At 62.1% G+C, this 45,581-nt stretch carries 33 protein-coding genes, 1 tRNA gene and 1 pseudogene; 26 read left to right on the top strand and 9 right to left on the bottom strand.

The window, feature by feature from the left end; all coding sequences use genetic code 11:
• Positions 1 to 1,103, top strand: a protein-coding gene (locus PF446_RS06595; protein WP_298070441.1) for an IS3 family transposase whose coding sequence is annotated in 2 segments (ribosomal slippage) — positions 1 to 187 and positions 187 to 1,103 — 1,104 coding nt annotated over the 2 segments. Because the reading frame shifts where the segments join, the coding sequence is not laid out codon by codon here. This gene is flagged as partial in the annotation.
• Positions 1,104 to 1,735: 632 nt separating this feature from the next.
• On the opposite strand, the gene PF446_RS06590 is transcribed toward PF446_RS06595, so the two are convergent.
• From PF446_RS06590 to PF446_RS06560, 7 genes are all read right to left on the bottom strand, one after another.
• Positions 1,736 to 2,245: a hypothetical protein gene (locus PF446_RS06590; protein ID WP_298070440.1), complete on the bottom strand. Its 510-nt coding sequence runs from the start codon at positions 2,243 to 2,245 to the stop codon at positions 1,736 to 1,738.
• Between the two features lie 88 nt (positions 2,246 to 2,333).
• On the bottom strand, positions 2,334 to 3,059 hold the full coding sequence (locus PF446_RS06585) for a GIY-YIG nuclease family protein (RefSeq protein WP_298070439.1): 726 nt from the start codon (positions 3,057 to 3,059) through the stop codon (positions 2,334 to 2,336).
• Positions 3,060 to 3,092: 33 nt separating this feature from the next.
• Entirely contained in the window at positions 3,093 to 3,632 is a 540-nt protein-coding gene (locus tag PF446_RS06580; protein WP_298070438.1) for a hypothetical protein, read from the bottom strand.
• 217 nt (positions 3,633 to 3,849) lie between these two features.
• Positions 3,850 to 4,818 carry a cysteine synthase A gene (gene cysK / locus PF446_RS06575; protein ID WP_298070445.1) on the bottom strand — a complete coding sequence of 323 codons (969 nt, stop codon included), beginning with the start codon at positions 4,816 to 4,818 and terminating at the stop codon, positions 3,850 to 3,852.
• A gap of 160 nt (positions 4,819 to 4,978) precedes the next feature.
• Entirely contained in the window at positions 4,979 to 9,658 is a 4,680-nt protein-coding gene (locus PF446_RS06570) for a PAS domain-containing protein (RefSeq protein ID WP_298070437.1), read from the bottom strand.
• A gap of 647 nt (positions 9,659 to 10,305) precedes the next feature.
• Positions 10,306 to 11,328, bottom strand: a complete 1,023-nt coding sequence (locus PF446_RS06565) for a cysteine synthase A (protein ID WP_298070444.1) — start codon at positions 11,326 to 11,328, stop codon at positions 10,306 to 10,308.
• 116 nt (positions 11,329 to 11,444) lie between these two features.
• Positions 11,445 to 12,080: a peroxiredoxin gene (locus tag PF446_RS06560; protein WP_298070436.1), complete on the bottom strand. Its 636-nt coding sequence runs from the start codon at positions 12,078 to 12,080 to the stop codon at positions 11,445 to 11,447.
• Positions 12,081 to 12,481: 401 nt separating this feature from the next.
• On the opposite strand from PF446_RS06560, the gene PF446_RS06555 reads away from it, so the two are divergent.
• From PF446_RS06555 to PF446_RS06435, 25 genes and pseudogenes are all read left to right on the top strand, one after another.
• Positions 12,482 to 13,483 (top strand): LysR substrate-binding domain-containing protein, encoded by a 1,002-nt coding sequence (locus PF446_RS06555; protein ID WP_298070435.1) that lies wholly within the window; start codon positions 12,482 to 12,484, stop codon positions 13,481 to 13,483.
• 564 nt (positions 13,484 to 14,047) lie between these two features.
• The gene (recC, locus tag PF446_RS06550) at positions 14,048 to 17,347 is read left to right on the top strand and encodes an exodeoxyribonuclease V subunit gamma (protein ID WP_298070434.1); all 3,300 of its coding nucleotides are present in this window, start codon (positions 14,048 to 14,050) and stop codon (positions 17,345 to 17,347) included.
• Positions 17,344 to 20,907 (top strand): UvrD-helicase domain-containing protein, encoded by a 3,564-nt coding sequence (locus PF446_RS06545; RefSeq protein WP_298070433.1) that lies wholly within the window; start codon positions 17,344 to 17,346, stop codon positions 20,905 to 20,907. The genes recC and PF446_RS06545 overlap by 4 nt, the downstream gene beginning before the upstream one ends.
• The gene (gene recD / locus PF446_RS06540) at positions 20,904 to 22,760 is read left to right on the top strand and encodes an exodeoxyribonuclease V subunit alpha (protein WP_298070432.1); all 1,857 of its coding nucleotides are present in this window, start codon (positions 20,904 to 20,906) and stop codon (positions 22,758 to 22,760) included. The genes PF446_RS06545 and recD overlap by 4 nt, the downstream gene beginning before the upstream one ends.
• A gap of 263 nt (positions 22,761 to 23,023) precedes the next feature.
• The gene (locus PF446_RS06535; RefSeq protein WP_298070431.1) at positions 23,024 to 24,268 is read left to right on the top strand and encodes a glycine betaine/L-proline ABC transporter ATP-binding protein; all 1,245 of its coding nucleotides are present in this window, start codon (positions 23,024 to 23,026) and stop codon (positions 24,266 to 24,268) included.
• Positions 24,265 to 25,116, top strand: a complete 852-nt coding sequence (locus tag PF446_RS06530) for a proline/glycine betaine ABC transporter permease (RefSeq protein ID WP_298070430.1) — start codon at positions 24,265 to 24,267, stop codon at positions 25,114 to 25,116. Before PF446_RS06535 ends, PF446_RS06530 begins: the two co-directional genes overlap by 4 nt.
• Before the next feature lie 37 nt (positions 25,117 to 25,153).
• Entirely contained in the window at positions 25,154 to 26,122 is a 969-nt protein-coding gene (locus PF446_RS06525) for a glycine betaine ABC transporter substrate-binding protein (protein ID WP_298070429.1), read from the top strand.
• A 114-nt stretch (positions 26,123 to 26,236) separates the two neighbouring features.
• A complete protein-coding gene (locus tag PF446_RS06520; RefSeq protein WP_298070428.1) occupies positions 26,237 to 27,559 on the top strand; it encodes a carbohydrate porin in 1,323 nt (440 codons plus the stop codon).
• Between the two features lie 362 nt (positions 27,560 to 27,921).
• The gene (gene thrS, locus PF446_RS06515) at positions 27,922 to 29,823 is read left to right on the top strand and encodes a threonine--tRNA ligase (protein ID WP_298070427.1); all 1,902 of its coding nucleotides are present in this window, start codon (positions 27,922 to 27,924) and stop codon (positions 29,821 to 29,823) included.
• 42 nt (positions 29,824 to 29,865) lie between these two features.
• Positions 29,866 to 30,393: a translation initiation factor IF-3 gene (gene infC, locus PF446_RS06510; RefSeq protein ID WP_298070443.1), complete on the top strand. Its 528-nt coding sequence runs from the start codon at positions 29,866 to 29,868 to the stop codon at positions 30,391 to 30,393.
• Between the two features lie 212 nt (positions 30,394 to 30,605).
• Positions 30,606 to 30,803, top strand: coding sequence for a 50S ribosomal protein L35 (gene rpmI / locus PF446_RS06505; RefSeq protein WP_298070426.1), 198 nt, complete (start codon positions 30,606 to 30,608; stop codon positions 30,801 to 30,803).
• Between the two features lie 18 nt (positions 30,804 to 30,821).
• A pseudogene (gene rplT, locus PF446_RS06500) lies at positions 30,822 to 31,172 on the top strand (50S ribosomal protein L20); the annotation flags it as partial.
• A 24-nt stretch (positions 31,173 to 31,196) separates the two neighbouring features.
• Entirely contained in the window at positions 31,197 to 31,532 is a 336-nt protein-coding gene (locus PF446_RS06495) for a helix-hairpin-helix domain-containing protein (protein WP_298070442.1), read from the top strand.
• Between the two features lie 142 nt (positions 31,533 to 31,674).
• The gene (gene pheS, locus PF446_RS06490; protein ID WP_298070425.1) at positions 31,675 to 32,685 is read left to right on the top strand and encodes a phenylalanine--tRNA ligase subunit alpha; all 1,011 of its coding nucleotides are present in this window, start codon (positions 31,675 to 31,677) and stop codon (positions 32,683 to 32,685) included.
• 35 nt (positions 32,686 to 32,720) lie between these two features.
• Positions 32,721 to 35,102, top strand: a complete 2,382-nt coding sequence (pheT, locus tag PF446_RS06485; RefSeq protein WP_298070424.1) for a phenylalanine--tRNA ligase subunit beta — start codon at positions 32,721 to 32,723, stop codon at positions 35,100 to 35,102.
• 1 nt (position 35,103) lies between these two features.
• Positions 35,104 to 35,403 (top strand): integration host factor subunit alpha, encoded by a 300-nt coding sequence (locus PF446_RS06480; RefSeq protein ID WP_298070423.1) that lies wholly within the window; start codon positions 35,104 to 35,106, stop codon positions 35,401 to 35,403.
• On the top strand, positions 35,384 to 35,740 hold the full coding sequence (locus PF446_RS06475) for a MerR family transcriptional regulator (protein ID WP_298070422.1): 357 nt from the start codon (positions 35,384 to 35,386) through the stop codon (positions 35,738 to 35,740). The genes PF446_RS06480 and PF446_RS06475 overlap by 20 nt, the downstream gene beginning before the upstream one ends.
• Before the next feature lie 69 nt (positions 35,741 to 35,809).
• A tRNA-Pro gene (locus PF446_RS06470) sits at positions 35,810 to 35,886 on the top strand.
• 237 nt (positions 35,887 to 36,123) lie between these two features.
• Positions 36,124 to 36,276: a hypothetical protein gene (locus PF446_RS06465; protein ID WP_298070421.1), complete on the top strand. Its 153-nt coding sequence runs from the start codon at positions 36,124 to 36,126 to the stop codon at positions 36,274 to 36,276.
• Positions 36,277 to 36,495: 219 nt separating this feature from the next.
• Positions 36,496 to 36,861 carry a hypothetical protein gene (locus tag PF446_RS06460; RefSeq protein ID WP_298070420.1) on the top strand — a complete coding sequence of 122 codons (366 nt, stop codon included), beginning with the start codon at positions 36,496 to 36,498 and terminating at the stop codon, positions 36,859 to 36,861.
• A 161-nt stretch (positions 36,862 to 37,022) separates the two neighbouring features.
• Positions 37,023 to 40,664, top strand: coding sequence for a hypothetical protein (locus PF446_RS06455; RefSeq protein WP_298070419.1), 3,642 nt, complete (start codon positions 37,023 to 37,025; stop codon positions 40,662 to 40,664).
• Entirely contained in the window at positions 40,577 to 41,743 is a 1,167-nt protein-coding gene (locus tag PF446_RS06450) for a hypothetical protein (RefSeq protein WP_298070418.1), read from the top strand. The genes PF446_RS06455 and PF446_RS06450 overlap by 88 nt, the downstream gene beginning before the upstream one ends.
• Before the next feature lie 203 nt (positions 41,744 to 41,946).
• On the top strand, positions 41,947 to 42,960 hold the full coding sequence (locus PF446_RS06445; RefSeq protein ID WP_298070417.1) for an RHS repeat-associated core domain-containing protein: 1,014 nt from the start codon (positions 41,947 to 41,949) through the stop codon (positions 42,958 to 42,960).
• On the top strand, positions 42,957 to 43,661 hold the full coding sequence (locus PF446_RS06440; RefSeq protein WP_298070416.1) for a hypothetical protein: 705 nt from the start codon (positions 42,957 to 42,959) through the stop codon (positions 43,659 to 43,661). Before PF446_RS06445 ends, PF446_RS06440 begins: the two co-directional genes overlap by 4 nt.
• A gap of 101 nt (positions 43,662 to 43,762) precedes the next feature.
• Complete coding sequence (locus PF446_RS06435) at positions 43,763 to 44,617, top strand: transposase (RefSeq protein ID WP_298070415.1); 855 nt, start codon at positions 43,763 to 43,765, stop codon at positions 44,615 to 44,617.
• Between the two features lie 80 nt (positions 44,618 to 44,697).
• Here PF446_RS06435 and PF446_RS06430 read toward each other — a convergent pair whose 3' ends face one another.
• Positions 44,698 to 45,063, bottom strand: a complete 366-nt coding sequence (locus PF446_RS06430; RefSeq protein WP_298070414.1) for a cupin domain-containing protein — start codon at positions 45,061 to 45,063, stop codon at positions 44,698 to 44,700.
• A 17-nt stretch (positions 45,064 to 45,080) separates the two neighbouring features.
• Positions 45,081 to 45,581 (bottom strand): NAD(P)-dependent oxidoreductase (locus PF446_RS06425; protein WP_298070413.1); only part of this gene is annotated, 501 nt, incomplete at its 5' end.

The raw sequence follows: 45,581 nt of genomic DNA, 5'->3' as shown, positions 1-45,581 counted from the left end.
GCCAACCAGCCGGGGGTCAGTTGTGCCCAGGTGGCTCGTGAGCTGGGGATCCGGGACAGCCTGTTGACTCGCTGGAAGCGCGAGGCCGGAAGCCAGGGCAGCGGCGCCTTTGCCGGCACGGGAACGCCACGGGATGAGGAGCTGGCGCGTTTGAAGCGCGAGCTGGCGCGGGTGAAGAAGGAACGAGATTTTTTGCGAGAAGCGGCGACGTTCTTTGCCAAGGGATCATCCTGAGGTATCAGGTGATCGAACGTTGTCGCCATGAGTTCCCGGTCCGGCTGATGTGTCGTTGCCTGCGGGTATCGGCCAGCGGTTATTACGATTGGAGCCAGCGCCTTCCCAGCGCCCGTCAGCTCGACAACGAACGCTTGCTGGGGCGTATTCGTGGGCTTCACGAAGACAGCCGTGGAGCGTTGGGAGCGGGGCGGATGCAGGAAGACCTTGCCGATGAAGGCGAGACAGCTAGCCTCAACCGCGTCGCTCGGTTGATGGCAGCCGATGGCTTGCAGGGCTGGCCGCGCCCGAAGCGACGAGGTCCGCGGGGGCGGCCGGCGCTTACCCCGCCGGGCGTGCGCAACCGGCTGGAACGGGATTTCACCGCACTGGAACCAGAGACCAAATGGGTCACCGACATCACCGAGATCAAGACCCAGGAAGGCAAGCTGTATTTGTGCATTGTGCTGGACCTGTTTGACCACCGGGTAGTGGGCTGGTCCATGCACCATCGGCAGGATCGACAGATGGTTATCCGGGCCGTGCAGACAGCCGTATGGCAGCGACAGCGCACCGAACCTGTGATCCTGCATTCAGATAGAGGCAGTCAGTTTCGAAGCGGTGACTATCAGAAGTATTTGCTGGCCAACGCCTTGGTGAGCTCGATGAGCGCCGTGGGTCACTGCGGAGACAACGCCGCATGCGAGGGCTTCTTCGGTCTGCTCAAGCGCGAACGGATTTACCGCATGACCTATCCGACACTCGATGCAGCAAGAGCGGATGTGTTTGAATACATCGAGCGGCACCACAACCCGAGGATGCGGCGAAGGACCATCAGGCAGGATTTGAAGTTTTCCACCCTTTCACAACCGTCCGTGATTTCGGGGTAGAACCCAACATCCTGGGTGCTGAACACGAGTTGCCCACCGCGTGAACAAGAGTCGCTGTCAGCAGAAGAACAAACAGAACACGGTGCATCAAGGTGCCTAACGCCCGAAGTAAGCGGCGGCGGAACGCCGTCCGCTTGACTGAGTTGTTAGCGCCCGTGCCCCCGCCGCCGCGCCAGCTTAGCATCGTGCACCAGACCGTACGATGTGCCCGATGCGTGCTGCCGCACAGCCACGATGGCAGCTACGGTAGCGATGACAAGGAACGCAGCCCAGAACACGACACGCCAACGGTCGCTTTGTATGAATGTGATCTGCAACGGCGGGCCAGGAATGCACGCACGAACGAGCATGCATGCCATGACGAGCGCCGGCGAAAATTTACCCGCGTAATAGAGGATGCTGCCCCGTGGTGTGGCCGTAACAGCCGTAGCATCTGGCTGACGAACGTACCAAATTGTGCACACGACTTTCACCAGAACGAAAAAGCCGGCGAGAGCTAACAGAACATTTTGCATGTGAAGCAAGCCCTAGGTGCAAATGACATTTCGTTCTCGCGCGGTGCTACACAACGGGCGCTAACGCTTGAGTTGAGCGGCGGCGGAGCCGTCCGCCTCGAACGAGTGGTTATGCCGCTACTGCGCGAAGAACCACTCAAGAAAGGTTTCTGCTACCTCGGGAGTGAGCTCCAACACAGCCTCGGCAACTTTAGCATTACCTTTCGCTGCGGCGACCGCCGCCAAGGCACATGCGGTGAATTCAGAATCCCAAGGTCGCGCGGCTGCAGCGGCGACGAGCGATGGCAACTTTGCGATTGCGGCGAAGTAGGAAAACTCCAAATCCTGCGGGATGGATACACCACCATTCTTGCGGCAGATCTCAACCCACGCGGGGAAATGGAAATATGTAAACGGAGCCGAGGCCGGGGCGGACGACAGCGCCTCAACAATGTGAGGTACTGCAGCGAAGGAAGTCGAATAGACGTTCCCTTGATGCGCCAACGAGCTCCACAGAGAAAACCATGGCTCACTATCGCCCTCAGCATCCGGCAGGCTTTGAAGTTTACGAAGTAAGTCGGGCGTGTCCGATGCAGACCCATAGGCATGCTGCAATTCTGTCCAGCGCGAGCTACCTAATGCCAGCATGTGGCGAACTCCCCCCTTGCGACATAACGCTGGAGTTAAGCGGCGCGCGGCTTTTCGCGCGTCCGATTGAACGACTGGTTATGCCCCACTACATGAATTTGCGACGCTTGAACGCTTTGACGTCTTGAGCACTCAAAGCGAACCATTCGCCATTCTTGCGTTTGGGCTCGAACCGGCGATGCCAGTATGCCTCGATGCCGACTGCATCGTCGGTGCTTATGACATGAACTGTTTCAGCTCGCTCTGGGAGTTGGATAGCCAGCTCTCTGGAGCGCCGCTCAAATGAGACGCTGCGACCAATTTTGAAGTGTGGGCCTACCCGCAGCAGATAGACATAACCTGCTGCCTCTCGACAAGTATTGTCCTCTGGCAGCGGTGCCAAGGCTTCGCTCTTCGCTGGACTGGAACGCGCTATAGCGAGAACATCCGCGAGCGCGGGCGAAGCCTCGCAATGTGTAATGAGGCGCGCGATCTGCTGAGCCTTAGTGCCGAAACGGCGGAAAGTATTGTGACTTGGGAAGCCAGGATCTTGCTTGGACTTGAGCTTTAGCTCTGCAACCACAGGGATATGGCCAAGCTCGCGCACAAGACTGGCGTAGCTCCCGAGCAGATCGGCTTCATGCAGCGGTACATTCCACGAGTTTGGAGTACATCCCGCTTCCGTCACGGCGTCAGACCAACGCACCCAGAATTTTCCGAGCCAGTCGGATTCTTTGATGCCTGTTTCTTGATAGAACCGCTCACGGCCGAGAGCGACGCCGCCATTCTCGTCGGCAGTCCTAGCGATCTCGGCGAGGATTCTTTCTCGGGTCATCTATAGTGGTGATTCTGGGGCATAACGCTTGAGTTAAGCGGCTGGCGGCGCTTTTCCGCCAGTCCGCTTGAACGAACCGTTAGAACCGCTTATCTGCTTGGTATCACAGTGTGTATGCGATTGCGGATTAGTTGTATCTGCGGCATAGCAAAGTTGTTCGACAATACCATTTTTGGTGTGTTCAATTGCAACTCGACTAAGCTCTGGTTCGCTCGAAACTTGCCAGTTAAAATAAGTATTAGTTAGAAGTATTTTTTTGTCTACCATTAATTTTTCTATCGTAATAACACCCGCTCCCTCGCCCATACCTTGGCCCGGAGGATAAACATCTATGATCAACGATACGCGGCTACTACCGACCTTGCAGTGATAATGTTGCTCTGCTCCAATGGGAAATTTGTGAGCACCCGGAGGGGCGGGTATGTCGCCCCACCCAGATGTCTCCAAGGTTGGCGCGAGCTCAAATGATTGCCCGTTAGCTGCGCACAGTGCGGCGGCTCCAACCTCTCCCCAATCTGCGTACGCGGGCAACGAAACGAAAGTTAGCAACAATAGGGCGAATATCTTTTTCATAGGTTCTAACGCTTATTCGGCCTCATGGTGAGGCGTTGCACCGAGTATTGCGCATCTGGTGTGTGCCTACAATCAGGCAATTCCTACCTTGGAACAAGCGATTGCATTATTCGCTCGCTCTTCGGGTGCTCGTAAGCTGTCGGTGTTATGCGGCACATGGAGGGTGTATGAGTTACACGGGGCAGGATGCTGGTGTAACGACGTCCCCCAGACTACTTCAGGCCGATCCGTCCAGACTGGCCAGCCACTCATCGTCCGAACCTTCGGGCATGCCTTCGAACAGGAATGTGCTGAGGTAGCGCTCCCCTGTATCCGGGAGCATGGCCAGGATGGCGGTTCCTTCGCTTGCGCTGGCTGCGAACTTCATCGCCGCGGCGAGCGTGCCGCCGGCCGAAAGTCCAGCGAAGATCCCTTCCTCGCGGGCCAATCGGCGCGAGGTGTCACGCGACTCCTCGTCGCTGACCGTGATGATCTCGTCGGCCACGCTGCGGTTGAGCACCGCAGGAATGAAGTCCGGGTTCCATCCCTGGATCTTGTGCGGTTGCCACGCCTCACCCTTGAGCAGGGCGGCGCCGACCGGCTCCGTGGCCACCACGCGGACCTGCGGCCGCGCCGCCTTGAGCATTTCGCCGACGCCGGTGAGCGTGCCGCCCGTGCCCCAGCCGGAAACAAATGCGTCCAGCCGGCGATTGGCGAAGTCGCCCAGGATCTCGCTGGCGGTGGTGGCGCGGTGATAGGCGGGGTTGGCCGGATTCTCGAACTGCCGGGACAGGAACCAGCCGTGCTTTTTCGCCAGTTCCCTGGCCTTTTCCACCATGCCGCTGCCGCGCGCAGCCGCCGGCGTCAGGATTACCCGACCGCCATAGGCGCGGATCAGCTTGCGCCGTTCGACCGAGAAGGTTTCGCTCATCACCGCAACGAAGCCATAGCCGCGAGCGGCGCAGAGCATGGCCAGGGCGACGCCGGTATTGCCACTGGTGGCCTCGATCACGGTTTGCCCGGGCTTCAGTGCGCCGCTCCGCTCCGCATCAAGAATGATCGCCAGGGCCAGCCGATCCTTGACCGAGCCGCCGGGATTGAAGGATTCAATCTTCACGAACAGTTCGATGCCCTGGGGGGCCATGCGCTGCAGTCGCACGATGGGAGTGCGGCCGATGGTGTCGACGATGTTTTCGTAAATCATGATCATGGTTCCCTGTTCAGTGGAACGATCCGTTGCAACTTCAGTGGTTGCTGGCGCGACCCCGGATCGTTTGGAGTTGCCGTCTTGGTGCTTGCCTGGTTGCACGATGTTCCGGTTTACAGCCCGCCAGGCCATGCAAGGGTCGAAGCGGCAGCCGGATGACTCAGGTTGCGGGTGACAAGGCGTCCCTGCGCACTTCCCCTTCCAGCCATTCCAGTAGTTTCCTGGCGGCCACCAAGTCGTGCGGATTGGAATGGATGGTCCGATGCAGGGCCAGCGCGTATTCCAGTTCCTGTGCACCCTCCTGGATCAGTCGGGTCAGGGGGCAGGTATCCAGCGCATGGGTGTGCAGTGATTCGTGGCGAACGGAAAGCCACTGGAAGGCCAGGGCACCCAGCATGGTATTGAGTGACTCGTGCAGTCCGGTCATGAGGTAGGTGCGCGACCAGTGGGGCAGTGCATCGGCCGGCATCGGTCGCGCGATCGCGTATCCCTGGCCAAACTGCGCACCGAGCAGCCGGGCGACTTCGATCATGCCGATGTGCTCCAGACCCTCGACAATCACCTCGCTACCGAAGTCGCGGCCAATCTGGATCACGGCGCTGACCAGGCTGACGGTCTGGATCGGATCCATACGGATCCGGGAAAGCAGAGTCTGGTCAACCTTGATGGCGTTGAAGTGCATGCTGGCCAGGCGCCGCAGGCTGCTGTAGCCGGACCCCAGGTCGTCGATGGCGAATTTCACACCCAGCACCATCAGTCGGCGCACGCCGTCATCGCGAGCCATGGGATCCACCCGCTGGTTTTCGAGGATTTCCAGTGTCAGGTTCGTAGCCTTGATTTGATGTCGTTGCAGGGACTCTTTCACCCATGCCTCGCAGGCGGGATTGGCCAGGGTTCTGGGTGCGATATTCATGGAAAGGTCGATATCCAGACCCGCATGCTGCAACTGGACAAGGCTGCCCAGCGCTGTGTCCAGGCCCTTCTGGAAAAGACTGTCCAGTTCGGCATGCCGCAGCAACGGCAGGAACACATCCGGGCTGAGCAGTGTGCCGTCCTCAAGCTGTAATCGAGCCAGGGCTTCAGCCTTGACCAGCTTGCCGCTGCCTAGTTCGACGACCGGTTGCAACAACATGCGCAGGCCGCCCTTGAACAACTGACGACGATATTCGATTCCAAGTTCCTGCGCGATGGGCGGCGAGGGCCGCGTGATGCGGAACCAGATCTCGCTCCAGCGTTGCTGCAGGCTGCGGGTAAAGTACTGCATTTCCTTGCCGTTGAACTGGTTTGGAAAATGCCCCATCACGAGGATGAGAGCCACAGGCTGCTTGTTTTCGTCCAGGACCGGGATGTAGGTGGCCGAACGGATGCCGATCGACAGCATCTCCGAGGCCACGCGCGCCTTGGCATTGTCACCGCTGAAAACGCTGAAGGACGTCAGGTGCTGGATGCTTGCCGTTTGCCAGGCCCTGGAAAGACGGGTGTCCTCGGGCGGCAGGATGGACGCCGGGTTGCTCCCTCCGAAATGGTCTTCGAAGGCCTTGGTGACCCTTTGTGCAGTGGGGCCCGTGGCGCTCTCGATGCTGTATCGGTCCTGCGTGTTCTGGCGCATGACCAGGACGCAGCTGACACCTGGCAGGCTGGATATCCGTTCGGACTCTGCCAGCATGGCCTCGTTCCAGGAGTTTCCCGCCTGCGGCATGGGCTGTTCAAAGGTATGCATGTACTGTAGATGCAGCTGCTCCTGAGCCTGCAGTTGGGCATGCATGTCGTCCTGAAGCCGATGTTCGACCAACTGGACCAGTCGATAGCGTTGGCGGGCACCCATCGGCAATGCGTTGAAATGCTTGCTGACCAGATCCTGGTAGAACGTCATCCAGCGCATCAGCAAGGTACTGTCAACGCCACTCAAGGCATGGATGCGGCCGATATTCATGCTGGCCTTGATCAACACCTCGTGCGTGGTTTTCGGATCCGTCAGGAAGGTCAGGTGACGGACTTGCTGATGCTTCAGGTGAGCGAAATCGTGTTCACCCAGGTTGATCAGGATGAGCTTTGCATAGGCGTCGGCGGCCATTTCCTTGTAGAACGCCTCAACGAAGGGTCCCAGGACCTGGCCCAGCGGAGCGACGGATTTTTCCAGGATGTCCGCAGCGGCTTCGCCATAGGTATCCATGGGTTGTTCCACCGCAGCGTATTCGGCCTCATCCGAGCCGTAAATGGCCCACCAATGCGTGCGCTCGAACTTGTTCTGCTTGGCCTGGAACAAGGCTTCATCGGCCAGGCGAAGCAGGGTGCCGCCCTCGGATGCATGCTCCGGACTGAGTGCGACACCCATGCTCAGGCCAATCTCCACGGCATGGCCGTGCTTGATTTCGTAGGGGGCATCGAAACTTTCTCCCAGATCCAGAACGCGCCTCCTGATCTCGTGTTCGCGTCCGCTATCGGGCAGGTTGGAGAACACGATGACGAACTCGTCTCCGCCCAGGCGGGCAATGAAATCGCCTGGATGCATTCTTGTCTTCAAGCGTCCGGTCACGGATTTCAGCAACTCGTCGCCATATTTGTGACCGAGCGAATCATTGATGGTCTTGAAGTCGTCCAGATCGATGATTGCCAATGCAACGCCCTTGCCCTGCTCGGTCGAGATCTTGAGTACATCGGTCAGGTGACGGTCCAGATCCCTGCGGTTGGGCAACCCGGTCAGCTCGTCGTGGAATGCCTGATAGGCCAGGCGCTGGTTGAGATTGCGCATCTCCGTGATATCGCGCTGCACGCCGACGAAATGGGTGATGTTTCCGGCCTCGTCACGCAAGGGATTGATGGTCAGCAAGTTCCAGAATGCCTTGCCTTGTCGGGTGTAGTTGAGGATTTCGCCCTCAAAGGGCTTGCCGTTCTGTATACATTCGCGGATGAGGGTTTTCGTTTGCGGGTCGGTTTCCCGCCCCTGCAGCACGTTGCAGTTTTGCCCGCGCATGGTTTCGAAGTCATAACCGGTCAGTGCTTCGAAGGCCGGGTTCACATAGATCGTCTTCTGGTCCGCGTTCGTGATGAGGACCCCTTCTCCGACGGCGATCAGGGCATTGGCCAGTAGTGCCTGACTCTCGACGGCCTCGTGCTGCTCCGTGACATCGACCAAGGTCCAGATTTCGTCGAACCCCTCGTGCTCGAACGGCGCCCCGTCCAGGCGCATCCAGATGATGCGCCCATCCAGACGCCGCACCGGAGTCTCCAGGATCGCGCGGTTGTTTTGGCGAAAGGCTTCGCGGATGCGCTCGGCGACCGAGTTACTGATCTCCCTTGACGGGTAAAGGGTGGTGACATCTTTCCCCACCAGATCGTGCGTGCTCGTGGCACCCAGAATTTCCGCAGCGCGCTGGTTGGCGCGAAGGATGATGCGGTTTCGAATCAGGGTGACGCCCAGCGTTGCGCTGTCGAGCATGGACTGGTTCAACGCCTGGACGTCATGCTCGCGCTGAGTGAGGTCGATCCGGTCCAGACCGCGCGAGATGTTCGCGGCCAGGGTTTCCAGCACGTTTCGCAGGGCGTCGTCGAACGAGTCCAGTTGCTCGTGGTAGACCATCAGCACGGCCCACATCTGTCCGCCACGCTGGATCGGCAGAGTCGCACTGCCTGCAAACTTGAATTTCCGCGCAATATGGGCCCACGGTGCGAGACTGGGGGCGTGTTCGAACGAGCGGTTGTAGTAACTTGCTCCATCGCGCCAGGTCCGACCCCCCGGTCCCTGGCCTTCTGCCCGCAAGGGGTCGGCCGAAATGTGGACTTCGTCCAGATAAGGCATGCCTATACCTGCTTTGGCAACGGCATGGAACCATCCCGTTTTCGGGTCGGGGATGCCGATCCATGCCAGGCGCAGCCCGGCATGCTGCACCGCCAGATCGCAGATGGTCTGCAGGACCGCGGTCGGATCGTTCTCATGGGCGATGGCCTCGCTGACTTTTGCCAGGAGGACATTGAACTCGGACAGGCGCTTGTGCCCGGTCACGTCCACGAACATCGCCACCACACCCTTGTAGTCGCCGTTTTCGCCCTGGTGCGGCGTACAGGTGACTTGGCTGATGAGGGTATGGCCATTCTTGTCGGTCAGGACCAGGGTGTCCGAGAAACGCTCGCCATGGAGAATGGCGGCCTGCAGCGTCCGAAGCCGATCCATATCCGTTCTGGGGCCAGACAGGAACTCGCCGACCGGTGTTCCGATGATGCTCCTCCCGGTTCGACCGAAAAGCGCTTGCATGCCGGCGTTCATCCATTCGATATGGCCGCTCGAATCAATAAACAGCACGCCGTTGGCCGTGGCGTCGGCCACCAGGGCCATGCGGCGCAGGGTTTCGTCACGCCTGGCGCTCTCCAGCGCTTCGCGGTCCTGGTCAAAGAGCAGGCCGACCACGCTCGCGCCCAGATCCAGGAGCAGGCGTTGGAATGCATCGGGAAGCCGGGATTCAAACGAGGTCAGGGAGAAGGTGCCGATGACTTCCTGTTCGCGGTCACGCACCGGGTACGACCAGCACGAATGAATACGGTGCATCCTGGCGATGCTCTGCAAGGACGACCATCGCTTGTCGCTTCCGGCATCGCTCACGTAGGTGGGTTCACCGGACCACGCAGCATGTGCGCAGGAACCCGATTCAGGTCCAGGCTTCACCTGGTCCAGACGCTTGAGGATTGCCTGCGGTGCATTCGGGGCGCTGACAAAATGCAACCGGCCGGAGTCATCGAGGCGCATGACCATGGCCACCATGCCGGACACTGTCTGCTCGAAAAGAGAGCAGATGGCATCCAGCCGTCCGCGCAGCGGCTGCTGCTTTGCGACGATATCAAGCATGTCCCGCTGCAGCTTGAGCAGTCTGCGCAACTCAAGCGGTTCGATCTGTTCAACTTCGTACTGCCTAGCGAACATTGAGATGCCCAGGCTTCGATGCGAAACATTATCATTATTCCATGTGTCGCTGGGGCGCAAGGTATTGCGCAGCATGCTAAAACACAGCCTGAAGTTTCCTTGCAAGCGTCGTCATGGGCCTGGAATCCGTGCTCTTGGTCCCTGGGACAGGAGAAGACGGGGCCGTCAGGCCGCAAACAAGGTTGGTAGTGTTTGTCATGCCTTCACTAGAAGCCTTGCGTGGGCCTCAGCGCCGCTCCATGCGAACGGCTGCGGCATCACGACCATGCGCGACCAGGTGACGGGCCACAGATTGCTGCGTCTGCCGGTGCGGTGAGTGTGGCGATGGGTGCGCGGGTTGCCACGTTCGCAGTAGACCATGCATGCAACGGTCTGCTGCGATCACATGGATCCCAGGCCAGAACGACACTTCTGGTCAACAGGAACGGGACGCTGCATGCGCTCTGCAGGACGCTGTTCCTGTTTCGTCGTGTTCATGGCGCGCGAGGGAGCGCAGCAACCGGACACACGCGCATATCCGTTCTGGCATGAACGCAACCGGGCATTCGCCATCATCCGTTTTGGCGCAAGGTTCAGGCGGCTTCGGTAAACGCCTGCTCCAGCCATGCCGGCACCGGAATGTTCTTCTCGTGAAGCAATTGCGGATTGAAAAGCTTGCGTGGGTAGCGCGTGCCCGAATCGCAAAGGATCGTGACAATCACGTGGCCGGGACCAAGCTCGCGCGCCAGTCTGATGGCACCCGCCACATTGACGCCGCTGGAGCCTCCCAGGCACAGGCCCTCTTCGATCAGCAGCTCATGCACCAGCGGGACCGACTCGGTGTCGGGGATGCTCCAGGCCCGGTCGATGGGGGCGTCCTCGAAATTGGCGGTGATGCGGCTGGAGCCGATGCCTTCGCTGATGGAACCGCCTTCGGATTTCAGCTCGCCGTGGTTGATGAAATGCGCCAGGGCCGAGCCCATGGGGTCGGACAAGCCGATCTGCACGCCGGCCTTGCGCGCTTTCAGTGCGCGCCCGACGCCGGCCAGGGTGCCTCCGGTACCGCTGGCGCAGACAAATCCGTCCACGCGGCCGCGGGTCTGCTCCCAGATCTCCACGCCGGTCGTGTTCTCGTGCAGGTCGCGATTGGCCGTGTTGTCGAACTGGTTGGCGAACCAGGCGCTGCCGGGGTCCTGGTCATTCATGGATTCGGCAAGGGCCCGTGCCCGGTGCGCGAAATGTCCGGGGTCCTTGTAGGGCACGGCGGGGACCAGGCGCACCTCGGCGCCGGTCATGCGCACGGCGGCAATTTTTTCCGCGCTCTGCGTCTCGGGCATGATGATGATGGTGCGATAGCCGCGGCTGTTGCCGACCAGCGCCAGCCCGATACCGGTATTGCCCGCCGTGCCCTCGATCAGGGTGCCGCCCGGCCGGACCAGGCCGCGTCGTTCGGCATCATCGAGCAGGCCCAACGCGGTTCGGTCCTTGATCGAACCGCCCGGATTCATGAATTCGGCCTTGCCCAGGATTTCGCAGCCGGTGGACTCACTGGCCCGGCGCAGGCGAATCAGCGGGGTGTTGCCGATCGCGGCGGCGAAATCGGGGCGCAGGATCATCTCCGGCGACGGATGCTTGGCGGCTATATGCATGTTCATGATCGGGGCTGTAAAGGGTCAACAGGAATGGGGCCGGCAGGTACGCCTGCCGGCCATGCGGTTGCAGGGCGCGTCCGTCAGTCTTTCGGGCTGGGCACGAAGCGCAGGTACGGCTTGAGCGTGCGCCATCCCCCGGGGAAACGTACCTTGGCCTGCTCGTCGCTGACCGAGGGCGCGATGATCACGTCCTCACCGGGCTTCCAGTCCACCGGGGTGGTCAACTGCTTGCCCTCCGTCAGCTGCAGCGAGTCGAGCACCCGCAGCACCTCGTCCACGTTGCGACCCGCGCTCGGTGGATAGGTCATGGTCAGACGCACCTTCTTGGCCGGGTCGATGATGAATACCGAACGCACGGTGACCTTCGGGTCGGCCTTGGGGTGGAACATGCCGTAAAGTTTGGCGACCTTGAGTTCGGGGTCGGCGAGCAGGGGGTAGTTCAGGGCTGATCCACCGACATCGGCAACATCCTTCGACCATTTTTCATGGTCATCGACGCTGTCGACCGACAGCCCGATCAAGCGCGTATTGCGGGCTTTGAATTCGTCCTTGCGCTTTGCGAAAGCACCGAGTTCGGTGGTGCATACCGGGGTGAAATCCTTGGGATGCGAGAAGAAGATGACCCACTGGTCGCCGCTCCATTCATGAAAGTGGATGGGGCCTTCGGTGGAGTCGAGAGTGAAGTCCGGGGCTGTTTCGCCAAGTTGCAGGGTCATGTTGAATCCTCATGCGAACGGTGGGCAGGATATCCACGATCACCACTGTCCGGTGTGGTGTCCGGGGTGGCGTGGCTGTTGCGGTGTTCATCGGCATGGACACGGCAGAGCAGTGACTCTCAAGCCTAGTCCGTGTGCATGGACAGGTGAAATGAAACCTCGATGTCACCATATGCCATATATGCATAAAAAGACTTTGGGTGTATGTTCGATGCGATAGACGTCCATACGTTCGGTCCAGCACCTGTGGTTGCGCTAGTGGTGCTGGGCCAGATCGTCATCCGGGCGAAATCAGCATGAGGGAACATCTGATTGTCAAAACCATCCGTATGCATATGTGCTCAGGGCATAAAACGTCCTGGATACCTCTACACGCCGGTGGCCCCCACGGAACGCATCCAATGACACTGACCCAGCTCCGCTATATTGTCTCGATCGCCGATTCAGGTCTCAATATCACCTTGGCGGCCGAACGCATCCATGCCACGCAGCCCGGCGTGAGCAAGCAACTCAAGCAGCTGGAGAGCGAACTTGGCTTCCAGCTTTTCTCGCGCAAGGGCAAAAGCCTGAAGACCGTGACCCCTGCCGGACAGCAGGTCATTTCCCGCGCGCGCATGATCCTGGAAGAGGCCGGCAGCATCCGCGCTCTTGCCGCAAACCTGCGCGATGACCAGCACGGCGAGCTGACCATCCTGACCACGCATACCCAGGCACGTTTTGTACTGCCGCATGTTGCCGGTGCCTTCAAGCATCGCCACCCGATGGTCGGCTTCCACCTGCGTCCGCATGGGGACGCGCAGATCATGAACCTGTTTGCTGGCGGTCAAGCTGATCTCGCCATCATCAGCAGCAGTGGCGCTGCCCCGGTGGGCGGACTGGCTGTGCCCTTGTACAAATGGCGCCGGGCCGTGGTCGTTCCGCGCAATCACGCCCTTGCCTCCCTGGGGCGTTCCTTGCGCCTGGGCGATCTGGCCGGGCAGCCGCTGGTCAGTTACGACTCCTCCCTGCGTCCCGAATCGTCCTTGCGTCAGGCTTTCATGGAGGCCGGGTTGCAGCCTCGTTTTGCCTGCACCTCGGGCGATGCCGACTTGATCAAGACCTATGTGCGCGCCGGTTTGGGCTTGGGCATCCTGGCTGAAATGGCGGTGCAGCCGGAGGACTCGCGAGATCTCAAGGTCCTGGATGTCGGAAACTTGCTGCCGTCTTGCACCACCTGGCTGATATTGCGTCGTGACCGCGTCCTGCGGGATTACACCCTCGGCTTTGCCGAATTGCTGGCGCCACATCTGGACCGCCGTGACCTGCAGGCCGCATTGGCCGGGGACCTTGCCCCGGAGTGGCCCGAGCCGCCCCAGTGGAGCGCGCTCATGGAACACACCTCGGATGCGTCGATAGCTGTGTGAGGCTCGTGTTGCCGCCTTTTGGGTCCAGCGGGATCCAGCACTCGGGTGATCGCCCAGGATTTCGCATCGGCCCGACCAGAAGCGATATCGGGCAGCAGAACTGCCCGTACGACTGGGGCCAAGGCCTTCGCAAAGATACGGCTTGCATCGGTGAAGCCCGCAAGCACGCCCTGCTGCGCGCACGATGGGCGGTCATCTTGTGCGCCATCTGGTTGCAGAGATCCATTCGTTCGTCCGGGCGCTGCTTGGGCGTCGCTGCGGGGTGAAATCCGACATGCGGCTCCGGATGCGGTACGCGGGCATGCGTCCTGCCATGACTGTTCCGCAGCGCCACCATGGCGATTCACGCGCGGACCACCACAAGCGCCATCCCGCAACATAAAGGACCGGGGTGATGGCATGGGGCTTCCATGGAAAAGGCCTCGTCGCGATGCATGAGACTGCGTCGTGTCAAAACGATCCCGATGTTCCGTCGTCTCCGTGTGCAAGGCGCGTCAATCCATGCGCGACCTACTCGCGGGAGCGGACACCCCCTAGACTGGGGCGACTGAAATCGGGGGTGGCATGTTTCACCTGCACTACGACACCAATCTTGACCGTCTGGCCGATACTCTGGCTGAGCTTCTGGTCCGGCACGATCCTCAGCGCATCCTGGAGCCGCTGACCGTATTGGTGCCGCAAGCGGGTCTGCAGCGCTGGCTGGTGCAGCGGCTGGCCGAACGTCACGGCATTGCCGCCAATCTGGAATTCATCGCCCCGGCACAACTGGTATGGCGGGTCTTGCGTGCGGAACACCCTGAATTGCCCGAGCTTGCGGGGTTCGACCGCGAGGTGCTGCGCTGGAGGATCCTGGATCTGCTGCACGGCGAGGATATTCCGACCGCGCTGGCCGAGCTGTCCGGGAGTGAGCCCCGTGACCTGCGGCGCTTCGAACTCGCCGGGCACCTGGCGCAGTTGTTCGAACGCTACCAGGGCTATCGTCGGGACCTGCTCAAGAAATGGGAAAAAGGCGAGGAGCCGGATGCCCCGCAAGCCGAACTCTGGCGCCGGCTGACCCGCACCGACACTGCCTCGCGCAGTCATCTGCTGGGGCAGTTTCTGGATCGCCAGGGTGATGCGTCGGCAGTGCCTCCCAAGGGCCTGCCGACGCGTCTGTATGCGTTCGGCATCATCAACGTCTCGCCCGACGTGCTGCGCGTACTGGGTGTTCTGGGACGCTACTGCGAGTTGCATTTTTTCCTGCCCACGCCATGCCGTGAATACTGGGGCGACCTTCCGAACCGTCGCCAAGGCAGCGCCGCCTTCATGGACGCGCTCACCGGCCTGTTCGACGAGAAGCCCAATCGCCTGCTGGTGTCGCTGGGCGGAGTCGGTCGTGACTTCGTCGCCCAGCTGTTTTCCTATGAGCAGGTGCAGCCGGATGTCGAGGACATGCCCGACGACCACGATCCGCCGCGCGGGACCTTGCTGCAGCGGGTACAGGCGGACGTGATCACGCTGGTCGCGCCCGAAGTCGAGAAACGGCTTGATATGCCGGATCCCGCCGATCGTTCGCTGCGCGTGCATGTTTGTCACTCGCCGCTGCGCGAGGTGCAGGTCCTGCATGATCAGTTGCTGGACCGACTGCAGCTCGATCCGGACCTGCAGCCACGCGACATCGCAGTGATGGTGCCGGACATGGCACGCTACGCGCCCTGTGTGGAAGCGGTGTTCGGCGCACTGGCCACGGACGATCCGCGCCGCATCCCGTGGACCCTGGCCGACCGGCCGTTGGCCGAATCCCATACCCTGGTATCCCTGTTCCTGGGTCTGCTTGACCTGCCGGCCAGCCGCCTGACCGCGACCGAGGTGCTTGAAGTGATGGCCACGCCTGCGGTGCTGCGCGGCTTCGGCCTGGACGAGGACGTGCTCGAGCAGCTCGGCAGCTGGATTCACGAGGCCGGCGTGCGCTGGGGAGAGGATGCCGAGGACCGCGTGGGTCAAGGCCTGCCGGCGTTCGAGGAATACAGCTGGCGCTTCGGTCGGAGGCGTCTGCTGCTGGGGTACATGAGCGGTGACGCGGCCGCCGGAGAACTGCTTCACGGCATCGCGCCGCTGACGGATCTGGAGGCTGGGGATACCGCCGCGCTGGGCGCACTTTTTGGCTTGCAGCGGACCCTGCGGGAGTTGCGTCGAGCGCAGCGCAAGGAGCGCGTGCCGGCGGACTGGCAGGCCCTGCTCAATCGTGCACTGGATCAACTGGTGCCGGGGCCCGAGGGGCGCGACGAGGAGCGTGCCATGGACGTTGTGCGCGGGGCGCTGCGGTCGCTGGCCGAGTACAGTGCCGCGGGCGGTTTCGAGCGCCCCCTCGACTGGCAAAGCGTGCGTGCCTTCATGCGCGAGCAGTTGCGCGACACTTCGCCATCACAGCGATTCCTGGCGGGCGGCGTCAGCGTCTGCGGCCTGGTGCCGCTGCGCAACGTGCCGTTCAAGGTGATCTGCGTGCTGGGCCTGGACGCAGATTCGTTCCCGCGTCGTGATCCGGCCGATACGCTCAACCGCATGCTGGCCGGCAAACGGCTTGTGGGCGATCGCTCGGTGCGCGAGGACGATCGCTACCTGTTCTTGCAGACCCTGATGGCGGCCAGGGAGCAGCTGTACCTGAGTTACACGGGTATCGATCTGCGCAAGGGCAGCGCGATCGAGCCCTCGGTGGTGCTCAGCGAACTGCTCGAGCACGTCTGCCAAGGCTATTTCGACCAGCCGGAGGCCGCGCGCTCAGCGCTGGTCACGCAGTATCCGATGCAGCCGTTTGCGTCACGCTTGTTCATGGCCGATGCCCAGGCCGGACACGCCGACAACGTGTTCACTTATCGCGGCGAGTGGCTGGAAGCGTTGCGTCCCGCGCCCCGCGTGTCGATGCAGCCGGCTTTCGTCGATCAGCCCTGGCCGGCACCGGAAGCGGTCGACGAGGTGTTCGAGTTGACCGCGTTGCGGCAATTCATGCGCAATCCGGCCGCTGCCTTTCTGCGGGGAAGGGCGGGCTTGTCCCTGGCCAACGCGGCGGTGCTTGCGGACCAGCGTGAGCCTTTGGTGCTGGGCCCGCTGCAACAGCATCAGCTGGATAGCGCACTGGCCCTGCGGGTGCAACGAGGTGAGTCGACTTCGGAGCAGGCCCTGGAGATGCTGCGAGCACAATCGCTGCTGCCGCCACTGGCGTGGGGCCAGGCCGCATTCGAGCAGACCATGGATGCGCTTGGCCCGGGTTTGCGCCAATGGCAGTCGTGGCGACAGCTGCATCCTGCTTTGCCTTCGCGGCGATTTCATCTCGATCTCGGCGCGGGCAGGGTGCTGCAGGGAGCGCTGGACGAGCTGTATGACGGCGGCTACGGCGCATGGGTCGGCAAGGCCCACAGTTCCGGTGGCTGGATGCAGTGGTGGCTGGGCGCGCTGGTCGCGGTGGCTCTGGGAGCGGCCGGGGAGTGTCTGGCCTGGGGGCGCGATAGCGACAAATTTCGCTGGAGCCTGCCCTGGCGTCCGGCCATGCCGGCACCGTTGCAGGCACGCAACCACTTGGCCGAGCTCATTGACACCGTTCGGGAAGGCCTGTGCGAGCCACTCCCGTTGCCGCCGCGAACGGCGTTTGCGTGGGCCACGATGGGTGTCGGTGAAACGTTCGACGAAAACGCCGCACGCAAGGCCGCAAGCAACGCATGGAACGGAGGCTACAATGGCTTTGCCGAGTCCAGCGATGCCTGGTTCGCACTCGCCTTTCGCGGGCGGGAATTGCTGGATGACGGGCCGGTTGAAGCACGCTTCCGGGCCTTGTCCTTGCGTGTGTACGAGCCGCTGTGCCGTGCCTTGGCGGATGGAGGCGCGCCATGAACGAACCCCGCTACTCCCTTGCCAGGACCGACATGGCCCTGCGCGTCCCGCTGTCTGGTGTGCAGCAGATCGAGGCCAGCGCCGGGACCGGCAAGACCTACACCATATCCGGCCTGTATGTGCGGCTGGTGGCCGAACATCAGCTGGAGGTGCGGCAGATTCTGGTGATGACGTTCACCAAGGCGGCGACCGAGGAATTGCGCCAGCGCCTGCGCCAGCGGCTGGCCGTGTGCGCGCAGGTTGCGGCGCAGCCCTGGCTGCATCAGGGCGCACCACCTGCCGACGCTTCCGGCGAGCAGCTATGGGCACTGTCCCTGCTGCGCGGCGTGCTTGAAAAAGGCGATGAAACAGCCGCGCAACTGGCGCGGCGGCTGGAACAGGCGGTCACGCGCATGGACGAGGCCGCCATTTTCACCATCCACGGATTCTGCCAACGCGTGCTGGGCGAGTACACCAGCCTGATCGATGGGGTCAGCGGCATGCTCGCACTGGAACCGTCCGACCGGGATCTGCTGGAGGTCTTTGCCGCCGACGCCTGGCTGCGTCTGGGAGGCAGTGTGGATGAGGCCGAGCGATGCGCCTTGCAGGCGTTCGGCACGACGCCCCAGGCATTGGCCGACACGCTCAAGGGCCTGGTCGATTTCGCTGGTCGCATCGAACCGGCCGCGGAAGGGGATGAGGTCGCGCCGGAGCACCCGGATACTGCGCGCGCTGCGCTGGTGCAGGCCTGGGTCGAGGGCGGTGACGCAGCCGTGTCGGTTTTCGGGGACGCCTTTCATGCAGGGCATTTGAACAAGGGCAGCTACAAGGAGTCGAGCCTCGAACAGCTGCAGGCGCTGCGAGCCCGGTTGCTGGGCGGCGGCTGGCCGTCGATGGCCCAGTTGCAGAAGTTTGCAGGCAAAAAGCTCAAGGGGTCGGTGAAGAGCAACCAACCGCCGTTCCGCGGTCACGCGGCTTTCACGGCCATTGATGCCTGGTTGCAGACCGATCGGGCCTGGCAGATGTACATACGTTCGCGGTTGCCCCGCGTGCTTCACCGTCTGGTCGACGAGGCGCGTGGCTGGTTGGCCATGCGCAAGCGCGACCTGGTGCGCATGTCCTATGCCGATCAGGTGGACTGGGTGCATCGTGGCCTGAATGACGGTACCCACGGCGCGCGGTTGCGCAAGGCCCTGCGCACGCAGTATCCGGTGGCCCTGGTGGACGAGTTCCAGGATACTGACGTGCGTCAGTTCGAGATCTTCAGGCACCTGTATGAGCGCGAGGGCACGCTGTTCTGCATTGGCGATCCCAAGCAGGCCATCTACGGGTTCCGTGGCGGTGATGTGCATGCCTACCTGCGTGCCAAGCGCCTGGCCGATCATCACTGGTCGCTGGATCACAACTACCGCTCCGCGCCGGGGTTGCTTGCCGCGTGTGAAGCATTGTTCACCCAGCGCGGTGAGGTGTTCGTCGAGGACGGCATTGCATTCGAGCAGGTGCAGCCCGGTGGCCATGTGGCCGACGCTGCATTGCAGGTGGCGACCGGCCGCGTCGCGCCGATGACCGTATGGCGATTGCCCGACGCGCCAGTGGGCGGGGGCAAGCCGGGGCTGGAAACTCTTCTTGCTGCGTCCTGCGCCGGTGCCGTGGCACGTCTGTTGGCGCCCGATGCGGCCTCGCTCGATGGGGGGTCGCTCCGCCCCGGAAGTATCGCTGTGCTGGTCGATTCCAATCGTCAGGCCATGCGCGTGCAGGATGCACTGGCCGATGCCGGCGTACCCGCCGTGTGCCAGCGGCGCGAGAGCGTGTATGCCTCGGAAGAGGCGACCGAACTGCGCCGCATCCTTGATGCAATGCTGGCGCCCAGACACGCAGGTCTGGCGCGTGCCGCGCTGAGCACGCGCCTGCTGGGTCGTCGGCTGGGCGACCTCGCGGCCATGCTCGATACCGACGCCGACTGGCGCGCGGAGTTGGACGACCTTCGCGCACGCTGGCTGCAACGCGGCGTGCTGGCGATGCTTGAACGCCTGGGCGAGCGCCACGCGCGCCGGCTGCTGTCCGAGCCCGGCGGGGAGCGCGTCCTGAGTAATCTGATGCAGATTGGCGACGCCTTGCAGGCCGAAGCGCGGCACCTGTCCAGTGTCCACGCTCAGCGCGACTGGCTGGCGCGCCGCATCGAGCGGGCCGATGATCACAACGAGGAAGAGCAACTACGCCTGGATAGCGATGCCGCGCGCGTGCAGATCATGACCGTGCACGCCAGCAAGGGACTGGAGTTCGACCTGGTGTTCCTGCCGTTTACGGCGCTGATGCAGGCTACGCCACCGAGCAAGGGCGCGTTTGCCTCGTACCACGACGGCGACGACCTGGTGAAACGTTTCATTGCGTCCGGTTCGGATGAGCGCGATCCGGACGACGATGCTGCCCTGGCTGCCGCGCAGCGGGAGGACCTGGCCGAGGGCGTGCGCAAGCTGTATGTCGGCGTGACCCGCGCCCGGCATGCGTGCTGGTTCAGTGCGGGCACTGCGGCGCCGAAGTTCAAGGGACATGTACTGGACTGGGTATTGCCTGAGGGCGTGGACGCGTTGTTCGGTGCTTCCGCCGGGCATGTCCTCGCGCAGGCGTTGCCCGAACCTGCTGTCCTCGACACGCTGCGAGCAAACGTCGGGGAAACTCTGCAGGCGCGCGTTTTCACGCGTTCCATGGATCGCGACTGGCGCAGCCACAGCTTCACGCGCCTGGCCGAAGGTGGTCATGGGGCATTTCCGGAGCTGGCGACCCGGGACGACAAGGAGGCCGCAACCGGGCCGGCCCAGAAGGTGCCCGCGCTCGGCGCCGGACTGCATGGCAGCCGTTTCGGCAGTGCTGTGCATGACATGCTCGAACGCATCGATTTCGCGGCGTGGTCGGACCCGGACGCGGTGCTGCCCGAGTCCCAGCGCGTGATCGTGGAGCGCGCGCTGGCCGCGCAGGGATTCGTATCCTCCGCGGCCCGTGCCCCGGTCGAGGGCCTGCTGCGGCGAACCCTGTGCACACCGTTTCTGGACGACCTGACCCTGGCCAGGTTGCCGCGTGAACAGCGTCGCGAGGAGATGGAGTTCCACTTCGGCATGGACGGTACCGATCCGCGCGCGCTGCTGGACCTGATGCACGCGCATGGATACCAGACGCAGCGTCTTGACTTTGCCCATGTCGGGCGCAGGCTGGCCGGACTGATGACCGGCATCATCGATCTGGTCCTGGTCCACGAGGGGCAGTGGTGGGTGGTGGACTACAAGACCAATCACCTGGGCGACACCACCGACGACTACGCACCCGCGCGCTTGCAGGATGCGGTTCGAGCCAGTGATTACGACCTGCAATACCTGATTTACACCGTGGCCCTGCACCGCTGGCTCGGCCAGGTATTGGGCGCGGACTACGACTATGCTCGCGACTTCGGCGGGATCCGCTATCTGTACCTGCGCGGTATGGGAATGGGGGCAGCCGACAACGGCATATTCGCCGACCGTCCTCCGGCCGAACTGGTGCTGGGCATGGATGAACTGTTGCGCGCGCCGGGGAGGGCCGGCACATGAACGGCAGATACGACCTGTTGCAGCGTCTTGCGGACCTTCGCGTGCTGCAGCCGATCGACGTGGAACTCGGGCGCTGCCTGCTGGAGCTTGATCCGGTCGCGGACCCTGCGCTCGGATTGCTTGCGGCCACCGCTTCCCTGGCGGTGGCCCAGGGGCACAGTTGCCTGCCGCTTGCATCCCTGGGCGACGTGCTGGCCGAGGCGGCGCCCCAGGGCATGGGCCTGCCGGTGTTGCCGGATCTGCCTGCGTTGAGGACCGCGCTGGGCTCCAGTGCATGGGCCGCGCCAGCGGGCGCGGATGCAAACCAGCCATTGCTGCACGACCTGGATCGTGTCTGGCTGGGACGCTATTACCATCATGAACGCGGGGTGGCCCGGGTATTGCGCGCACTGGCCACCCGCACGACCGAAGCCGCGGATGCGCAGCGTCTGCGATCGCTGCTTGAGCCCTTCTTCGACCTGCAGGGGGTCGCGGATGGCTGGCAGGCCGTGGCGGCATTGACCGGACTGGTGTCGCCACTCAGCGTGATCACCGGCGGTCCCGGAACCGGCAAGACCACCACCGTGCTGTGGCTGTTGGCGGCCTGGATCATGGGCGCCATCGAGCAGGGCCAGCGGCTGCCCCGCATTCGGCTGGCTGCGCCGACCGGCAAGGCCGCAGCCCGCCTGGGCGAGTCATTGCGCGAGCGCGTCAAGGCATTGCCGGTCCCGGATGCAGTGCGTGCAGCGATCCCTCGCGAGGCATCCACCCTGCATCGGCTGCTGGGCGTTCGCCCGGGCAGCGCCAGGTTCCGGCATGATGCCGCGCATCCGCTGGATGCCGATCTGGTGGTGGTCGACGAAGTCTCGATGGTTGATCTGCCGTTGATGGCGCGCCTGCTCGAAGCGCTGTCGCCGGGTGCCCGTCTGGTCTTGCTTGGGGATCGCGACCAACTGGCTTCAGTGGAGGCCGGCAACGTGCTTTCGGCGATCTGCGCGGCGGCTGGCGACGGCGTGATGTCGCCTGGGCGCGCCAGGCTGGTTGGGCAGGTCACCGGGGTGGATGTCGCGGGTCGACCTGACGCCTCGCCATTTGCCGATGCCGTGGTCGGCTTGCGCCATTCGCATCGCTTCGGTGCCGACAGCGGACTGGGGCGAATGGCTGCGCGCGTGCGGGAAGGTGATGCAACGGCGGTCTGCGAGGGCTTGCGAGACGGATCGTTCGAGGGGGTTGACTTGGTCGAGGAGCCTTCGAGCCGACTGGCCGAAGTGCTGCTTGCGCGGCACCTGGAAGCTTTTGCCGCACTGGCGAAATGCGTCGATCCGCGCCAGGCGCTGGAAAAATCAGGGACCCAACGCATGCTCACCGCCTTGCGTGAAGGGCCTGCAGGCAGCCGCTCGCTGAACGAGGTGTTCGAGCATGCATTGCGCCAACGCCTGGGCATTGCTCCCGAGCAGGCCGACTACCCGGGGCGCCTTTTGCTGGTCACCCGCAATGACTACGCCATGGATCTGTTCAATGGAGATATCGGTATCGTCCTGCCGGACGCTACCGGCAGCTTGTGCGCATGGTTCCCCGCCATCGACGGCGAGGTGCGCAGGCTCGCGCTCGCGACGCTTCCCGAGCACGAGAGTGCCTATGCGATGACGATCCACAAGAGCCAGGGATCGGAGTTCGACCAGGTGACCCTGGTTCTGCCTTCGGCCGATGCTCGCGTGCTGGGTCGTGAGCTGCTTTACACCGGCATCACCCGGGCGCGTCGCCATGTCACGGTTGTCGCCGGTCTGGACGTCCTTGAGCGCACCATTGTTCGCAGCACGCGACGCTTCAGTGGCCTGGCGCAGTTGCTCGAAGAGCCCGCAGGAACCGGTTGATCGGACTCATGCCAGGCCGGATCCCTATAGCTTGCACTGTGCGCAAGACACGGCAAGGCCTTGATAAGAGGGTGGAAGGCCTCCTTTGACCTCTGCCTGAGGCAGGCACTGCGCTTGTGTCCGGGGGCGCCGAGGTAATACGGTGGTCTTTCAACAAAACAGCATGGGCTGGCCTTGAGCGCAGCGGCTGGAGTAGTCGCTTGCGCACCTTCAGGCTCGGTCCTCCAACCGGGACACATGCCCGAGGGAAGGGGAAACAAGCGATGGCGAAAATCAGGATCGAGAAGCTCACCAAGATTTTCGGGCCCCGCCCGAAAGAAGGCTTGCGCATGCTCGATGCAGGCAAGAGCAATGCCGAAATCCGGGAAGCCGGCCATGCCGTGGGCATATCCGATGTCTCGTTCGAGGTGGAGCAAGGCGAGTTCGTGGTGGTCATGGGGCTGAGCGGCAGTGGCAAGTCCACGCTGATCCGCTGCCTGAACCGCCTCAACGAGCCTTCGCGCGGTCACATCTACATCGATGACGAGGACATCACCACCTACGACCATGACCAGTTGCTGAAACTTCGACAGCACAAGATCAGCATGGTGTTCCAGCATTTCGCCCTGTTTCCGCACCGCACCGTAGTCGACAACGCGGCGTATGGGCTGGAGATCCAGGGCATCGAGCCCGAGGAGCGCCGCCGCCGTGCCAACGAGGCGCTGGAGCTGGTCGGGCTGAAGGGCTGGTCCGATTCGTATCCATCCCAACTCAGCGGCGGCATGCAGCAGCGCGTGGGTCTGGCGAGGGCGCTGGCGGTGGAGCCGGACATCCTGTTGATGGACGAGGCCTTCAGTGCGCTCGATCCACTGATTCGCCGCGACATGCAGCACGAGATGATGCTGCTGCAGCAACGCGTGAAAAAGACCATTGTGTTCATCACCCACGACCTGGACGAGGCGCTGCAGGTGGGCGACCGCATCGTGCTGATGAAGGACGGACGCGTGGTGCAGATCGGCACGCCGGAGGACATCCTGAAGAATCCAGCCAGCGCCTATGTCGAACGGTTTGTGGAGAACGTGGACATGTCGCGCGTTCTGACCGCGCAAGCCGTGTTGCAGCGTGCACGCGTTCTGGCGTTTCCCGGTGACGGGCCGCGAACGGCATTGCGCAAGATGAACGACGACAACTATGCCAGCCTGCTGGTGGTGGAACGCGACTACACGCTGCGCGGAACGATCAGTGTCGAGGCGGCCAGCAAGGCGGTGCAGGATGGCCTGAAAACCATCGAGCCCCTGATCGAGGAGACACCGTCGATTCCGATCAATGAGCCCCTCATGAGCATTATCGGCATCCTCTCCGAATGGCGCTGGCTGCTGCCCGTGGTGGATGAAAACAACAAGGTGCTGGGCGTAGTCACGCGCGCGGCCGTGCTGACCGCACTGGCCGAAAACACCCCTGACAAGACGACTTCCGCCGAGCCCGAATCCGAGCCGGAATCCGAGCCGGAAAGGAGTGACGCCGCATGATCCCCATGGTTCCAAAATTTCCCCTTGCGCACATGATCGATGTCGCACTGAACTGGCTGACGCACAACTTTTCCTGGTTGACTCAGGCGCTGAGCCACGGCATTTCCGCAGTCATCGACGTGATCATCACCGGGCTGCTGTGGGTGCCGCCCTGGCTGCTGATCCTGATTGTCGCGGCAATCGGCTGGCGTGCCGCCGGCAGGCGCGTGGGTATTTTCACCGCCCTGGGCCTTTTGTTCCTGTGGAACCTGCGCCTGTGGCAACCGACGGTGGAAACCTTCACCCTGGTGCTGATCTCGACCCTGATCGCGGTGGCAATCGGTTTGCCACTCGGCATTGCGGCGGCACTGAGCAAGCGCACTTCGCGCGTGGTGATGCCGGTGCTGGATTTCATGCAGACCATGCCCGCATTCGTCTACCTGATCCCGGCCATCCCGTTTTTCGGCCTGGGTGCCGTCTCCGCCAGCGTGGCGACCGTGATCTTTTCCACGCCGCCGACTATCCGCCTCACCGCATTGGGCATCCAACAGGTGCCCTCGGATCTGGTCGAGGCCGCCGACGCCTTTGGCTCCAGCCCGAGGCAGAAACTGTTCAAGGTCCAGTTGCCGATGGCGGTTCCGACCATCATGGCCGGGATCAACCAGACCATCATGCTGGCGCTGTCGATGGTGGTGATTGCCGCCATGATCGGTGCCGGTGGATTGGGTGGAAAGGTGTGGCAGGCCATCCAGCGACTGGAGCCCGGCAAGGGTTTCGAGTCCGGCATCGCGATCGTCATCCTGGCCATGATCCTGGACCGCGTTACCCAACGGATCGGTCGCGGTTCGCCTGCCGCCGGTGCGCACTGACTCCCTCATTCACAGGAGCGATTCGATGATTCGCAACATGTTCAAACCTTATGTTATCGCCATGCCCATGGTGCTGGCCGCACTGGCCCTGTCGGCCTGTTCGGGTGGCAGCAACGGCAACGCATCCAGGACAGCCGCCACGTCCGCGTCGGGCGCGGGTGCCTCGACTTCGTCCGCCAAGCCGGGCGGTACGGTCAAGCTGGCCTATGTGGAATGGTCCAGTTGCACCGCGGCCACCAACGTGGCCAAGGCCGTGCTGGAGAAGCAGGGCTATAAGGTCGATGCCATCTCGGTCAGCGGCGCGGCCATGTATTCGGCGATCGCCAATAACGACGCCGACGCCACGGTCTGTGCTTGGCTGCCTTCGACCCAGGCCAACTACTACGCCAAGACCAAGGATCGCCTGGAAAACCTTGGTGCCAACATGAATGGCACCAAGCTGGGCCTGGTGGTGCCTGACTATGTGAACATCGACAGCATCGAGCAACTCAAGGCCAACGCCGACAAGTTCGACAATCGCATCGTTGGCATCGATCCGGGCGCGGGCGAAATGGATCTCACGCAGAAGGCGATCAAGCAGTATGGCCTGCCGCTGAAGCTGGTGTCGGGCAGTGGTGCGACCATGACGGCCGCGCTCAAGAGCGCCATCGACAACCACAAGTGGATCGTGGTCACCGGCTGGACACCGCACTGGATGTGGGCGCGCTGGAAGCTGAAGTACCTCGCCGATCCGAAGGATGTCTATGGGGGCTCCGAAAACATTGACACGCTGGTTCGCAAAGGCCTGAAGAAGGACAACCCGGGCGCCTATGCCATCCTCAATGCCTTCCACTGGACGGCGAAGGACATGCAGCAGGTGATGGCCGCCGCGCGTGAACCGGACAGCAGCCCGGCCAAGGCGGCAAGGCAGTGGGTGTCCACGCACGTGGCTAAGGTCGACAGCTGGACAACAGCTCCGGCCTCAGGTGCATCTTCGATGCCGGCCGCGACCTCGAGCGCGCACTGACGCATGAGTCGTTCCCGTGCCCGGACGGCAGGCCGTCCGGGCACGGGACTTTCCGACTCGAAAAGGGGGTACCTCATGCACGGATCAATCCGTTTTTCATGCGTGGCTGTCTGCATGGCTTTCGCATGGGCCACGCCGTCCATTGCAACGGCCTCATCAGGCAGCACGAAGTCGTCCGCCGGGTCCACGACCAACGACAAGAAGATGGACCAGCGCATCGACGCGATGCAGAAGCAGATCAAGTCCCTGCAGCAGCAGCTCGATGCACTTCGCCAGCAGCAAGCCGCCGCCGGGCGCAAGGCGGACAAACGGCAGAAGCTGGCCGAAGCCAGGGCGGCCAGGATGAAGGAGGTGGCCAAGCAGGCTGCCAAGTCCAGGCAAGGCATCCATTTCGGGGGCGCCATGCGCTTCCAATACAGCTACGAGGACTACAGCAAGGGCAACGTGCACCGTAAGGGCGATGCCGCTTTTGACATCTTCCGCCTGAACATGCGCGGCAAGGTCGACAACATCGAACTGCAGGCCGAGTGGCGCTGGTTCCAGTACATGAGCGCGGTCAAGTACGCCTGGCTCGGCTATGATTTCACCAAGGACCAGCAGTTGCAGATCGGTCTGACGCGGATCCCGTTCGGCAACCAGCCCTACGATTCGCACAATTATTTCTTCAGTTCCAATTACTACCTGGGTCTTGAGGACACATACCACCTGGGCGTGGAGTATGTTTACTCGGGTGATCCGTGGAACGTGCAACTGGCGTTTTTCAAGAACGACGGCATGGGTGGCGTCAACGGTTACGTCAGCAATCGCTCGAATAGCTATTCCTATGACGTGGTGGGGGTGCGAGCGCCGGGCGAGGGTATTTATGCAGCGCCGCAGAACCCGATCGGCACCGCCAATACGGTGGCCGCGCGCGTGGCCTATACCGTCAAGCCCACTGACGACCTCAAGGTCGAGTTCGGTGCGTCCGGTCTGCATGGCAACCTCGAGTCGTCGACCAGCACCGTCGGCAATTACGACGCATATGCGTTGCACATGAACGCCTTCTACAATCGCTGGAACGTGCAGGCCGAGGCCGCGCACTACAATTACAACGTCAACGGCGGTGCTGCGCTGATGGCCGTCGGTGCCTATGCGTTCTACGACAGCATCGCGGCGCGCGCCGATTCATACACGTTCAACGTGAAGTACCACCAGCCGGTGCAGTGGGGTCCGATCCACGGACTGGATTTTTACAACGACTATTCGCTGGTCACCCACAAGTCCGGACAATTGCCCAGCACCTTCATGAACGTGCTGGGCGTGGCGGTCGGCGCGGGCGACCTGTACACCTATTTCGACTATGTCACCGCGCGCAACCAGCCGTTTGTTGGCGGCAGCATGGCGGGAGACGGTGGCGTCGAGCACCGCTTCAACATCAACTTCGGCTTCTACTTCTGAACCCGATGGATCTCCGGGGTGCCCATCCTCGCATGGGGCACCCCGGCCTCCGGCGCTGGTCCTTGCGTTGTCCTGCCGGCTGGCACCGTCGTTGACACCACTGCGGTGCCCGGCTAGCTTTCACTTCCCGGGAACCAACAAAGGTGGCCCACTGGCAACTGCGGGTAGAGTGTGCGAGATGGACACGACCAACGTTCCTCGCTGACTCTGCGCGTCGGGCCACTGCCTTGGGGGGCGCTGCGCGCCCCTTTTTCATGGGTTTCGTTCTTGTCCATCGCCCAGATGTACAGGAACAAACCGGTCCTGTGCGGCCGGACTCGTCAACAAAACCACGCTCCTAAGGGCGTACCTGGTAGTCGAAGATGATTGAAATCACTCTCCCCGATGGCAGCAAGAAGCCGTTCGAGCATCCGGTTTCGGTGCAGGATGTGGCCGCCGCCATTGGTGCCGGACTGGCCAAGGCCACCCTGGCCGGCAAGGTCGACGATCGCCTGGTCGATGCCAGCACCGTGATCGACCACGATGCGCGTCTGGAGATCGTGACCGACAGGAGCCCGGAAGCCCTTGAGATTCTGCGCCATTCCACTGCGCACCTGCTGGCTCAGGCCGTGCAGCGGCTGTATCCGGGCGCCCAGGTGACCATCGGCCCGGTGATCGACAACGGCTTCTACTACGACTTTGCCTACGAGCGACCCTTCACACCGGAGGATCTGGAGAAGATCGAAGTGCAGATGCGCAAGATCGTCGACGAGAAGCTGCCGGTCGAGCGCAGTGTCAAGTCGCGCGATGAGGCGGTGAAATTCTTCCGCGGCATGGGCGAGCAATACAAGGCCGAGATTATCGAGTCGATTCCCGCCGACCAGGAGCTTTCGCTGTATTCACAGGGCGAGTTCACCGACTTGTGCCGCGGCCCGCATGTGCCCGACACCGGCAGGCTGCGCGCGTTCAAGCTGATGAAAGTGGCCGGCGCCTACTGGCGCGGCGATTCGGACAACGTCATGCTCACGCGCATTTACGGCACGGCGTGGATCAACGACAAGCAGCTCAAGGCTTACCTGACCCAGCTGGAGGAAGCCGAAAAGCGCGATCATCGCAAGATCGGCAAGGCCCTGGACCTGTTCCACCAGCAGGAGGAAGGCCCGGGCATGGTGTTCTGGCATCCGAAGGGCTGGGCGCTGTGGCAGCAGGTCGAGCAGTACATGCGCAAGGTGTACCGCCAGTCGGGCTACCAGGAGGTGCGCGCGCCGCAGATCCTGGACGTGGCGCTGTGGAAGAAATCCGGCCACTGGGACAACTACAAGGACAACATGTTCTTCACCGAGTCGGAGAAGCACACCTACGCGGTCAAGCCGATGAATTGTCCCGGCCACGTGGAGATCTACAAGACCGGCCTGCACAGCTATCGCGACCTGCCGATCCGCTATGGCGAATTCGGCGGATGCCACCGCAATGAGCCTTCCGGAGCCCTGCACGGGCTGATGCGCGTGCGCGCTTTCACCCAGGATGACGGCCACGTGTTCTGCACGCCGGAGCAGATCGAGTCCGAGGTCACCGCCTTCCATCGCCAGGCCATGCAGGTCTATCACGACTTCGGATTCACCGGGATCGACCTCAAGATCGCCCTGCGCCCGGAGGACCGTATTGGCTCCGACGCGGTATGGGACAAGGCCGAGGATGCCCTGCGCTCGGCGTTGCGCGCCGCTGGCGTGGAATGGGACGAGCTACCGGGCGAGGGCGCCTTCTACGGGCCCAAGATCGAGTACCACATGCGCGACTCGATCGGCCGCGGCTGGCAGGTCGGCACCATGCAGGTGGACTTCTCCATGCCCGAACGCCTGGGCGCCGAGTACGTCGACGAGCACAGCCAGCGTCAGCATCCGGTGATGTTGCATCGCGCCATCGTCGGCTCCATGGAGCGGTTCATCGGCATCCTGATCGAGCACCACGCCGGAAACTTCCCGGCCTGGCTGGCGCCGGTGCAGGCGGTCGTCCTGAACATCACCGACGCGCAATCGGGGTATGCTGGAGAGGTGGCGCAAGTCCTTGTCGACAAAGGATTCCGCGTGGAGGCGGATTTGCGCAACGAAAAGGTCGGTTATAAAATCCGGGAGCACACGCTGTCCAAGGTGCCGTACCTCCTGGTCGTGGGCGACCGCGAAAAGGAGTCCGGCGCCTTGTCCGTGCGTAGCCGCACGGGTGAAGACCTGGGCAGCATGCCGCTCGATGCATTCATCGCGCGGCTGGAGACCGAAGGTCGGCCTTGAGCCGGATGCGGTCGTTTCATCAAACCATTTGGAGGAAGAGGTATCGCCATCCCCGACAACAAGCGTAATCGCCGCAATCACGAAATCCGGGTGCCCGAAGTGCGCGTCATCGACGCCGAAGGCGAGCAGGTCGGCATCGTGTCACGCGACGAGGCGTTGAGCCTGGCCGAAGAGGCCGGTCTCGACCTGGTCGAGATCCAGCCGAACGCCGAGCCGCCGGTCTGCCGCATCATGGACTTTGGCAAGCACAAGTTCGAGCAGCAGAAAAAGGCGAACGCGGCCCGCAAGAAGACCAAGAAGATCGAGATCAAGGAAGTCAAGTTCCGTCCGAACACCGACGTGGGTGACTACCAGATCAAGCTTCGAAACATCCTCCGTTTTCTCGAGGAGGGCGACAAGGTCAAGGTGACCATCCGATTCCGTGGTCGCGAGATGGCTCACCAGGAGCTGGGTCGCGACCTGGCGGGCCGGGTCCAGCAGGATGTGGGCGAAAGTGGCGTGGTGGAACAGTTTCCGCGCCAGGAAGGCCGTCTGATGGTGATGATGCTGGGGCCGCCGAAAACCGCCTGAGGTCATGGCGCTGCACTTTCTCCGGGCCTCGCGGGAAACCTCGGGGCCGGTTCTGCCTGCAAGGCTTCCCCTGCAGCAGCAAATCATAGTAAAATCCGCAGTTCGGCCCGATCTGGACGGGCCATGACAAGCCGATCCGGGCATGGATGGAAAGCGTCGCTCAAGGGCGGCCGCCGGGATCAGTCGAAGAACATACCCAAGGGATTCATCTCATGCCCAAGATCAAGACCAATCGGGCCGCCGCCAAGCGGTTCCGCAAGACGGCTACCGGAAAGTTCAAGGCCGGTCATGCCTTCAGGTCGCATATCCTGACCAAGAAGTCGACCAAGCGTAAGCGCGGTCTGCGTGCCACCAACCACGTGCGCGATTGCGACAGCAAGTCCGTCGCACGCATGTTGCCGTACGCATAAGCTCAGGAGCAGACCACCATGGCAAGAGTCAAGCGGGGCGTTGTCGCCCGTCGTCGTCACAAGAAAGTCATTGGCCGCGCGAAGGGCTATTACAACGCCCGCCGCAAGGTTTATCGCGTCGCCAAACAGTCGGTCATCAAGGCCGGCCAGTACGCCTATATCGGCCGGAAACAGAAAAAGCGTCAGTTCCGTTCGTTGTGGATCGTGCGCATCAACGCCGCCGCGCGTCAGTTCGACCTGTCCTACAGCCGGATGATCAACGGCCTGTCCAAGGCCGGTATCGAGGTCGACCGCAAGGTCCTGGCCGATATCGCGGTGCACGACATCAAGGCGTTCGGTGCCATTGCCGCGCAGGCCAAGGCTGCGCTGGACGGTACCGTCACCAAGCCAGCCGTGCCCAAGACGGCCGCCAAGGCACCGGTGAAGAAGCCCGCGCCCAAGGCCGCCGAAGCGATCAAGGCAGTTGCGGAGAAGTCCGATGACTTCACCCGCATCGAAGGTATCGGCCCGAAGATCGGCGAGCTGCTGCACGGCCAGGGCCTGTCCAGCTTCGCAGACCTGGCCGAGACCAAGGTCGAGAAGCTGAGCGAGATCCTGCACGAAGCCGGCAGCCACTACGCCTCGCATGATCCGTCGACCTGGCCGAAGCAGTCCAAGTTGGCTGCTGCCGGCAAGTTCGATGAGCTCAAGCAGCTGCAGGACGAACTGAAGGGCGGCCGCGAAGCCTGAGGTCCGCGATTTGCCGCATCTGCGGTGAATCCGAGGTATCTTCATGTGGGGAAGGGCGCGAGTCCTTCCCCACATGCATTTCAGGGGCCCGTCGATGCGTCGGGCCGATCCATGGGAACAGATCAGAGCAGGCCCACTCTCGATGAGCGATATCGAATCCCTGGTCCGTGAAGCGCTGGCAGACATCGAGGCCACGGACCAACTCGACACCTTGCAGGGCTTGCGGGTTGCCCTGCTGGGCAAGTCGGGAAGCATTACCGCCCAGCTGAAACAGCTGGGTGCGCTGGCGCCCGAGGATCGCAAGACTGCCGGGGCCGCCATCAACCGCGCCAAGGTCGCCGTCACCGACGCCCTGGATGCGCGGCGCGAGGTGCTTCAGCAGGCCGCGCTGGAACAGCGGCTTGCTTCCGAACAGATCGACGTCACGCTACCCGGCCGCGATGGCGTGCGCGGTGGCCTGCATCCGGTCACGCGGGCGTTGGAGCGAATCGCCGACATCTTCGAGCGGCTCGGCTACCAGCGTGCCGAGGGCCCGGAGATCGAGGACGACTGGCACAATTTCGAAGCCCTTAATTTTCCGCCGCATCATCCGGCGCGGGCGATGCATGACACCTTCTACTTTCCCGATGGCCGGTTGTTGCGCACGCACACTTCGCCAGTACAGGTGCGCGCCCTGAAGGGCCGACAACCTCCGGTGCGCATCATCGCGCCGGGCAAGGTCTATCGCAGCGATTCGGATCAGACCCATTCGCCGATGTTCCACCAGATCGAGGGCCTGCTGGTCGACGAGACCTCCAGTTTCGCCGACCTCAAGGGCACGCTTGTGAGTTTCGTGCGTGCTTTTTTCGAGCGCGATTTCGAAATGCGCTTCCGGCCCAGTTTCTTCCCCTTCACCGAGCCTTCGGCCGAGCTGGATATCCGCTGGAGCCTGCCCGATGGGAGCGCCCAGGAGGGCGGCGAGCGCTGGATGGAGGTGCTGGGCTGCGGCATGGTGCACCCGAACGTGCTTGCCCATTGCGGCATCGACCCGGAGCGCTACACCGGATTCGCCTTCGGCATTGGCGTGGAGCGGTTCGCCATGCTGCGCTACGGCGTGCGTGACCTGCGTGCATTTTTCGAAAACGATTTGCGGTTCCTCCGGCAGTTCGCCTGAGGGCGGGCCTTTCCACGACACCCGGCTTCACATCCATGAAATTCAGCGAAAACTGGCTACGTCAACTTGTCGAGATTCCCGCCGATCGCGCGACTCTGGTGCATCGCCTGACCATGGCCGGCCTCGAGGTCGACGATGTCAGCGTGATCGGAGAAAACCTTGAAGGCGTCGTCGTCGGCGAGATCGTTTCCGCCGAACCGCATCCGGATGCCGATCGGCTGAAGCTGTGCATGGTCGATGCAGGCGATGGGTCGCCGGTACAGATTGTCTGTGGCGCGCCCAATGCGCGAATGGGCCTGAAGGCTCCGCTGGCCCGCATCGGCGCCACGCTGCCGGGCGGCATGAAGATCAAGAAGGCCAGGCTGCGCGGGGTGGAATCGTCGGGCATGCTTTGTTCGGCCAGAGAGCTGGGAGTGGATGCCGACGCCTCCGGCCTGATGGAGCTCGACGCCGACATCGAACCGGGCACCCCCCTGGCCGAGGCACTGGGATTGCCCGACGCATCCATCGAGATTGGCCTGACGCCGAACCGTCCCGATTGCCTGGGCATGTGGGGTCTTGCCCGGGATGTCGCGGCACAGTTCGGTACCTCGGCGAGCCTGCCCGAACCTGAGTCCGTCAGCGTGAGCGGTGATGGACGGCGTGAAGTGATACTCGAGGCCGGTGCCGACTGTCCACGTTATCTGGGGCGCATTGTCGAGGGCATCGACCCGGCTGCTTCGACCCCTGCGTGGATGGCAGCGCGCCTGCGACGTGCGGGTCTGCGACCGATCAGTGTGGTGGTGGATGTGACCAACTACATCATGCTCGAAACCGGCCAGCCGCTGCATGCATTCGACAACGATACGCTGCAGGGTGCCTTGCACGTGCGTCACGCCACCGCGGACGAGACCCTTGTGCTGCTGGACGGCAGCGAAGTGAAGCTTGATCCGGAGTTCCTGCTGATTGCCGACGACGCGCGTGCCCTGGCCGTGGCCGGGATCATGGGCGGGAAGGATTCGAGCGTCACCGGGAGCACGCGCAACGTGTTCCTGGAAAGCGCACATTTCGCACCCACCGCGATCAGCGGTCGAGCGCGCAAGCTAGGCCTTCACACCGACGCATCGCATCGCTTCGAACGCGGCGTGGATCCGGAACTTCCGGCGCGTGCGCTGGAACGCGCCAGTGCATTGTTGCTGGATATTGCCGGTGGCAGTGCCGGGCCACTGCTGGGCGCGGAACGCAAAGCGGACCTGAAGGTCACCGGTCCGGTCATCTTGCGCCGCCAGCGGCTGGAGCGCGTGCTGGGTCTTGCCATCGAAGATGCCGTGGTGTCGCGTGCACTGACCGCGCTGGGCCTTGAGGTCGAACACACGCAGACCGGCTGGCGGGCCACACCGCCAAGCTTCCGTTTCGACATCGAACGCGAGGAAGACCTGATCGAGGAAGTCGCCCGCATCCACGGTTACGAGCACATCCCGACCCATGCGCCCAGCGGCGAGCTGGCGCTGGAGCCTGACCCGGAAGCGCGCCTGAAGCCGCTCGATCTGGCGAAGCAACTGGTGGCACGTGATTACCAGGAGGCGCTTTGCATGGCCTTTGTGCGCGCCGACCTGCTGGCAGACTGGAGTCTCGATGCCGGAACGGTGCCGTTGTCCAATCCGTTATCGGCGGATCTCGCCGTGATGCGTCCTTCACTGCTTCCGGGACTGGTCGAGGCGTTGCGGCACAATCGTGCGCGGCAGCAGGCGCGTGTACGGCTGTTCGAAGTCGGGAATGTATTCCGCGCCGATGCCGAGGCGCCCGTGCAGACCATGCAGTTGGCCCTGGTGGCCAGCGGCGCGGCGCACGCCGAGCAATGGGGCGAACCTTCCAGGGCAATGGACTTCCACGACCTCAAGGGGGATGTGGAATCGGTGCTGGCCATGTGTGCCCAACCGCAGGCGTGGCAGTTCGACACCCGGGAACTGCCCGGCTGGCTGCACCCGGGACGCAGTGCCCGGGTCATGCGCGACGATGCGCCGGCCGGATACATGGGGGTACTGCATCCGGCCATTGCTGCCGTGCTGGACCTGGATCACGACATCTGGGTCGCCGCGCTGGATCTTGCGCAATTGCTGCCGCGCGCCATGCCCGAGGCGCGTGTGATCTCACGCTATCCTGGCGTACGCCGGGATCTTGCCGTGGAGCTGCCCGAGACGGTTTCGTGGGGGCAGGTCAAGGCTTGCGTGCAGAACGCGCTGGGCGCGCAACTGGCGCAACTTGTGCTGTTTGACCGTTACAGCGGCGAAGGTTTGGGTAATGCACGCAAAAGTCTCGCTATGGGCTTGATTTTGCAGGACGCTTCGCGCACTCTTACGGATAGGGACGCGGACCAGTGTGTGGCGGATGCTTTGGCTGCACTGGAACGCGATTGCATGGCGCAACTGCGAGGCTGAAATGGCTCTGACCAAGGCAGACATAGCCGAGCGGCTGTTTCTCGATGTAGGCTTGAACAAGCGTGAGGCGAAGGAATTCGTCGACGCGTTCTTCGAGTCCATTCGCGAAGCGCTCGAAAAGGGGGAGCAGGTGAAGCTGTCGGGTTTCGGCAATTTCGACCTGCGCCAGAAGAATCAGCGTCCCGGACGCAATCCCAAGACGGGTCAGGAAATTCCCATTTCCGCCCGTCGTGTGGTGACGTTCCGTCCGGGCCAGAAACTCAAGGTGCGAGTCGAAGGCTATGCTGGACCCAGGCAGTAACGCAGAACTTCCCGTCATCCCGGCCAAGCGCTACTTCACCATTGGTGAGGTCAGCGAGCTGTGCGCCGTCAAACCGCACGTGCTGCGCTACTGGGAGCAGGAGTTTCCCGCGCTCAAGCCGGTCAAGCGGCGCGGCAACCGCCGCTATTACCAGCGCCACGACGTGCTGATGATCCGCCAGATCCGCTCGCTGCTGTACGAGCAGGGCTTCACCATCACCGGAGCCCGCGCGCGCCTGGAAGGCGGCGAGGCCCAGATCGAGTCCAGCATGTCGCAGCAGATCGTGCACCAGGTCCGCATGGAGCTGGAGGAAGTGCTCAGCATCCTGCGCCGCTGATTGCACCCGGCGGCTACCGGAACCGGGGCCGCTCCTGCTAGAATCGCTCCTCTTGATTTGCCGCCCAGTCGGGGCGTAGCGCAGCCTGGTAGCGCACTACAATGGGGTTGTAGGGGTCGCGAGTTCGAATCTCGCCGCCCCGACCACTGCGGCAGACCAATTTCGAAAAACCGGCGTCCTTGCGGCGCCGTTTTTTTTTGCCCGGTCGTTGCGCCCGAATCCGGTCGGGGTGCCGCACCCGACGGTCTTGACGTTAGCAGTCTCGTAGGTCGGGTTGGCTTCATCAACCCGACAGCATGCTCGCCTTGCGGGCCGAATCCGGACATGTCGCCGCATGTGGTTTGTATGTCGAGTTGGTAACACTAACCCGACGAACGCCGCTGATGCTCGGTCAACGCATGGCCACCATCGTGGCCGGGTTCAACAAGGCCGTGTCCGACTACAAACCTGGCAGCACAGTCATGCTCCTGGTACGCGGCCAGCAGGCCAACACAGCCTTGGTGACCTTGAACGTGGTATCGCTCCACGACCGTTGAGGAATTCGCATGTATCCGACGCCGGTGACCGTTGTGCAGCCAGCGTTTCTTGGCCTGCGACAAGATCTTGAGGACACGCCGATCAGAATGCATGTAAGTAATGCCGTACGCACATATCAGGCATCCCCTACTTGAAGATTTCCATGATTCGGGTATAGGTTCGTAAACATGTTGCCCGTGCAATGTGGGCTTTGAGGGGGTTCATCGGGGATGAAGGGCATGGAAACGAACCAAGGATGGGCACGTGTGTGCCTGGCTGCGCTGACTCTACTTGCGATCGTGGTGCCTGCATGGGGGCAAAACGCACAGCCGGAAGCCGAATACAGGAAACTGATTCGGGTCGATCAGGCCATCCATCCGCTGGGAACGCATCCCTTTGGCGAAAACATCGGCCTGTACAACGGCCACTTGTCATTTACCGTCACGGACGTCAGTGCCCGTGGGAATGGCCCAGTCTTGCAGTTCACGCGTGCGTTCGAGCTCAAAGGCGCATCAGCCTCCGCCACCAGTGCGGAGAAGTTGATCGGCTACTGGACCATCGACTTGCCGCGTATCCGGACCTTGACCCCCCAACTGCGTGGGTGAGCGTCTCGAGCACTTGGAAAAAAGTGACGGGATAGGTGGTGGGCAACGGCAGCAACATGCGCTGTCAAGATTTCGGGTCGCCGCCAATGCTTTACACGAATATCACTGGGAGCTCTGGCGCAACGGAGTGGGCCCCAGGGCAATGGTGGCAGGATTATCATTTGATCATTCCGGGGCAAGGCAGCCAGGACATCCTGAAAAATCAGGATGCCGCAACCAACGGAACCTATCCGGCTGTCACCAACAACCACTGGCGATTGAGCTGTATTTCCGAGTCCACGACCGCCAATGGTGAACCAGGCGATGGATTCATCGCGCAAGCTCCCGACGGTACTCAATATTACTTCAATGAATTGACGTATGGTTTGGCGCTGGGCGCATCCCAAACCACGTGGAACGGGAATACGCCGATTTCGAGCAGTCTCGGCCGGCAAGTGGCCTTCCTGCTGGTCACCAAGGTCGTGGACCGGTTCGGCAATTCTCTGACCTACAGTTACAACTCGGGCGGAGCGCTGACCGGCATCACGGCCAGCGACGGCCGTGCATTGAGCGTTCAGTACAACAGCGCGGGGAATGTGCAGAGCGTGACATTGCAGCCATCGGCCGGTGCGCCACGAACCTGGACGTATGCCTACACGACATTCACCAATCCGCTCTACGGCGGAAGCTTGACGACGCTGCAGTCCGTGACGCTGCCCGATGGCAGTCAATGGAAGTACAACCTTGGGAATTTCGTAGCGCTACCTTATCTGGTCGACCCCACCACCGGCGGCTCATGCAATTCGGTCAGCGTCCCGAAAGATCTCGACGCGATCTCCGCGAGTATCGTTCATCCATCGGGTCTGACCGGAACCTTCACGGTCAAGAGCATGCCGCATGGCCGGTCGTTTGTACCGCAACGCTGCGCGAATACCGAAGGGGTAGCCACGGCCGATTATTCGGGGACGTACGCATATATCCCCAAGGAATGGTACGACTTCACGATTACCCAGCGCGCGGTATCGGGCGCCGGTGTGCCCACGCGGACCTGGCAGTATCAATACTCCGCGCCCAATGCGAGTTGGGATACCTGCACCGGATCGTGCCCGACCACAGTCTGGACGGACGTGATCCATCCGGACGGCAGCACGGTGCGGCGCACCTTCAGCAACAAGTTCGACGTCACCGAAAGCCACTTGCTGGAAACCGACTACTACGTGGGGGCGGCGGGTTCGTCCACCCTGATGAGATCGGTCAAGAATGTGCAGTACGCGGATCCGACCCCGGACCCGAACACACGGCCTTGGCCTGCTTCGGCGGGTGGGTTGTTGTATCCCTGGCTCAACCAGGCCCAGCTCACGGAGTATTCGCCGCTGCAGGAAAGGCAGATCGTCCAGGATGGCGATACCTACACTTGGTTGTCGGAGGCCTACGACCAATGCGCCCGGGTCACCAGAACCAAGCGCTACAACTCGATCGCAGGCCAGGTTCCTGACGAGACCCAGACCACGTACTACGACGGCACGACGCTGTGGTGCCAGGGTCTGCCGCAGGAAACGGATACCCTGAATCCATCGGACCATTCGGTTCAAGCCGTTGTAAACAAGTACGACTACAATCCGTCCAACGACACGCTGCAAACACGCTATCACTTCGGCCAGAAGGTGATGGACTACACCTTCAACAGTGCCGGGCAACTGGCCAGTTTCACGGATGCCAACGGCCACACCACCAGCCTGTCCAGCTACGTCCGCGGCATCCCGACCGCCATAAGCTATTCCGACGGCACCAGCGAGTCGCTGGCCGTCGATACGTTTGGCGACATCACGGCCATCACCGACCAGGCCGGCAACACGACAAACTACAGCTACGACGCGATCGGCAGGGTCACCGGAATCGACTACCCGGCCGACACGCCGGCACGCAATCCCACCACCTTCACCTACAGCTTCATTACCGGCACCGAGCGCGGCATCGTCGGCGATCACTGGGACCGGACTGTCAGCCAGGGCAACGCGCGACACGTAACGTACTTCGATGCCGAGTTGCGTCCGCTGCTGACCGATACCTACATCAGCGGCACCAGCGGTTCGGATGTCACCGCGGCCAACGCCTACAACTGGCGCGGGCAGACCACGTTCGCGTCGTATCCGGTTTCCGGCAGCCCGGACGTGTCGGCCCTGACGCTCGGCACGCACACCTCGTACGACACGCTGGGCCGGGAGATCGAAGTCGACCAGGATTCCGAAACTGCAGGCGGCAGCGTAACGTCCACCACCGCCTACCTGAGCGGTGCGCGCAAGCAGGTCACCGACCCCAACGGCAACGTCACCACGACCAGCTACCAGGTCTTCGACACGCCCACCTACGACAGCGTGATCGAGGTGCAGGCGCCCGAAGGCGTCACCCAGACCATCACCCGCAACATCTACGGCAACCCGACGTCCATCACCCAGTCCGGCGGCGGCGAGCTTCTGACCAAGACCCTGGTGTACGACGCCCAGCAGCGCCTGTGCCGCCGCACCGAGCCGGAAAGCGGCAGCACGGTGATGGCCTACGATGCGGCCGGCAACCTCGCCTGGAGCGCCGAGGGGCAGACCATCACCGGCACCGACTGCGGGCAGTCGCAAGTTCCCGCAGGGGCCCAGGTCACGCGCACGTACGACGCCCTGAACCGGGTGCTCAGCATCAACTATCCCGACGGCGTCGGCAGCGCCAGCTTCCACTACGACCCGCGCGGCAACCTGGCCAGTTCCAGCGTGCCCTCGGACGGCGCCGACTGGTCCTACACGCACAACGCCACCGGCGAGCTGACCGGCGAGACGCTGTCCATCGACGGCTACCAGTGGCCGTTCACCTATGCCTACGACGCCAACGGCGCCCTGGCCAGCACCACCTATCCGGATGGCACTGTGGTCCCGTATGCCCCCGATGCGCTGGGCCGCCCCACCGAGGCCGGCACCTACGCCAGCGGGGCCACATACTATCCGGACGGGCACCTCGAATACCTGACTTACATGGGCGGGTCCGAGTATGTCGCCGAAGAAAACACCCGCCAGATTCTGCGCAATATCAGCTACGCGCAAGGCAGCAGCCAGGTCTTCAGCGAGGACCTGACCTACGACAACAACGCCAACATTACGCAGATCACGGATCTGGTCGATGGCACGCGCAACGCGTCGTTTACATACGATGGTCTCAACCGTCTGACCGCGGCCACGGATACCCACCTGTGGGGCTCCATGGGCTACGGCTATGACGCACTCAACAACCTTACGCATATGACCAACGGCGGCGTGACGGCCACATACACCTATGACGCCACCAACCGACTGGCCAGCATTGCCAGCGGCGGTTCCACGCTGCACAGCTTCACCTACGACGCCCGCGGCAACACCACCGCCAAGGACAGCACCAGTCTGCTGTTCGACCAGGCCGACCAGCTCGACCAGGTGGTGGGCAAGGACAGCTATGGCTACGACGCGTCCGGCCGCCGGGTCAAGACCATCGCGGCCGACGGCGCGAAGACCTATGCGGTCTACAGCGCGGCCGGGCAGCTGATGATGAACTACAGCCCGAACACCGGCGACACCAGCGATTACATCCACATGGGCAAGCGGTTGATTGCCAAGGTGACGACCAACAGCTCGGCCATTATCGGCAACGTTGACGGCCTGACGGCAGACGCCAGCGGCAACGAGACGCTGACCGGCTGGGCCTGCTCGACTCGGTCGAAGTGGAGGTCTTCGCCGGCGGCCCGTCGGGCGGTGGCGGCACGCGTATTGCCACGGCCACGGCCAACCAGAGCAGCGGGTCAGCCGTAGCGACGGCCTGCGGCACCACCGGCACGCATTACCGCTTCGCGATCGCGATGACCGCGTCCATGCGCTCCAGCCATGGGGGCCAGAAGCTGTACGTGTACGGCGATTCACCTGTAGGTAATGCGAACAATGCACTGAGCGGCTCGGGCAGCTTCACGCTGCCGCCCCTGCCCAACACGCCACCGACCTTGAGCGCCCCGTCCAGCAGCACGAGCGGCAGCTATACGGTGAGCTGGACCGCGGTGCCGGAGGCGACCAGCTACGTGGTCCAGCAGCAGCTCAACGGAGGGTCGTGGAGCCAGATCTACGACGGCGGCGGCACCAGCGTGGCACGCAGTGGCCTGGGCAATGGCACGTATGGCTACCGGGCACAGTCCTGCACGTCCGGTGTATGCACCGGCTGGAGCGCCACGGTGACCGTGAGCGTGCTGCATGTGCCCCCGGAACCGGCCAGCATCAGCCTCCCGGCGACCAGCAGCGGCACGGTGGCCGTCAGTTGGGCAGCGTCCAGCACCGCGACCAGCTACATCCTGCAGCACGCAGAAAGTGGTGTCAGCGGCTGGGTCACGATCTACAACGGCAGCGGCACCAGCTATAGCGCCCACGAGACCAGCACCGGAACGTGGACCTATCAGGTAAAGGCCTGCAATGCCAGCGGTTGCAGCGCGTTCCGGGCCGGCAGCAGCGGCGTGGCGGTGACCCTCCCGCCAGGCAGTTCGCCGAGTCTGAATGTGCCGGCTACCAATACCACCGGCAGCTACACGGTGAGCTGGAACAGCGTCGGTGGCGCAACCAGCTACACCCTGCAGGAGCAGGTCAACGGCGGCAGTTGGAGCACGGTGTACAGCGGCGGTGCCACCAGTAAAGCCGTCAGCGGCAAGACCAATGCGACCTATGGCTATCGAGTGCGCGCCTGCAATGTCGGCGGTTGCAGCGGCTGGAGCGCAAGCCAGAGTGTGGCGGTAACGGTACCGCCGCAAACACCGACCACAGTCACCGCGGTTGTCGAGCATCGGTCATATATTGATCTGCGCCCACCCGAGAGAACCTATCTGAATGTCAACTGGCCCAGCGTGGCCTAAACGACGAGCTATGACCTCAAGTACTGCCTGAACGGAAGCTCGACGTGTACCACCGTGTCCACCACCGCGCTGAGCTATTCGATACAGATCGCCAACGCGACAACATCCGCGCAGGTCTGGTTACGCGCGTGCAACGCAGTGGGGTGCTCGGCCTGGAAAGGGCCGGTTGCCGCCAGTGTCGTGAACGACTGAGGGATCAGATCATGAGCAAAGGCATGGCATCATTCGGGGTGGTACTCGGGCTGCTGTGCGCCGTGCTGTCGGCGCCAGCGCGGGCCAAGACCACGGTGACGATCTACCTGACCGATGCGCAGGGGACGCCGGTGGTCGAGACCGATGCGCAGGGGGCGGTCATCAAGCAGGCGGCGTACCGGCCGTATGGGGCGCAGGTGCTGGGTATGGCGGAGCATGGGCCGGGGTATAGTGGGCATGTGGAGGATACGGATACTGGGTTGGTGTACATGCAGGCGCGGTACTATGATCCGGAGGTCGGACGGGTTTTGAGCCCTGATCCTATAGCCCTGACATCGGGCAGTGTATTCAATTTCAATCGGTATGATTATGCAAACAACAATCCAATCCTGAACACGGATCCAACAGGAGAGTCTCCTGATAATCCAGATTCCATGTGTGAACCGGGATTTCCATGCAATGTAACAGGCGCTCCTGGTAGCGGACATGGCATGCAGGATTTTGGTGTTGATGTTTCAGATGGAGGTCAACAGCAAACATCAAATTCAGGTGATGGACAAGGGTCAGGTAATTCAGCCAATAGCTCAGCTCCATCATCACCCTCGCCGGCAACATCCACGGCGTCGCAGATGGCGAGGCAGCTTTCGCCGACGCGTTTGCCAGCTAAGTTTGTAATAGTAAAAACTCTAAATGAGGGTACATTTTCGTACTACTTCTACCAACTGGAAGGCTCTCGCGGAGTAGCCATTACAGGATCTGGTTATAGTTGGAAAGAACACATTACGCCAGACATAACTATAAATGGAAATCACCTGCCATTTGTTCCGATGACAAAAGGGGTAGCGATTGACGTCGTTGGATGGGTTCCTCCAGTGAAACCTCCTAGAATCGCTGACTATATTACAACTCAGACATTTGTCGTAAGATATCAAGGAGTAGACTATCATTTAACATCTGAGTTTAGGCATGAAAATAAAGCCTACAATGGTCTCATCACAAATACCGTTACGGTGATTAAGCCATGATTCTTAGACGTGAAAATTTCAAGTGGCATTCAATAATTCTACCCATCCTGATGCTAGGAAGCCTTTTCGGATGCCAGAAGACAGATACGTTGTCCTCAAAACAAGAAGTTCTGCAGACCCAGGGCTGGCGTAACGAATATGCTGTACTCAAATATCTTTTGCCTGTATTGAAGAAAAATGATAAAGTGGGGCGCATTTACTATTCAACATTCTGTCATGCAGACGAAGGTTATCCTAATTTATTTCCGAAGATAGACGTGCAATCCCCGTCGAGGAATGTAACGGGCTTGGCTGCAGTTTTGCATATATTTAGGGGTCAACAAAATATCGCGGTTACGGAGACTCCGCCTGGGATCATTAGAATCAGGGTAGGCAGGGTGTCGGATGCGGTTCTCCAGACAAGAATTTCCTCAATTACTTTTAGCTCAATTGAACAGTACAACCCCTCAATGGCGATATCTGCTCTTGAGAGTAGTGAGGACGTGCATGCGGCAATGAACAAGCTTGGCATCCATGTGGCATCAAGAGTTACCAATCTTGGTATCGCCTTACCGGCCAACGGACTGCCTCACCTGCCTGGTTCTCTGACTAATATAACTATGGATCAGGCGCTTGATTTAATTGCACAGACCTTCGGAGGAGTTGTTATATACAGTGATTGCTCGAAATCACATTCGTTTATGGTTGACTTTATTAGATAATCAATGGGGTCACTATTTTTCCGCCCCCGTCATTCTTCGGGTCAGAGAGAAGAAAGGGGTCAGGTCTTGCCATTTGCCTAAACCCCAAGTAGCTTGTGGACATGGCTCGACCCTTGAGATTGGAATTTGCAGGAGCGCTGTATCACGTCACAGCGCGTGGGGATCGCCGTGAGTCGATCTACGAGGACGACACGGATCGCCGTGACTTTCTGCAGGTGCTGGGTGCGGTGGTGAAACGCTTCAACTGGTGCTTGCACGCGTATTGCCTGATGGACAATCACTACCATCTGCTGGTGGAGACACCGGACGGGAATCTGTCCAAAGGTATGCGTCAACTCAATGGTGTGTTCACGCAGCACAGCAATCGCCGTCACCACCGGATAGGGCATCTGTTCCAGGGGCGGTTCAAGGCGATTTTGGTCCAGAAAGAGGCCTATCTGCTGGAGTTGGCACGTTACATCGTGCTCAATCCGGTGCGTGCGCGCATGGTGCGTCGGGCAGGCGACTGGCCCTGGAGCAGCTATCGGGCCACGGTCGGCGCGTCGGCAGCTACAGCCGGCTTGTCGAGTGACTGGATACTCTCTGCGTTCGGAGCCAAACGAGCCCAGGCGACCCGGGCCTACCAGTCGTTTGTCGACCTTGGGCGCGATCAACCCTCACCGTGGGAGCAGTTGCGCAATCAGGTGATGCTGGGCAACGACACGTTTGTCGATGACCTGCACGAACGTATGCAGCGTCTCGATCAACCACTGACGGACGTCCCCAAGCGACAACGCGCAGGGCGCTTGCATTCGATTGAGGAGTACGCCGCGCAAGCGTCGGATCGCAACGAGGCCATCGCGTTTGCATATGCCAGCGGTGGATACACGTTGCGAGAAATCGGCGAGCACTTCGGGTTGCATTACTCGCGTGTCAGACGAATTGTGAAGCTGGTGGAAGCAAAAGGCGAGACCTGACCCTGAAGTCGTGAAAGGCGAGACCTGACCCTGAAGTCGTGAAGTCGACCCTGAAGTCCCTCAGGACGGCTTGGACCGGGTCAGATCCAGACGTCGTTTTCGGCCTGCATCGTCCCGCCGGCGTCGCCCGTGTTTACCACGCCGCGCGGTTCGATCAGCATCACGTGGCATTCCGCGGCGGCGTGCGGGCGGTGATCGACGCCTTTCGGAACCACGTACATCTCGCCCGCGGACAGGTGCACGCTGCCGTCGCGCAATTCGATGTCCAGCTCGCCTTCCAGCACCAGGAACACCTCGTCGGTGTCCTTGTGGTCGTGCCAGACGAAATCGCCCTCGAGCTTCACCAGCTTGAACTGGTAGTCGTTCATCTCGGCGACCACGCGCGGTTTCCAGTGGTCGCGGATGCGGGCCAGCTTGTCCGCAAGATTGATCACGCCGGTCGCCATGTACGTTCCTCCGGGGCTCAGTACAGCAGTCGCGTGCGCAAGGTGCCGTCGATGTCCGACAACTGCTGCTTGATGGTTTCGGTAGCAGCTTCGGTAGCGCTGATGTCGATGACCACGTAGCCGACCTCGTTGTCGGTCTGCAGGTACTGGCCGTCGATATTGATATCGTCGCGTGAGAAGACCTCGTTGACCCGGGAAAGCATGCCCGGGACGTTGCGATGGATGTGCAGCAAGCGGCGGCTGCCTGCGTGCTCGGGCAGGGATACCTCGGGGAAATTGACTGCCGAGAGCGTCGAGCCGTTGTCGCTGTAACGCACCAGCTTGGCCGCGACCTCGTGTCCGATGTTGGCCTGGGCTTCCTGCGTGCTGCCGCCCACGTGTGGAGTCAGAAGCACGTTTTCGAACGCGCGCAGCGGCGACACGAACTCGTCGCCCTTGCTCTTGGGTTCGACGGGAAACACGTCCACGGCGGCGCCCGCCAGATGTCCGCTGCGCAGCGCCTCGGCCAGCGCGTCGAT

The sequence above is a fragment of the Oleiagrimonas sp. genome (assembly GCF_027858935.1).
Taxonomy (GTDB): Bacteria; Pseudomonadota; Gammaproteobacteria; order Xanthomonadales; family Rhodanobacteraceae; genus Oleiagrimonas.
The sequence above is the reverse complement of the archived record's forward strand: the minus strand, read 5'-3'. Positions and strand labels throughout refer to the sequence as shown.

Bases quoted from the DNA above. Each gene is read 5' to 3' on its own strand.
- PF446_RS06530 (WP_298070430.1), top strand. From the start codon at position 24,265: ATGATCCCCATGGTTCCAAAATTTCCCCTTGCGCACATGATCGATGTC.
- PF446_RS06435 (WP_298070415.1), top strand. From the start codon at position 43,763: ATGGCTCGACCCTTGAGATTGGAATTTGCAGGAGCGCTGTATCACGTC.
- PF446_RS06480 (WP_298070423.1), top strand. From the start codon at position 35,104: ATGGCTCTGACCAAGGCAGACATAGCCGAGCGGCTGTTTCTCGATGTA.
- PF446_RS06535 (WP_298070431.1), top strand. From the start codon at position 23,024: ATGGCGAAAATCAGGATCGAGAAGCTCACCAAGATTTTCGGGCCCCGC.
- PF446_RS06590 (WP_298070440.1), bottom strand. From the start codon at position 2,245: ATGCTGGCATTAGGTAGCTCGCGCTGGACAGAATTGCAGCATGCCTAT.
- rpmI (WP_298070426.1), top strand. From the start codon at position 30,606: ATGCCCAAGATCAAGACCAATCGGGCCGCCGCCAAGCGGTTCCGCAAG.
- pheT (WP_298070424.1), top strand. From the start codon at position 32,721: ATGAAATTCAGCGAAAACTGGCTACGTCAACTTGTCGAGATTCCCGCC.
- PF446_RS06585 (WP_298070439.1), bottom strand. From the start codon at position 3,059: ATGACCCGAGAAAGAATCCTCGCCGAGATCGCTAGGACTGCCGACGAG.
- PF446_RS06545 (WP_298070433.1), top strand. From the start codon at position 17,344: ATGAACGAACCCCGCTACTCCCTTGCCAGGACCGACATGGCCCTGCGC.
- PF446_RS06445 (WP_298070417.1), top strand. From the start codon at position 41,947: ATGAGCAAAGGCATGGCATCATTCGGGGTGGTACTCGGGCTGCTGTGC.
- PF446_RS06580 (WP_298070438.1), bottom strand. From the start codon at position 3,632: ATGAAAAAGATATTCGCCCTATTGTTGCTAACTTTCGTTTCGTTGCCC.
- PF446_RS06565 (WP_298070444.1), bottom strand. From the start codon at position 11,328: ATGATCCTGCGCCCCGATTTCGCCGCCGCGATCGGCAACACCCCGCTG.
- recC (WP_298070434.1), top strand. From the start codon at position 14,048: ATGTTTCACCTGCACTACGACACCAATCTTGACCGTCTGGCCGATACT.
- PF446_RS06570 (WP_298070437.1), bottom strand. From the start codon at position 9,658: ATGCTTGATATCGTCGCAAAGCAGCAGCCGCTGCGCGGACGGCTGGAT.
- PF446_RS06465 (WP_298070421.1), top strand. From the start codon at position 36,124: ATGCTCGGTCAACGCATGGCCACCATCGTGGCCGGGTTCAACAAGGCC.
- PF446_RS06525 (WP_298070429.1), top strand. From the start codon at position 25,154: ATGTTCAAACCTTATGTTATCGCCATGCCCATGGTGCTGGCCGCACTG.
- PF446_RS06475 (WP_298070422.1), top strand. From the start codon at position 35,384: ATGCTGGACCCAGGCAGTAACGCAGAACTTCCCGTCATCCCGGCCAAG.
- PF446_RS06560 (WP_298070436.1), bottom strand. From the start codon at position 12,080: ATGACCCTGCAACTTGGCGAAACAGCCCCGGACTTCACTCTCGACTCC.
- PF446_RS06430 (WP_298070414.1), bottom strand. From the start codon at position 45,063: ATGGCGACCGGCGTGATCAATCTTGCGGACAAGCTGGCCCGCATCCGC.
- PF446_RS06440 (WP_298070416.1), top strand. From the start codon at position 42,957: ATGATTCTTAGACGTGAAAATTTCAAGTGGCATTCAATAATTCTACCC.
- thrS (WP_298070427.1), top strand. From the start codon at position 27,922: ATGATTGAAATCACTCTCCCCGATGGCAGCAAGAAGCCGTTCGAGCAT.
- pheS (WP_298070425.1), top strand. From the start codon at position 31,675: ATGAGCGATATCGAATCCCTGGTCCGTGAAGCGCTGGCAGACATCGAG.
- PF446_RS06520 (WP_298070428.1), top strand. From the start codon at position 26,237: ATGGCTTTCGCATGGGCCACGCCGTCCATTGCAACGGCCTCATCAGGC.
- PF446_RS06460 (WP_298070420.1), top strand. From the start codon at position 36,496: ATGGAAACGAACCAAGGATGGGCACGTGTGTGCCTGGCTGCGCTGACT.
- PF446_RS06555 (WP_298070435.1), top strand. From the start codon at position 12,482: ATGACACTGACCCAGCTCCGCTATATTGTCTCGATCGCCGATTCAGGT.
- recD (WP_298070432.1), top strand. From the start codon at position 20,904: ATGAACGGCAGATACGACCTGTTGCAGCGTCTTGCGGACCTTCGCGTG.